This window comes from Billgrantia sp. Q4P2 (assembly GCF_052806135.1).
Window position 1 is genome coordinate 55771 of the sequence record NZ_JBRBAI010000006.1, and the last position, 56738, is coordinate 112508.

Sequence of the window (56738 nt, forward strand, 5' to 3'; positions counted from 1 at the left end):
TCTCGAACTCGGCCACCAGGCCGTCGATCACGTCGGTCAGGGCGCCGCCCACCGCCACCGGGTAGTACATGGTCAGCTCGGTCTGGGCCTGGGCATTCAGCGAGCCGGCGACCAGCAGGCCGGCCATGGCCGTTGCGCCCATTCTGCCGGCCTTTGTGAGTGTGAAGCGTGCGTTCATCGGTTCACTCCTGAAGAGTCGTTCCCTGCATGATGGGACGAGGCCCGGGCCTCGTTGTCTTGCACTGCGGAAGCCGCCGCACCCGGCTGCGGAGAGTGTTGCGGGTGCGGCTCGAAACGATGCCGGCCCGGCGGCGCGGCGAGATCGTGTCCAATGATCGCCAGGCGGCGGCCGTCGTCAGCGGCAAAGAAGTGGACCGCCTCACGCCGCCACTGCAGCCGACAGGCAGCGCCGGCCGTCATCGCCGGCTTGCCTTCGATCCGCGCACGCAGTTGCTGGCTGCCGACCTGCAGCCGCACGATGCTGTCGGCACCCAGGTACTCGGCATCGATCACTTCGGCAGGCACGCCGGGGGCGTCGGCCGGCAGCAAGCGGATATCCTCGGGGCGAACGCCGAGCCAGTGGCCCTTGGCCTCGTGCGCCGCCACGCTGCAGTGCGGCTCGCCTTCGATCACCGCCCCGTCGGCGGCAGCGGCGAGCGGCACCAGGTTCATTGCCGGGCTGCCGATGAAGCTGGCCGCGAAAGCCGTCGCCGGCCGGTCGTAGAGTTCGTCGGGCGAGCCGTCTTGCACGATGCGGCCATCCTGCATCAGGATCACCCGGTCGCCCATGCTCATCGCCTCGACCTGGTCGTGGGTAACGTAGATCACCGTCATGCCGAGGCGCCGCTGCAGCGCCTTGATCTCGCGGCGCATCTCGCCGCGCAGGCGGGCATCGAGGTTGGACAACGGCTCGTCCATCAGGCAGATGGGATGTTCGGAGATGATCGCCCGGGCCAGCGCGACCCGCTGGCGCTGGCCGCCGGAGAGCTGGGCCGGCTTGCGTTCCAGGTAGGCTTCGAGATCGACCAGCCCGGCGACTCGCGCCAGCCGTTCGCGCTGCTCGGCCCTGGGCACCTTGCGGCTGCGCAGGCCGAAGAGGATGTTGTCGGCCACGCTCAGGTGGGGAAACAGCGCGTAGGACTGGAACACCATGCTGATACCGCGATCGCCCGGTGGCAGGTGGGTGACATCGCGCTCACCGATGTGGATGCGCCCTCCACTGGCCTGCTCGAGGCCGGCGATCATGCGCAGCGTGGTCGACTTGCCGCAGCCCGAGGGGCCGAGCAGGATGACGAATTCGCCAGGCGTCACGTCGAAGCCGATGTCGTCGACGGCGGTGGACTCGCCCCAGCGCTTGCTCACGGCCTCGAGCCGGATGCGCTGACGCTCCCTCGAGCCTACCTGTGGGCCGGATAGGTGGCTGTGTGCGCTCTGGGTCTGGTTATGATCCTGATTGTTGTTGTCTGGGTTCATGCTGCGTCCGCGTTGCCCGTGAAGGCGTGGCATGGCTGTCATTGACTCTCCCGAACTCAGCGTAGCCGCAAATTCGACGATGTGTGGCCATCCTGGCGCCTTTCGATGACGGAGCGGTGACGGAATGGCGACCGAACGGTAACAATCGGGCCCTCTACCCGGCGTGCTAGAATTCGTTCTTCACCCTGATCAGGAACCGAGCGCAATGTCCCTTGACGACCTGCACCTCAATCTCCGCAACCTGACGCAGGACGATTACCCGCAGCTCAAGCAGCTGATGGATGCCGTCTACGACGACATCGGCGGCGCCTGGCCGCAGCACACCATCGATCGGCTGATCCAGGAGTTTCCCGACGGCCAGATCGCCATCGAGGACGACGAGCGGCTGGTGGGCGTGGCACTGACCGTGCGGGTCGACTACGACGAGTTCTCCAACCCGCACAAGTACGACGACCTGGTGGGCAATCGCGAGATCATCCTCAACGACCCCGAAGGCGACGCCATGTACGGGCTGGATGTGCTGATCCACCCCGACTATCGCGGCTACCGCCTGGGCCGGCGCCTCTACGAAGCGCGCAAGGAGCTGTGTCGCTCGCTCAACCTGCGCGCGATACTCGCCGGCGGGCGCATCCCCAACTATCACGAATACCCGGACCTCAGCCCCACCGAGTACATCGAGCGGGTGGCGCGCAAGGAGATCCACGACCCGATCCTCTCGTTCCAGTTGGCCAACGACTTCCAGGTCAAGCGGCTGCTGCGCAAGTACCTGCCGGAGGACGAGAAGTCACAGGGCTACGCCACCCTGCTGGAGTGGAACAACATTCTCTATGAACCCGCCGAGCGGGTGCTGGAGAACCGCCCCACCCAGGTACGCGTCGGCGCCGTGCAGTGGCAGATGCGCGAATGCGCGTCGGTGGAATCGGTGCTGCAGCAGGTGGAATATTTCGTCGACGCCATCTCCAGCTACCAGAGTGATTTCGCCGTCTTCCCGGAGCTGTTCAACGCGCCGCTGATGGGGCTGCAGGACCGCGCCACCCAGCAGGACCAGATCGCCGCCATCCGCTACCTGGCGGGCTTCACCGAACAGTTCAAGAACGAGCTGTCACGCATGGCGGTGTCCTACAACATCAACATCATCGCTGGTTCGATGATCGAGGAGCGTGAGGACGGCCGGCTCTACAACGTCAGCTACCTGTGTCACCGCGACGGCGACGTGGAGCACCAGTCCAAGCTGCACATCACGCCCCAGGAGCGCCGCGAATGGGTGATCGAGGGCGGCGACGAGCTGCGCGTGTTCGACACCGACGCCGGGCGTGTCGGCATCCTGATCTGCTACGACGTGGAGTTCCCCGAACTCGGCCGGCTGCTGGCCGACCAGGACATGGACATCCTCTTCGTGCCGTTCTGGACCGATACCAAGAACGGCTACCTGCGGGTGCGCCACTGCGCCCAGGCGCGGGCGATCGAGAACGAGTGCTACGTGGTGCTGTGCGGCAGCGTGGGCAACGTGCCGTCGATCCGCAACCTCGACATCCAGTACGCCCAGTCGGCGGTGTTCTCGCCTTCCGACTTCGCCTTCCCCCACGACGCGGTGCTCTCCGAGACCACGCCCAATACCGAGATGGTGATCTTCTCCGACCTCGACCTCACCCGCCTCACCGTGGTGCGCGCCGAAGGCTCGGTGACCAACCTCAAGGACCGGCGCAAGGATCTCTTCGACCTGCGCTGGCGCGACTGGTCGTGGAAGTCCGGTGCCAGGCAGGAAGAGGGCTGAACCATGCTTGGCCGTCTGCGTCGCTGGCGGGCCGAACGCTTCGAGGCCCGCCACCCGTTTCCCCAGGAGGCCTGGGCCGAGGCTCGCTCGCGCCTGCCGCTACTGGCCTTTCTCGGCGATGACGAGGCGGAGCGGCTGGGACGGCGCGCCTGGCGCTTCCTCCACACCAAGCGCATGAGCATGCACCCAGAGCTGGCCCAGAGCACGCCGTTCGACGAGGCCGCGCAACTGGCCCTGGCCGCCCAGGCCTGCCTGCTGACGCTGGGCTGGTCGGACGACGACCACGACGAAGCCTTCTCCGGCTTCCACGAGATCCTGATCCTGCCGGACGCCTTCCACCGCCAGGTCGAGGAGCTGGACGAGTTCGGCGTGATGCACGCCTACGAGGACGAGCGTGCCGGCGAGACCTCGGCCCAGGGACCGGTGGTGGTGGCCTTTCCCGACCTGATGGAGAGCGGTGACTTCAGCGGCTTCAACGTGGTGATCCACGAGCTCGCCCACAAGCTCGACATGGGCAACTCGCTGGACGTCGACGGCTTCCCGCCGCTACCGCGCGACATGGACCCCAAGGAGTGGCACCGCGTGTTCACGGCAGTGTGGGACGACCTGCAGGCGTACCTCGAACGCGGCGAGGAACCGCCCATCGACGACTATGCCGCCACCCACCCCGGCGAGTGCTTCGCGGTGTGCTGCGAATACTTCTTCTCCGCTCCCGACGTGCTCAGCGGCGCCTATCCCGACCTCTACGAGCTACTCACGCACTACTTCCGCCAGGATCCGCTACGACGCCTGCCCGAAGCCGACGCCACCGAAGCCTGAACTCATTTCCCTTCCAGCAGGCTGACCAGTTCCGGCACCGGGCGTTCGGCATGGCCGGCATCGCTGGCTTGCCGATAGAGCGCAAGCACCGCCTCCGCCACGCCATGCTCGGCGGCGAGATCCTCGCTCATGGTGCGGTAGTAGCCGATGTCCTTGAGTGCGTTGGCCACGCTGAAGCGGAAACCCGAGGGATCGCCGGCTTCGATGAAGGGGCGCAGGCGCTCGAGGATCACCCCACCGCCGCCGCCCTTGCCCAGTACGTCGAGGAAAGCAGCATCGTCGATGCCGGCCCGGCGCGAGGCCGCCGCAGCCTCCGCCAGCACCGCGGTGAAACCGAGCGAGACGAAGTTGTGCAACAGCTTCAGCGTATGCCCTGCCCCCACCGGCCCGGCGTGGGCGATGTTCTCGGCAAAGCATTCGAGCAGCGGGCGCACCTCGACGAACAGCGCATCGGGCGCACCGACGATCAGGTTCAGGCGCCCCTCCTCGGCCTCCTTGGGCGTGCGCGTCATGGCCGCGTCGAGGAAACGTCCGCCCGCCGCTTCCACTCGCTCGGCCACCCGCTCGGTGGAGCTCGGCAGCGCCGTGGAACAGTCGATCACCACGGTCCCGGGCGCCAGCCCCTCGAGTACCCCGCCGGGCTCGAACAGCACCGCTTCCACCTGAGGCGAGCCGGTGACGCAGAGGAGCACCACCTCGGCGGCCTCGGCCACCTCGCGTCCACTGCCCTTGGCCACGGCCCCTGCGGCCAGCAGATCCTCCACCGGCTGGTTGCCCGGGTGCTCCAGGAAGCACAGCGTATGGCCGCCGCGCAGGAGGTTGGCGGCAATGCCATGCCCCATCAGGCCAACCCCGACCAGGCCGACCTTGCGTGACTCTTTCATGTCCTTCTCCTTGCTGGCGAATTCTGGCTGGCGAATGAGGGGGTCAGCCGTGCTTGATCGCCACGGTCTTCAAGCGCGTATAGCTGCGCAACCCCTCGAAGCCCTTCTCACGCCCGTGCCCGGAGCGCCCCACGCCGCCGAACGGCAGCTCGATACCGCCCCCCGCGCCGTAGTTGTTGACGAACACCTGGCCGCTGCGGATGCCCTTGGCCAGGCGCAGCTGGCGCCCGCCGTCGCGAGTCCAGATACCGGCGCACAGGCCGAAGTCGGTGGCATTGGCCAGGCGCAGCGCCTCGGTCTCGTCGCGAAACACCTGCACCGCCAGCACCGGGCCGAACAGCTCTTCGCGCAGCACCTCGTGACCGTTGGGAATGTCGGTCAGCAACTGGGGAACCACGAAATGGCCACCCGCCGGGGCGCCTGCTGCCAGTTGGCCCTGCGCCGCCACGCGAACGCCGCTGGCCCGGGCCGACTCCAGTCGTGCCTCGAGCCTGGCCTTCTGGCGGGCGTTGATCAAGGGACCGCAGTCGGCATCCGCCTCGCCGGCGTCGCAGCGCAGCGCCGAGAAACGCTCTGCCAGTTCGCCCAGCACCTGTTCGGCGCAGCCGGCCTCCACCAGCAGGCGACTGCCGGCCGAGCAGGTCTGCCCGGCGTTCTGCACGATACCGCGCACCACGGCTTCGAGTGCGGCCTCGAGATCGGCGTCGGCGAAGACGATCTGCGGCGACTTGCCGCCCAGCTCCAGGGTCACCGGCACGTGATGTACCGCCGCCGCCTGGGCCACGTGGGTGCCGGTCTCCGGCGAGCCGGTGAAGGAGAGATGGTCGATACCGGGATGCGCGGCTAGCGCCGCCCCCGCCTCGCGGCCCAGCCCCGGCACCACGTTGAGCACCCCCGAGGGCAGACCATTTTCCTGGGCCAGTTGGGCCAGGCGCAGCACGCTCAGACAGGCATCCTCCGCGGGCTTGAGCACCACGGTATTGCCGGTGGCGAGGGCAGCTGCCACGCAGCGCCCGAAGATCTGTGCCGGATAGTTCCAGGGAATGATCTGCGCGCAGACGCCGTAAGGCTCGCGCAGGGTCAGCACGGCGAAGCCTTCGTCGAAGGGAATCGTCTCGCCGTGCAGCTTGTCGGCACCGCCGCCGTAGAAGCGGAAATAGCGGGCGCAGGCGGCGATGTCGCCAAGGGCCTGGGTCATTGGCTTGCCGGTGTCGGCGCACTCCAGCGCCGCCAGGTTGTCGCGGTCGGCATCGATGGCATCGGCGAAGGCCATCAGCCACTCGCCGCGGCGCCGGGCCGTCCAGCGCGCCCAGTCGCCCACGCTGCCGGTGAAGGCGCGTCGCGCGGCATCCACCGCCACCATCACTTCCTCGGCCTGACAGCGGGCGATCCGGGCAATGACCTGCCCACTGGACGGTGTCTCGACCTCCAGCAGCGCCTGGGTCGGTACCCACTCGCCGCCGATCAGCGCGTCGCTCGGGGGTGTTACGGGCAGAGCGGTCATGTTTCCTCCTTGTTCATTGTTGTTGTTCCTCGTGTAGGGCTCCTTCTAGTAAACCAGCGATACCAGGCCCAGCGAGATCCACGGCATGTAGGTGATCGCCACCAGGCAGGCCAGCACCACCAGCACGAAACGTGCCAGCCAAGGCAGCATCTGGTCGATGGAGATCCGCGCCACCGCACAGGCGGCGAACAGGTTGACCCCCAGCGGCGGCGTGATCATGCCCAGCGCCAGGTTGACCACCATGATCAGGCCGAAGTGCACCGGGTGGACGCCGAACTGCATGGCGATCGGCGTGAGGATCGGCGCCAGCACCAGGATCGCCGCAGAGGTCTCGATGAACATGCCGACGAGAAGCAGCAGCACGTTGACCGCCAGCAGGAAGGTCATGGGGCTGTCGAACACCTCGGTGACCCAGCCGGCGATGTGGCCCGGCAGGCCAGTGCGGCTGATCAGGAAGCTGAACAGCGAGGCAGCGGCGATGATCAGCATGACCGCTGCCGTGGAGATCACGCTCTGGCGCAGGATCGGCCAGAGGTCGGCGGCCTTCAGCTCGCGGTAGTAGAACCCGCCGACCACCAGGGCGTAGAACACCGCCACCGCCGAGGCCTCGGTGGGTGTGAACACGCCACCGTAGATGCCGCCGATCACCACCACCGGCATCAGCAGCGCCGCCCAGGCCCGCTTGAACGAGATCACGAAGCTGGTGCTGTCCTTGTGATCCTCGAGGCCATAGCCACGCACCTTGCAGAACAGGTAGAGGAACAGGATCAGCGCCGTGCCGATCAACAGCCCCGGCCCCACCCCGGCCAGGAACAGCTGGCCGATGGAGGTATCGGTGCTGACGCCGAACAGGATCAGCGGAATGGAAGGCGGAATCAGCACCCCGAGTTCCGCCGAGGAGGCCTGGATCGAGGCCGCCAGCGGCTTGGGATAGCCATGGCGCACCATGGCCGGGATCAGGATGGCGCCGATGGCAAAGGTCGTGGCCACACTGGAGCCGGACACGGCGGCGAACATCATGCAGGTCAGCACGCAGGTCATCGCCAGCCCGCCCTGCACGCCACCGACGATCGACTTGGCCAGGTCCACCAGGCGCTGGGAGATGCCCCCCGCCGCCATCAGGTTGCCGGCAAGAATGAAGAACGGAATCGCCATCAGCGGGAACTTGTCGATGCCGATGAACATCTGCTGCGGCACCAACAGCAGCGGTAGCCGGGTAAAGAACTCGATGCCGATGATCGAGGCCAGCATGATCGAGACGGCGATCGGCACGCCGAAGGCGAACAGGATGATCAGTGACAGACCGATGGCCAGGTTCATGGACGCGGCCCTCCCTGGTCGGCGTCGCCGGCACTCCCCGGCATCGTCTGCCGCAGGTCGCGCATCTCCACTTCGGGCGAGGCGTCGCCCAGGTCGGGGCCGACCGGCTCGCGTCCGGTGAGTTGCGCCAGGATGCGGGCCAGCACCGCCACCATGGCGAAGCCGGCCCCGATGGGAATGGCCGCATAGGCGTAGGCCATGGAGATGTTCATGCCCGACATGGTCTGGTTGCTGACCCGCAGGGCCATCAGCAGGCCGAAGTGGATCAATACCGCCAGCACCAGCAGGCAGCACAGCACGATCGCAACCTCCAGGACCAGCACCAGGCGCTGCGGCACCGCCTTGTAGATCGCCTCCACGGCCATCATGTAGCCACCACGGAAGGTTGCCGCCGCGGCCATGAACACGCACCAGATCATTGCCGTGCGAGCGGCCACTTCCGACCAGGTGGATGGCGCATTGAAAATGAAACGGGTCAGTACCTGATAGAAGCTGAACGATACCGATATCACCAGCATGACCACGGCGACCACCATGGCCAGGCGCGTCAACTGACGCTCGAAACGAAGAAACAGATCCACCATGAGCGCACGATTCCTCAGGCATGCCCCCGGCATGGCGCCGGGGGCAAGTTGAGCGAAGAGAGTCGAGTTCCTGCCATCAACAACTGGCGGCCTTCTCCTGCACCCTCTCCAGCATCTCGCTGCCGTACTGGCTGGTGAAGATCTCGTAGGCCGGTTCCACGGCCTGCTGGAAGGGGCTGATGTCAATGTCGGTATTCACCGTCATGCCGTTCTCGCGCAGCAGCGCCACGCCCTCCTCTTCCAACCGCGAGACCTCGCCACGAGTGGCTTCGGCGGAGGCACGCGCAGCTTCGTGGAACCACTCGCGTTCCTCGTCGCTGAGGCCGTCGAGCAGGATCGGCGAACCCAGCACTGCCGCTGGCGAATAGACGTGACCGGTGAGCGAGAGGTGGTCCTGTACCTCCCAGAAGTTGGTGGCAACGATCACCGTGATGGGGTTCTCCTGGCCGTCAACCACCCCTTGCTGCAGCGCCGTGAACAGCTCCGGAAAGGCCATTGGCGTGGGCCGCGCGCCCAGCTGGCGGAACGCCTCCTGATGCACCTCGTTCTCCATGGTACGCACCCGCAGCCCCTCGGCATCGGCGGGGCTGGTCACCTCGCGGCGGCTGTTGGTGAGGTGGCGAAAGCCGTTCTCCGACCAGGCCAGGCCGACCAGGTCGTGCCCGCTCATCTTCTCCAGCAGCTCGTCACCGAGTTCGCTGTCCAGCACGCAGCGCGCCTGGTCGTAGTTCTCGAACAGGAACGGCAGGTCGAGCACATAGGTTTCCGGCACGAAGTTGCCGAGCGGGCCGGTGGAAGTGATGACGATGTCCACGGTGCCGATCTGCAGCCCCTCGATCATTTCCCGCTCGCCGCCCAGCGCCCCGGAGGTGTGCTCGTTGACCACGAAGGCGCCATCGCTGAGCGTTTCCAGCGTCTCCTTGAAGGCCCGGGCGCCCACGGCATAGTGAGAGGTGGAAGAGAGCGTGTGCCCCAGGCTCACCTCCTGGGCGGCCTGCACATTGGCGACCAGTGCGGCGGCGGTAACGCCACCGATGGCGGCGCTGAGAGCACGGCGTACGAACTGAGTTTTCATTGTTGTGTCCTCTTGGTCGTGAAACACCTTCGGTTTGCTAGCGGCAGTTCCTTGGCCGCCCTGTGTGACGCTTCATCGACGGCTTTCCTGGATGAATGCCGCGACGATCTCGCCCAGGTCCCGGTCGCCGGTGAAGCCCAGTTCCCGGGCACGGCGGATATCGAAGCGAGCCGGCCAGCCGGCGACGATCGCCTCGACGGCGGGATCACGCTCGTGACGCACCAGTGCCAGGGCCTCCTCGCCTGCCACCTGGCGCAGGGTCTCCAGCATCTCGGCCACGGTGACGGTGATCCCAGGCAGCATGAAGGCGCGAAACGGGGCCAGCGCCTCGCCTCGCACCTCGGCGCCATGCACCAGCGCCTCGACCACCTTGCCCGGCGACATCACGAACAGGGCCAGCTCGGTGGGAACGGGGCAGACGGCTTCCTCGCCGTTCAACGGTTCACGCAGGAGGCTCGAGGCAAAGCTCGAGGCGGCGGCATTGGGCCGCCCCGGGCGCACGATGATGGTCGGCAGGCGCAGCACGCAGCCATCGACCAGGCCACGCCGGCTGTAGTCGTTGATCAGCAGCTCGCACATGGCCTTCTGGGTGCCGTAGGAATTCTGCGGCTGCAGCGCGGTCATGTCGTCGAGCACCGCGGGCAACTCGCCGCCGTAGGCCGCCACCGAACTGGCCATGACCAGCCGTGTGGCGGCCAGCCCCCGCTCGCGGCAGCCTTCCAGCAGCAGACGCGTGGCGTCGAAGTTGACCTCCATGCCGAGGTCCAGGTCGGCTTCAGCGGCGGAGCTGACCACCGCAGCCAGGTGGTAGATCACCTGGGGGCGCGCATCGAGCACTTCGTCGAGCGCGCCGGGTTCGGCGATATCCAAGGCCAGCCCCTCGACTTCGACTGCATCGCTGGGAGGAACCTCAGGCTCGACCTGATCGACCAGCGTCAGGCGCTGGATGGCCTGGCCCCTGAGTTCGCCGCTCGCCAGCAGGCGGGCGACGAGGCGCTGGCCGAGGAAACCGGCGGCGCCGGTAATGACGATATGCATGGCGTTCTCGTTCCTGTTGTCGTTGTTGGCGGACGATCATCTGGCAGTCATTCGCCTGGCAGTAGGGGCGCCAGCTACGACTCGCTCAGCTCATGAGCCCGTAGCCACGCCCCCAGCCCAGGCCTTCACGAGTGCCCGCCACGGGGCGGTACTCGCAGCCGATCCAGCCCTCGTAGCCAAGCCGCTCGAGCCGCTCGAACAGCGCGGGGTAATGTACCTCGCCGACATCCGGCTCGTGACGCTCCGGCACCCCGGCAATCTGGATGTGAGCAATGGCAGTGAACTGACGCTCCAGGTGACGGATCAGGTCGCCCTCCATGACCTGGCAGTGGTAGATGTCGAACTGCAGCTTGAGGTTGCCGGCCCCAATCTCCTCCAGCACCGCCATGGCCTGACCCTGGCGCGAGAGGAAGAACCCCGGCATGTCGCGAGTATTGATCGGTTCGATCAGCACCTGCCGACCCACCTTGGCCGCCTCGCTGGCGGCAAAGCGCAGGTTGGCCATATAGGTGGCGCGATGTGCCCTCAACGTATCGGCATCGGCACCCACCGGCAGCAGCCCGGCCATGGCATGCACGCGGGGGCAGTCGAGCGCCTCGGCGTAGCGCAGCGCCTCGATCACGCCATCGCGGAACTCGGCCTCGCGCCCGGGCAGGCTGGCCAGGCCCCGCTCCCCCGCTGCCCAGTCACCGGGCGGCAGGTTGAACAGCACCTGCTCGACGCCGGCCTCACGCAGCGCGCTCGCCAGCACTTGGGGATCGTGATCGTAGGGGAACAGGTACTCGACGCCGCGAAAGCCCGCCTCGGCGGCCGCCTGGATGCGGTCGATGAAGTCATGCTCGGTAAACAGCATGGAGAGATTGGCGGCGAGTCGGATCATCGTTCGAGTCTCATGTCGGTTCGCATCGTGTCGTGTCAGTCGCGGGGAAAGCGCGTTTCGAGTTCGGCAACCTGCTCGGGGGTCAGACCACGCGGATTGTGGCCACGCAGCAGCAGGTAGAGCCGCGCCGTCTCCTCGAGCTCCTCGGTAGCGTAGACCGCCGCCTCCAGGTTCCTGCCCGCCACCACCGGACCGTGATTGGCCAGCAGCACGGCACTGTGCTTGCCGGCCAGCCCGCGTACGGCATCCCCCAGCTTGGGGTCGCCCGGCACGTGATAGGGCACCAGGGGCAGGCGTCCTACCCGCATCACATAATAGGCGGTGAGCGGCGGAATGCAGTCGCAGGGGTCGATATCGGGCAGGCACGACACTGCCACCGAGTGGGTCGAGTGTAGATGCACGATGGCGCCGGACAGGGGCCGCTCGGCGTACATTGCCATGTGCAGGAACTGCTCCTTGGTCGGCGCATCGCCGTCGAGCAATCGGCCGTCGCGGTCGAGGCGCGAGATGCGCGCCGGGTCGAGCCGCCCCAGGCAAGCATTGGTCGGCGTCATCAGCCAGCCGCCGTCGTCCAGGCGCACGCTGATGTTGCCGCTTGACCCCATCGTCAAGCCGCGGTCGAACAGCGACTTGCCGAGCGTGGCGATCTGCTCGCGCAGGCGGTTACGGTCGGCCATGCTCATGCTCCACCTCCGCTATCGTCTACGGTCGGCAGGATGTCGAAGGCGCGCAGGAAGAAATCCTCGCCGCCGAAGTTGCCCGACTTCAGCGCCAGCGACAGCGGCGCCTTGCGGCCGGCCAGCGTGGCCTGGGTCCAGGGCACGCCTGGGTCTATCTGCTCGCCGATACGCATGGCCCGCACGCCCAGCGCCGATACCACCGCCCCCGAGCTCTCCCCGCCAGCAACGACCAGCCGCCCCACGCCCTCATCGACCAGGGCGACAGCCAGCCAGCCCAGAGCCTGCTCCACCAGTTCTCCCGCGTGGTCGCGACCGAGCGCTTCCTGAAAACAACGGACGCGCTCGGCGGCGGCCGAGGCATAGATCAACACCGGCTCCCCTACGGCAAGGCGGGCACGGGCAAAGGTCAGTGCTTCTTCCAGATGGTCTTCGCCATCGGCGAGGGCCAGCGGGTCGAGGCGAAAGCCAGGGTGATGCTCGAGAAAGGCACCGACCTGGGCCAGGGTGGCACGCGAGCAGCTCCCCGACAGCACCAGAGCACCGCCTGAGGCCGGCGCCAGAGCCCCCGCCTCGGCTACCTTGGCGAGCCAGCCAAGGCGGCGGTACTGGGCCGGCAACGCCTGGCCCAGCCCGGAGCCGCCAGTTACCAAGGGCAAGTCGGCCACCGCTTCGGCGAGGACATCGAGATCGGCCTCGGTCAAGGTATCGCAGATCACCTGGCGCATGCCCCGAGAGGCCAGCGCATCGAGCCGTGATCGCGCCGCCTGCGCGCCTCGCTGCAGCTCGTGCCAGGCCAGCAGGCCAACCGGGTGCTCGCTCTGCCGCGCCAGCACTCGTACCAGATCGGCATCGCGCATGGGGGTCAGCGGATGGTGCTGCATACCGCTCTCGTTGAGCAGGCGATCACCAACGAACAGATGTCCCTGGTAGACGGTGCGACCATTCACCGGAAACGCCGGCACTATCACCGTAAATTCAGCTTCCAGGCGCTGCAGCAGGGTGTCGCTGACCGGGCCGATATTGCCCTCGGCGGTGGAATCGAAAGTGGAGCAGTATTTGAAGAAAAATTGACGAGCCCCCGCCTCGCGCAACCACTCGAGGGCATGCATGGAATCGCGCACGGCCTCCCCGACCGGACATGAGCGCGACTTCAGCGCGATCACCACCGCGTCGACGGCATCGGAGTCATCAATCACCCCGGCCAAGCCATGCTCGGGCACACCGATCAGCTGCACGCAGCGCATACCGCCGCGTACCAGATTGTTGGCCAGGTCGGTGGCGCCGGTAAAATCGTCGGCAATGGCGCCCAGCACGATCGCCATGTTCACTCGCCTCCGTCGTTGGCGGCCTCGGGCAGGGCGATGCCGGAGAGACGCTGGTAGACCTTGATCACCGCCGCGTCGTCCTCGCGTCCGAAGCCGGCGCCCTTGGCGGCGGTGAACTGCTGCAGGGCGCTGGCGGCAATCGGCGTGGGCATGGCCAGTTCACGCCCGGTCTCGTGCACGAGGTTGAGATCCTTGACGAAGATGTCCACCGCCGAGAGCGGGGTATAGTCGCCATCGAGGATGTGCGGTACGCGATTCTCGAACATCCAGGAGTTGCCGGCGGAGTGAGTGATCACCTCGTAGACGGTACGCGGCTCGAGCCCCATGCGGATGCCCAGCGCCACGGCCTCTGCCGCCGCGGCGATGTGCACCCCAGCCAACAGCTGGTTGACCAGTTTCATGCTCGAGCCGATGCCCGGGGCATCGCCCAGACGATAGACGGTGGCCGCCATGGCATCGAGCACCGGGCCGGCCTTGGCGAAGGCGTCCGCGCTGCCCGAGGCCATCACCGAGAGCTGCCCCGCCCGCGCCTTGGCCGCCCCGCCGCTGATCGGCGCATCGAGCATGGCGATGCCACGTTCGGCCAGGCGCGCCCCAAGCCGCTCGGCCAGGCTCGGCGCCACGGTGGCGCACTGCATCACCAGCCCGCCCGGGGCGAAGGCATCGACGAGGCCATGTTCGCCGAACAGCACCTGCTCGACCTGCACGGCATTGACCACGACCACCAGCGCCACGTCGCACTGCCCGGCCAACTCGGCCGGGGTTTCCACGCAGCGCCCGCCGACGCCTTCGAAGGCACGGCAAGCCGACTCGACCACGTCGCAGCCGATCACCGACAGGCCACGCTCGTGCAGTGCCGTTGCCGTCCCCAGGCCCATCGCCCCCAGGCCGATGACGCCCATTCGCGGTGTAGTCGTGCCGTCGCTCACCTGTCGCCTCCCTGACCTTGCAGCAGGCTGGAGGATGGTTCCAGCGCGTGCATTCTTCGTTAAATTCGCTCGATGATAGCGCTACCATGTTAGCGCTATCATCGTTGTAGATGATTAAATGGCTCCCAGCAAGGAGCCGCCAGGAGGATACGACCAATGTCTAACGGAGCCCAACCGCCGCGCCGACGCCGCGGCTCGGAGCAGCCCACGCTCAAGGAAGTGGCGGAGGTCGCCGGGGTCTCGCCGATCACCGCCTCACGCGCTCTGAACAACCCGGACCAGGTCAACGAGCGGACCCGTGCACGAGTGCTCGAGGCCATGGAGCGACTGGGCTACGTGCCGAACCTGGTGGCGGGCAGCCTGGCTTCCGCACGTTCGCGATTCATTGCCGTCATCGTGCCCTCGCTTGCCAACGCCGTATTCATCGAGGTGATCCAGGGGCTGCAGGAGACCTTCGAGGCCCAGGGCTACCAGATCCTGCTTGGCAACACCGACTACGACATCGAGCGCGAATACCAGCTGGTGCGCACCTTCCTCGGCTGGTCCTGCTCGGCACTGGTGACCGCCGGCCTGCGACATAGCCCGACCTGCCGCACCCTGCTCGGCAACTGGGACAAGCCGATCGTGGAGGTCATGGAACTGGGCGAGGCGTTGGACCTCAACGTCGGCCTGGACCATACCGAAGCCGGCCGCTGCATGGCCCGCCACCTGCTGGAACGGGGCCACCGCCAGGTACTCTTCGTCGGTGCCCGCCTGACCAGCGACTATCGCGCCGACATGCGCTACCAGGGGCACCGCGAGGTTCTGGAACGGGCTGGGCTCGAAGCCCCGCTACTGGAACTGGACCGGCTCGGCAGCCTGGACGCCGGCGCCGCGGGGCTGGATCGGGCGCTTGTCGACCATCCGGCGGTCAGTGCGATTCACTTCGCCAACGACGACCTGGCCACCGGGGCGCTGCTGCACGCACAGCGGCTAGGCCTCAGCGTACCTCACGACGTCGCCATCGCCGGGTTCAACGGCCTGCCCCTCGGGCAGCACGTGACGCCTCGCCTGACCACCATTCGTTCACCGCGCCGGCACATGGGGCAGCTCGCCGCGTCGGAAGTGATCCGGCGGCTCGAAGGCAAGCGCGTGCGGCATCTCCAGCACGATGTCGGCTTCGAGCTGCTGGTCGGCGAGAGTACCTAGCAAACACGAACGTACTTCCCCTCCTCCAAAACCCCGGAGGCAGCGCGAAGTCGCGCCGAAGCGCTGCAGCCGATTTCGAACGCACTGGCCGGCACTACTAGGCCGGCGAGCAGACCTGCTATGTTATGTCAATGAAGGGGTTTCGGACGCTGCGCTGCCCGAGGCCGTGCTGGGCCACTACAGGTAGCTAATGAACATTGCGATCTTCCATCGCCGCGCATGGCTGGCGTTACTCATCGGCGTAGGAGTGGCCGGGAGCCAGGTACGGGGCGACACCTCGACCGACGCGGCTCCTGTCGCCGATGATGGCGTGCAGCGGGTCACTTTGGTGGGCGGTAAGTACTACTTCGAGCCCGAACATATCGTGGTGCGGGCTGGCGTGCCTGTAGAATTGCAGGCGCGCCGACGGCCTGGCCTCACGCCTCACAACCTCGTGATCCGCTCTGTCCCAATGGGGCTCGACATCGAGGCCTCGCTGACGACCGAGCCGACTACGATCCGCTTTACCCCCAGGATACCGGGGCGCGTCGAGTTCTATTGTGATGAGCGCCTGCTGTTTCTTCCCAGTCACCGTGACCGTGGCATGGTCGGTGTACTGGAGGTGGTAGAGTGAACCACACGGTCTTGCCGACTTGGCCATAGCGCGCGACCCTCCTATGCTGAAGCCACGTCCCTGCGCAGGCCTCCCGCATGTCCCGCAAGGTCCTCTTCGTCCTCGCTCTCGTCTTGGCGCTTGCCCTGCTGGGTTTCCTGTGGCATTGGCTGGCCGCACGCGACCTGTTCGATGCCAACACCCTGTTTTCCCTGCTGCAAGGTTCGCTGGCCTGGCGTGACCGGCCCTGGGCCGGTGCGGTGGTGGTCGCGGTCTTCGTGGCCGCCTCGCTGGTGCTTTTCCCGCTGAGTGTGCTGGTGGTGCTGGCGGGCTTGATCTTCGGTCCGGTGTGGGGTTTCGTCTATTCGTTCATCGGTACGCTCGGGGGGGCAATCGCCACCTTCTGGCTGGGGCGCTGGCTGGGACGCGATGCCCTGCTGCGCTACGGCGGCAGGCGGCTGTTGGGCCTTTCACGCTACCTGGCCGGACGCGGCGTGCGCACCATGACCATTCTCAACCTCTTGCCCCTGGCACCGTACACCTTGACCAACCTGCTAGCCGGCGCCTTTCACATCCGTTTCCGCGACTACCTGCTCGGCACCTTGATCGGTGCCACGCCGGGGCTGGCCGGTATCATCCTGCTCAGCAGCCAGCTCGGCACGCTGCTGACCGCCGAGGATCGCCAGGAGCTGGCCCTGGCGGGCGGGGGCATCGTCGCGGGCCTGGCCTTGCTGTACGGCCTCAAGCGCTATGCCGACGCCAGACACCGACACCGACACCGACACCGAGGATGAACGCGCCAGCCATCAGGTTGCGTCCACCATGGCCGGTACCCTGTCCGGCATCCGCTCCTCGAGGAACGCCACGAAGGCGCGGATACGCGCCGGCACGTGGCGTCGCTGCTGGTAGACGGCATGGAAGTCAGCGCGCACGCCGCGCCACTCGGGCAGCAGCTCGACCAGCCTGCCGCCCCTCAGGTGCGGGTGAATGTCCCACCAGGAGCGCAGCGCGATACCGTGGCCGTCGAGCGCCAGTTGCACGACCACTTCACCGTCGTTGCTGGCCAGGGGGCCTGAGACCTTCACCGCCTGCTCGACCGTATCGTCGTCACGCCGGCAGAAGCGCCAGACGCCATAGTCACTGTCATTCTCACGCAGAATCAGGCAGGTATGAGCGGCAAGATCGGCCGGCGAGACGAGCGGTGCCATACGCGCCAGGTAATCAGGGGAAGCGCACAGCACTCGTCGATTGGCCAGTATGCGCCGGGCCACCAGGCGCGAATCCGGCGGCTCACCGATGCGAACACCGATGTCGAAGCCCTGCTCGCCCAGGCTGAGGGGATAGTTGGAGAGTTCCAGCACCCCCTCGAGGCCGGGGTGCCGGGCGCAGAATGCCGACAGCAACGGTGCCACGTGGCGCCGGCCGAAGCCGAAGGTGGCGTTGACCCGCAGCGGCCCCGACAGTGCCGCCTGTTGCTCGCCCAACGCCTCTTCCAGCTCGGCCAGTTCCTCGAGGATGGCCGCCCCCCGTTCCAGGTAGCGCTCGCCTTCCGCCGTCAGCGAGAGGCGCCGGGTGGTGCGGCTGGCCAATTCCACCCCCAGGCGTGCCTCGAGCTGCTTGAGCCGCTTGCTCACCGCCGACAGCGACAGGCCCAGCTCGCGTGCCGTGGCCGTCAGGCTGCCCGCCTGGGCCAACTGCTGGAAGAAGGCGAGATCGTCGAGCTGGGCCAAGGCACTCTCCACTTGAATTCAATAATGCCTTTCCATTCAACCTGATTATTCTTGCAAAGCCAAGGGCTAGACTGCGAGCAGGTAAAACCGGGAGGAGGCAAGATGTTCGAAGGGTTTCGTACATTCGACATCGCCCATAGCGATATCCAGATCCATGGCCGTATCGGCGGTTCGGGGCCACCCCTACTGCTGTTGCATGGCCATCCCCAAAGCCACGTGATCTGGCACCGCCTGGCCGAGCCGCTGTCACGTCGCTTCACCGTGGTAGCTACCGACCTGCGCGGCTACGGCGACTCATCGAAGCCGGCCGGCGAGCCGGATCACGCCAACTACAGCAAGCGCACCATGGCCAATGACCAGATCGCGGTGATGCGCGAGCTGGGCTTCGAGCGCTTCTTCCTCTGCGGTCACGATCGCGGCGGGCGGGTCGCCCACCGCCTGGTCATGGACCACCCCCAGGCGGTGGAGAAGCTGATGCTGCTCGACATCGCCCCGACGCTTGCCATGTACGAACAGACCGACCGCACCTTCGCCACCGCCTATTTTCATTGGTTCTTCCTGATCCAGCCGGCGCCGCTGCCGGAAACCCTGATCGAGGCCTCCCCTGCAGACTACATCACCCGCACCATGGGTGGTCGGCATGCCAGCCTCTCCGCCTTCGACCCGGCAGCCATCGCCGAGTACCAGCGCTGCCTGGCGCAGCCCGGCGCTGCCCATGCCCTGTGCGAGGATTACCGCGCCTCGAACACCATCGACCTGGAGCACGACCGCGCCGACCGCGAGGCGGGCCGACGCATAGCCTGCCCCGTCAGCGTGCTGTGGGGCCAGCACGGCATCATCGAGCGCTGCTTCGACCCGCTGGAGGAGTGGCGTGCCGTGGCCGAACGGGTCGAGGGCGAAGCCCTGCCCTGCGGCCACTACATCCCCGAGGAAGCGCCAGAAGCACTGCTTTCGCGTATCGCCCAGTTCATGACCACCACCTGAGGATTCCACCATGACCCATCGCATTGCCGTGATTCCCGGCGACGGCATCGGCAACGAAGTGATGCCGGAAGGCCTGCGCGTCCTCGAAGCCGCCGCCAAGCGCTTCGATATCGACCTTTCCTTCGAGCACTTCGACTTCGCCTGCTGCGACTACTACGCCAAGCACGGCAAGATGATGCCCGACGACTGGTTCGAGCAGCTCAAGGACTTCGACGCCATCTTCTACGGCGCCGTGGGCTGGCCCGATACGGTGCCGGACCATATCTCGCTGTGGGGCTCGCTGCTGCAGTTCCGTCGCCAGTTCGACCAGTACATCAACCTGCGCCCGTGCAAGCTGCTGCCTGGGATCAAGAGCCCACTGGCCGGCCGCAAGCCCGGCGACATCGACTTCTACGTGGTGCGCGAGAACACCGAAGGCGAGTACTCCAGCGTCGGCGGCAAGATGTTCGAGGGCACCGAGCGGGAGGTGGTGATCCAGGAGACGGTGATGACTCGCCACGGCACCGACCGGGTGCTCAAGTTCGCCTTCGAGCTGGCCCAGAGCAGGCCGCGGAAGAAGCTCACCTCGGCCACCAAGTCCAACGGCATCGCCATCACCATGCCGTGGTGGGACGAGCGGGTCGTGGCCATGTCGGGCCACTATCCCGAGGTCAGCGTCGACAAGTTCCACATCGACATCCTCACCGCCAACTTCGTCATGCACCCCGACTGGTTCGACGTGGTGGTGGCGAGCAATCTGTTCGGCGATATCCTCTCCGACCTGGGCCCGGCCTGTACCGGCACCATCGGCGTGGCTCCCTCGGCCAACATCAACCCGGAGGGCACCTTTCCGAGTCTGTTCGAACCGGTTCACGGCAGCGCCCCGGACATTGCCGGAAAAGGTATCGCCAACCCCATCGGCCAGATCTGGTCCGGCGCCATGATGCTCGAACACCTGGGCCACAAGGAAGCCGCCGATGCCATCGTCACCGCCTTCGAAGCGGTACTGGAGGAAGCCGACCCGGCCGTTCTCACGCCGGATGTCGGCGGCAAGGGAAGCACCGGGACGCTGGGCCAGGCAATAGCACAGCGCCTTGCCTGATCAGGCTCAGGTTCCCCTGCGCCATGTTTTCCATGCGAGCCGGCCACTGGTTCATCCAGGGCCGGCTCGCATGGCTCGCCTTCAATCAGCGTGGCTATGCCGTACAACGGAGAGAGATGAAACAGAAGCTCTCCCAGGTCACTGCCTGATTGGTTTTCGTTACCTCCCGGTAAGTGCCTGCCTGAACGGACGATTTGTCGTCTAGCCTGGTGAGTGCGAGCTCATTAGGGCAAAGCGAAATGGAAAGGAGGTACGGCATGAAAAGGACAGCAATCGCCATCGCAGTAGGTGCCCTGAGCACGGGACTGACCCACGGCATCCTTGCCCAGGAAGAAGATGCACAGCTGCGCGAGCAGCAGCAGCTGACCGAAGAGGACGAGCAGATCAACGGCGAAGGTCAGGCCGAGGTTCGTATCGAGGAAGAGCCGGCTGACGTGAACGTCGAGCAGGAACCGCCCGACGTGACCGTCGAGCAGCAGCCGCCGGAAGTCACTATCGAGCAGCAGGACCCTAACGTCGATGTGGACCAGGCCGAGCCCGACGTTACCGTCGAGGAGACGGGTGAAGCCGATGTCGAGGTCCAGCCGGCCGATGAAGCCGAGGCAGAGCTGCGCGATCCGGATGAACAGGATCAGCAGGACTCTGATCTAGCTGCACAGGACCAGGCCGCTCAGGATCAGGAAGCCCAAGGCCAGGGCATTCAGGTCAGCGAGCTGGAAAACCGCGATCTCGTCAATCAGGACGGCGAGGAACTCGGCGATATCGACCGCGTGGTGCGCGACACCCAAAGCAACGACACCTATGTGGTCGTAACGGAAGGCGGCTTCCTCGGCTTCGGCGAGGATGAAATGGCCTATCCGGTCGAGAACCTCGAAATTCGCTCCGAAGGCGAGGTGGTCCTGCAATCCCAAAGTGGTGAGCGCTCTACCGAGGATTTCGATCAGGACGACTTCGAGGTGTTGGACGAAGACGAGCAGCTGAATGAGGTTCAGGGTATGAACTGATAGGCCCGTCGCTCATCGGTCCCTCAGGGCCGAGACAAGAGGGTCGAGCCAAGAAGGCGCGGCTTTTTTGCCGCGCCTTCTTCGTGCCAGTCCATGAGAGGCTTCCCCGCCGTTTCCTGCGTCGGTATAGCCGGCGAGCGTCTACAGAATAGAAAGGAACGCGACCAAGGAAAGCGAAGCATTTCGTCTCGCCGATTCGAATTTATCGCTTCCCGCGCTGCCAACTCCCGGCAAGCACCCTCACCTTGCCGGCTGCCAGGTTGTCGCGCAGGTTGCGCCCCATCCGGGAAAATTCGTTGCCGAAGATCAACGCCGGGCCTGGCAATGCCGTTGGGTGCTGAGTCGTCCCGTCGGGTTGGCTCTCGCGCCGGCTGTGCTCCTGCCGCCAGGCCAAGGCCGCGTCGGTAACGTCCTCCATTTCGAGCGGCTCGAAGCCGGCCAGCGCCATGGCGCGCTCGAGCTGCTCACGGCAACGCAGGTGACTGGTAGCCTGGGTACGTGCCCAGGGCACCGGCAGCGCCAGCGGTTCGCGGTTGTCGCCGGCTACCAGCTCGTGCAGCAGCACGCAGCCACCCGGAACCAGCAGGCGCTGCCACTCCGCCAGCACCCGCGGCACATGTGGCATGTTCACCAGTGCATGCTGGCACCACACCACATCGATGCTACCCGCGGACAATGGCACGCCGGCAGCATCGGCGCACAGGAAACGGGTACGCTCGGCCAGGCCGGTGGCCGCGCTCAGCCAGTTCGCCACCTCGACGAAGGCCGAGGTGATATCGACACCGGCCACCTCGCAGCCGTACTCAGCGGCCAACAGCCTGCTGGCACCGCCGGTACCGCAACCGATGTCGAGCACTCGCTCGCCACCGTGGAGTTCGCCCAGTGCCGCCAGGGCGCGGCTGGCGCTGCGCCCGCCGAGGTGCAGCTGGTCGATGCCGGCGACGTCATCCCGGCTCAAGCGCTCCGGGTCACGTCCCGCTGCCAGGAATGCCTCGCGCAAGCGGGCCAGCAGGGTCTGGCCTGCGGTAGCGGCATCGTAATGCTCGTTGAGCTGTCGGCCATGATCGCAGGTATCGTCAGCGTAGGCGGTTGGCATGACAGGCTCCTCGCCATCAGAATAAGAAGCCAGCTTAGCCCTCGCCTGGCCTCGTCCCCATTGGCCAAAGGTCGGCTCACCCAGTTTCAATATCGCACCCGGGCTTTCACCAGCCCGACGCACGATCTTGCGATGACGCCCCGTGCGCAGGATGGTGGCCAAGGTCTCATCATCCTACTCACAACCGACCCGGACATCCCATGCTGTCGGAATGGATCGAACTCAGCCTGGAAGACACCGCGCCCAAGTCACGTAGCGGCAAGCTTCCCGGCGGCACCTATACCCTGCACGCGGCGGGCATCCTCGAGCTGACTCCCTTGGCTTGCGGTGAAGCAGCGCATGCCTGCGTGCTCTCCGTGGGAATTCATGGCAACGAGACCGCCCCCATCGAGCTGCTCGGGGAGTGTCTCGCCCGCCTCGAAGCGGGGCTGCTGACGCTGGGCGCACCGGTGCTGGTCATCCTGGGCAATCTCGAGGCCATCCACCGCGCTGAGCGTTACGTGAACACCAACCTCAACCGCCTGTTCCTCCGTGACCTCGATGAAACCGGCATGGAGCCGGACCGCGCCCGCCTGCTGATGCGAGCCGTGGATGCCTTCTTTGCCCGCCACCCGGAGCGCAAGCGCCTCCACTACGACCTGCACACGGCAATTCGTGAGAGCCGCTTCCCACGCTTCGTGGTCGACCCCTTCGCCGACACGGTTACCCGACCCGAGCAATGGCGCTGGCTGGCCGCCGCAGACATCCAGGCGGTGCTGCATCAGCATCAGCACAGTTGGACCTTTTCCCACTATTCCAAGCACTACCATCAGGCACAGGCGTTCACCCTGGAGCTGGGGCGAGCCCTGCCCTTCGGGCAGAACGATCTTGCTCCGCTGAGGCCCATGGCGCGCCTGTTCGAGGCGCTGATAGAGGGGCGCGAGCCGCCTGGCGATGCTCCTGAACGCATGAGATTCTTCCGTGTGGCCCACGAGCTGATCCGCCATTCCGACGACTTCCGCTTGTGCTTTGCCAACGACACGCCGAACTTCACCGAATTCAAGCCTGGCGCACGGCTCGCCGAGGATGCCGAGGCCGGTCCCTTCGTCGTCGAGGGAGAACCGCTCAGCGTGGTATTCCCCAACGCCGCGGTGGAACTGGGTGCCCGAGCCGCCCTGCTGGCCCGTCCGGCACCGCCGCCCGACTGACCCCAGGGATACCTGCAAGAACCGATCATTCCAGTGCCTTTTCTTACTGCAGAACAATAATCAGGAGCTTTCAATGTCACTCCACCTCCACAATATCGACTATCGTCCCACGGCACGGACCCGCGTTCCTTCTGCCGAAAGCCCTCAGGCCTGTTAGAATCGCCCCTTTTTCGCGCCTGCCCGCTTAACCGGCCGTCGCCCCGGCGACTCATCCCGATCTGGAGCCCGTCCCATGGCCGATACCCCGATGCCACTCGAAGTGCGCAATATCAAGAAGCGCTTCGGCGATACCGAAGTCCTCAAGGGTCTCTCGCTCGAGGCCAGAAAAGGGGACGTCATTACCCTGATCGGAGCCTCCGGCTCCGGCAAGAGCACCTTCCTGCGCTGCATGAACCTGCTGGAACAGCCCGACGAGGGCGACCTGATCGTCCACGGTGAGGAAATCCGCTTCAAGCAGACCAAGCACGGCCGCGAGCCGGCCGACTGGAAGCAGGTGGTGCGCATGCGCGCCAAACTATCGATGGTATTCCAGAGCTTCAACCTGTGGGCTCACATGACCCTGCTCGAGAACATCATCGAGGCACCGGTGCACGTGCTCGGCAAGCCGAAGAAGGAAGCCGTCGAGCATGCCCGCGCGCTGCTCGAGCGGGTGGGCCTGACGGCCCGGGCCGATGCCTACCCGGCGCAGATGTCTGGCGGCCAGCAGCAGCGCGGTGCGATTGCCCGGGCGCTGGCCATGGATCCCGAAGTGATGCTGTTCGACGAACCCACCTCGGCACTCGACCCGGAACTGGTCGGCGACGTGCTCAAGGTCATGCGCGACCTGGCCGACGAGGGGCGCACCATGGTGGTGGTGACCCACGAGATGGGTTTCGCCCGGGATGTCTCCAGCCAGGTGATCTACCTGCACCAGGGGGTCGTCGAAGAGGCCGGCCCACCCCAGGAGGTGCTGGTCAACCCCACCTCGCCGCGGCTCAAGCAGTTCCTGGCGCCGAAGTACTGAGGGAAATCGCATGCTCGACCTACACGGTTATGGCCCACGGCTACTCGAAGGTGCCGGTGTGACCCTTCAGCTTGCCGTGCTGTCATTGATACTCGCCCTGGTACTGGGGCTGCTCACTGCCAGCGCCAAGATGTCGCGCAACTGGCTGCTGCACAAGGTGGCCACGCTCTATACCACGGTCATTCGCGGCGTACCCGACCTGGTGCTGATGCTGCTGCTGTTCTTCGGCGGCCAGATGGCGCTGAACGTGATCACCGACGCCATCTACGACCGCACCGGCCTGGACTGGTACGTCAATCTCAACGCCTTCGCTGCCGGGGCGATCACCATCGGCTTCATCTTCGGCGCCTACATGGGCGAGACCTTCCGCGGCGCTTTCCTGGCCGTGGAGCATGGCCAGATCGAGGCCGGCAAGGCCTACGGCATGAGTCCCTGGCTGGTGTTCCGGCGTATCCGTTTCCCGCAGATGATGCGCCACGCGCTGCCGGGAATCTCCAACAACTGGATGGTCCTGCTCAAGACCACCGCCCTGGTCTCGGTGATCGGGCTCTCCGACATGGTGCGCGTCGCCGCAGAGGCCTCCCGCGCCACCCACGAACCGTTCACCTTCCTGATCCCGGTGGCCGCCGCCTATCTGCTGATCGCCAGCGTGTCGGAGTGGATGTTCGCGCGGCTGCAGAAGCGCTACAACGTCGGCTTCGGAGGGCATTGAGATGATCGATCTTACCTGGCTCAACGAGCTGCTGGCCGACAATCGCATCTTCACCCCCCAGACCCTCGCCTACTACTGGGAAGGGTTGGTCACCACCACCCAACTGGTGTTCCTGTCGCTGGTGATCGGGCTGGTGCTGGCGGTACCGCTGGCCATCGGGCGCAGCTCGGGGCGTCGCTGGATCAGCCTGCCGATCTACGTTTATACCTACGTGTTCCGCGGCACGCCGCTGCTGATCCAGCTCTACATCATCTACTACGGCGTGGTGTTCTTCGACGGTATCCAGCAGACCTTCCTGTGGCCGATCCTGCGCGAGGCCTTCTATCCGGCGCTGATCGCCTTCACCCTCAACACCGCGGCCTATACCACCGAGATCTTCCGCGGCGCCATCAAGGCCACATCGCGAGGCGAGATCGAGGCGGCGCGCGCCTATGGCATGTCGCAGAGCCTGATGATGCGACGCATCATCCTGCCCAGCGCCTTCCGCCGCGCCCTGCCGGCCTACGGCAACGAGGTGATCTTCATGCTGCATGCCAGCGCCATCGCCAGCGTGGTCACGCTGATGGATCTCACCGGGGCGGCACGTTTCGTCTACGCACGCTTCTACGCCCCGTTCGAAGCGTTCCTGTTCGCCGCGGCGATCTACCTTTGCCTGACCTTCGCCATTCTTTATTTCTTCCGCTACCTGGAGAAACGGCTACTGGCACACCTCAAGCCAGAGGGCGGAAATTGAGCAACGTCAAACAGGCGTTGGAAAATCCGTGCCCGGGGGCTTTCGGCCCAGGCGCGGCTGCGCTAAATTCAGGCGCGACGTCACCTAAAAGGTGTACGAATGACTACTACAAAAGGGAAGCGAACGATGAAAAAACTGCTGACAGTCACCCTGCTGGGTGTGGCCATCACTGCCGGTACCGCCCAGGCCCGTGACTACGATCACGTGCGCTTCGGCGTCGACGTACCCTACGAACCGATGGAGTACCGCACCCCCGAAGGCGAGCTGACCGGATTCGACATCGAGCTGGGCAATGCCCTCTGCGAAGAGATCGGCGTTACCTGCGAGTGGATCGAGCAGGAGTGGGACGGCATCATTCCCGGCCTGCTGGCACGCAACTACGACGCCATCATGTCCTCGATGAGCATCAACGACGAGCGCCGCCAGACCCTGCTCTTCTCCGATCCCTACATCACCATCCCCGGCGCCTGGTTCGCCCCCGCTGGCAGCGAGGTCGACGAGATCAATGAAGAGACCCTGACCGGGAAAAGCATTGGCGTGCAGCGTGGTACCACCTTCGACAGCTACGTCACCGACAACTACGGCAGCGTAGCCAACGTCAGCCGCTACTCCACCGCCGACGACATGGTGCTCGACCTGCAGGCCCAGCGCCTGGACCTCGTCTTCCTGGAGTTCATCGTCGGGCAGGCCACGCTGCTCGAGAACGAGGACGGCGAGTATAGGGTCGTGGGCGAGATGGTGACCGAGCCCGAGGAGTATTTCGGTGAAGGTTTCGGCATCGCCTTCCGCCCGCGTGACGAGGCACTGGCCGAGCGCTTCAACGAGGCACTCGCCACCCTCAAGGAAGACGGCACCTACGACGAAATCTACCAGCGCTACTTCGGCGAAGAGTGATGGCACCATCCCTCCCCGGCGCTCGCCGGCGCTCGCCGGGGAGGGATTGCCTTTGCCACCCCCATCCTTACAGCTTCTACGCCTCCCCGCGTGCCAGCGCCTGGACGACACTGCTCGTAACCTTCGCGGCTGATTCTCGCGCCGTCCCTAACCTCTGCGCACAAGAATCCCGCGCCCGGCGAAGAATCGCTCGAAGATCGCAGGCTCGAGGCGGGCGTCCACCTGACTCACTCCGGGTAGTCCGGATGGGTTGTGGAAGCGCAGGCGCCCCCGTTCATCCAGGCCGAAAAGGTAGACCAGATGGCCGCCCCGATGCGGCGGATCCTGATCGGGCGTGCGTATTGTGGGGTGCACCGAGGCGATGACACGGTGCCCCTCAGCCAGCCACTCGACGAGGCGTTCGGCCTCGACGTGCTCCACCACCTCGGCGTCTAGCGCATGGCGCTCCCACAGCAGCTGCACCAGCGGGCGATAGTAGAGTCCCTTGATACCCGCTTCGGTGACCACGTAGCCGCCGACTTCCCGGCTCCTTTCAAGCAGGTCGAACAGGGTGAAACGCTCCCCGGTCCTTTCTTCGAGAAGCATCTTGGCGCAGGCCATGCCGCAGATATGTGAAGACCAGCGTGCGTACGACTCGGCGCTGGCAGCGCCGGATTCGGCCCAGCGCGGGTCGTCGACGGTTGCCATGCGTCCGGAGAGAAAATCGGGAATACGCTCGCTCGAGACCCACTGCGAATAGTAGGCGGGCACGTCCCTGTAAGGCATTGGCTTTCTCATGAATGGTGTCAATGGCTGCCATGCGGCCCCGGTACGTGACTGGGCTCGGCGTTCGTGGCGGGCAGTTCACGCGGCGCCGGCTGGGCCAGCTCCTGGAGGATGCCGCACTGGCTGGAGTCGCTTTCGCCGTTGCAGCGCGAGCGCAGGGTCGCCAGCGCCTGGCGCAGTGCCTGTAGCTGCTCGATGCGTGCCTCGACGTGAGTTAGGTGGTCGTCGATCAGGCCATTGACGGCATTGCATGGCTGGCGCGGGTGGTCATGATAGTCGAGCAGGGTACGAATCTCGCCCAGCGTCATGTCCAGCGTGCGACAGTGGCGGATGAAGCGCAGCCGCTCGGCGTGGGGCTCGGCATAGAGCCGGTAGTTGGCGCTGCTGCGAGCGGGCTCGGGCAAGAGCCCCTCGCGTTCGTAGTAGCGGATGGTTTCCACCGGGCAGCCGGTGCGGGCGGACAGTTCGCCGATCTTCATGAGCACCTCACAAGTCGCTTGACCCTGTAGTGGCTACAGGGTGTTCCATCATGGTAGACCAATGACACGGAGTTCTACCATGGCCGAACGATCCTGCTGCTCCGGCGGCGGCTGCACCGTCGATACCCCGGCCCCGCCGAAGCGGGACGATCCTTCCCCTGACACGCAGTCGCTGCGCCTGCGCATCGAGGCGATGTGTTGCCCTACCGAGGAGGGCCTGTTGCGCCGGGCACTGGCGGACATGCCTGGCATCGAGCGGCTCGACTTCGACCTGATCGGCCGCCGGCTCACCGTGCACCACCGGGATGTCGGCGAGGAGGCCATCCGGCGGCGAATCGCCGCCACCGGCATGACCGCCGAACGCGATGACCCGACCCAGCGCACGGCACCGGCAGCCAGCGACGAGGAGCCCTGGTGGAAGATCGGCGTGGCCGCCACTCTCGCCCTGGCCGCCGAGGCCAGCCACTGGCTGGAGCTGGCCGAGCCCTGGCTTGCCGCCGCGCTGGCGCTGACGGCCATTGCCCTGGTCGGCCTACCGACCTGGAAGAAGGGCTTCATCGCCCTGCGTCATCGCACCCTCAACATCAATGCCTTGATGAGCGTGGCGGTGACCGGCGCTCTGCTGATCGGCCAGTGGGCCGAGGCGGCCATGGTACTGGTGCTGTTCACCCTGGCCGAGCGCATCGAGGCACGCTCGCTGGGCCGGGCGCGCAATGCCATTCGCGAGCTGCTCACGCTGGCACCGGAAAGCGCCAGCGTGCAGCAGCCGGATGGCAGCTTCCGTTCCTTTCCAGCCAGCGACGTTGCCGTGGGTAGCCTGGTTCGGGTGCGCCCCGGAGAACGCCTGGCGCTGGACGGCAGTGTCGCCGAGGGCCACCCGGCGCTGGACGAATCTCCCATCACCGGCGAGAGCCTGCCGGTGGACAAGGCACCGGGCGAGGCCGTGTTCGCCGGGAGCGTCAACCAGGGCAGCGAGTTCCTCTATCGCACCAGTCGTGCGGCGAGCGACACCACCCTGGCCCGCATCATCCATACCGTCGAGCAGGCCCAGGCCAGCCGTGCCCCCACCCAGCGCTTCATCGATCGCTTCGCCACCGTCTACACCCCGGCGGTGTTCGGCATAGCCCTGCTGGTGGCGCTCAGCTGGCCATGGCTGTTCGGTATCGGCTGGCTCGATGGCGTTTACCGCGCGCTGGTACTGCTGGTGATCGCCTGCCCCTGCGCGCTGGTGATCTCCACTCCGGTGACCATCGTCAGCGGCCTGGCCGCCGCCGCACGCTCGGGCATCCTGATCAAGGGTGGCAACGTGCTCGAGCAGGGCCATCGGCTGGTTACGCTGGCCTTCGACAAGACCGGCACCCTGACCCAAGGCCGCCCCTCCCAGCGTGCCTGGCACCCGCTCGACCCGGCGCTGGACGAATCCGCCCAGACCAAGCTGCGCGGCCTGGCGGCGGGGCTCGCCGTTCGCTCCTCGCACCCGGTGTCGGCGGCCCTGGCGCGTGCCGCCGAGGCAGACAGCATCGTTCCGCTGGAAGTGAGCGACGTGCAGGAACTGCCCGGCCGCGGCGTCATCGCCCGGCAGGGCGAGCACAGCGTCTGGCTCGGCAACCGCCGGCTGATGCAACGGTTCGCAACGGTAGACGGCACGCTCGAGGCCCACCTGGCCGAGCACGAGGCCCGCGGCGAGACCCTGGTGATCGTGGGGCAGGAAAGCCAGCCGCTGGCGCTGTTCGCCGTCGGCGACCCGCTGCGCGATGAGAGCCGCGAGGCGGTCGAGGCGCTGCATCGCCTGGGCGTGACCACGCTGATGCTCAGCGGCGACAACCCGGCCAGCGTGGCCGCGATGGCCGCCCAGGCCGGCATCGACGAGGCCCACGGCTCGCTGCTGCCCGAGGACAAGCTGGCGATGATCGAGGCCCGCGCCGCCCGGGGCCCCGTGGGCATGGTGGGCGACGGCATCAACGACGCCCCGGCGCTGGCCCGTGCCGACATCGGCTTCGCCATGGGGGCGCTCGGCAGCGACGCCGCCATCGAGACCGCCGACGTCGCCCTGATGGACGACGACCCGCGCCGGCTTGCCGACTTCCTGCGCCTGTCACGGCGCACGCGCGCGGTGCTGATGCAGAACATCGCCATCGCCCTGGGCCTCAAGGCGGTATTCATGGCGCTGGCCTTCAGCGGTCACGCCACCCTGTGGATGGCGGTGTTCGCCGACATGGGCGCCAGCCTGATCGTGGTAGCCAACGGACTAAGGCTGCTACGGCCGAGCGGCGTCGAGTCCGTTCCTGCCCAGCTATCGGCGGTCAAGAGCGAAGAGCCACGGCACGCTGCATGAAGTTGACGATCCAGCGCGCCATCAGCGCGTCGTCGACCGCGGCGATGAGCGACGTCTCGCCTTGCCGTACGCGCTCGTCGCCGACCAGCTCGCGGCGCAGAGCCATGAGATCGCGCGAGTATGCCTTGGTGAATTCGGGGTGGCCCTGCACGCCGAGGAAGTGCTCGCCGACCTGCATCAGGTAGTGGGGGCAGAAGTCGCTGCCGCCGACGACGACGGCCTCGGGAGGCAGTGCCTCGATCTGGTCCTGGTGGCTGACCAGCAGGTCGAGGCCCGGCTGCCAGGGCTCCATCCACGCCGCCCGGGCCTGGATGCGGTTGAACGACATGCCCACGCCCCACCCTCTTTCGCTCTTGACCACCTCGCCGCCCAGCGCCTTGGCCATCAGCTGATGGCCGAAGCAGATGCCCACCAGCGGCTTGCCGGCCCGCCACAGTTGACGCACGAATTCGCACAGCTCGTCGACCCAGGGCAACCCATCGTTGACGCCGTACTTGGAGCCGGTGGTCATCCAGGCATCGACGGCATCGAGGTCGTCGGGTATCTCGCCATCCAGGCAACGCCAGACCTGGAACTCCAGCGTAGGATCGACCCGCTGGAACAGGGCGGCGAACATTTCCGGATAGTTGCCGTGGGCCTCGCGCAGTTCCGGCGCCACGTCATCGCACTGCAATAGCCCGATGCGCATCGGTGAATCTCCTTTCATTGGACCTTCCCTGGTACTCCAGTCTGCCACCCATGGCATCGCAGGCCACACATCATCACAGTCGGCCTTCCACGGCGGCAACGAAGATACCGCGGTACTCGTTGGCATCGAAGGCGACCGGGTTGGTACCCGACGAGGGATCCGCCACCGCCATGCGCCCGACCTTGTCGGCCTGGCGCGTATCGATGCCCAGCTCGGCCAGGGTATGCGGGATGCCGAGCCGCTCGCGCAGGCCCAGCACCCAGTCGATGACTGCCGTCGTGCCCGGCTGGTCCAGATTGAGATAGCGGCCCAGGCGCACCATGGGCTCGCCGATGGCCCGCTCGTTGGCACGCAGCACGTAGGGCATCAGCACGGCGTTCAAGGTTCCGTGATGAGCGTCGAACAGCGCACCGAGCGGGTGCGCCAGGGCATGCATGGCGCCCAGGCCGCGCTGGAAGGCGGTCGCGCCCATGCTGGATGCCGCCAGCATGTTCATGCGCGCCTCGAGGTCGCTACCGTCGCTATAGGCGCGCTGCAGATAGAGATCGATGCGGCGCATGCCTTCCACGGCGATGCCTTCTGCCATGGGATGGTAGAGCGGCGAGCACCACGCCTCCATGCAGTGCGACAGTGCGTCCATGCCGGTGGCGGCAGTGATTGCCGGCGGCAGCCCCACGGTGAGTTCGGGGTCGAGGATTACCGTAGCCGGCACCATGCCAGGGTGGAAGATGATGCGCTTGACGTGCTCCGCCTCGTCGGTAATCACCGAGGCGCGCCCCACCTCGGAACCGGTGCCAGCGGTGGTCGGCACGGCAACGACGGGAGCGATGGCCTTGGCGTCGGCGTTCTTCCAGTTGTCGCCGATGTCCTCCAGCGACCACAGCGAGAGCCCGTCGCGCTGGTTGGCCATCAGCGCCACCGCCTTGGCGGCGTCGAGCCCGGAGCCGCCACCGAAGGCGATCACGCCATCGTGGCTGCCATTGCGAAAGGCAGCCATGCCGTCGAGCACGTTGCGCCCGGTGGGGTTGCCCTTGACCTGGCTGAACACGGCAATGCGCAGGCCGGCATCCTGGCACGCCTGTACGCACGCCTGCACCATCGGCAGTGCCGCAAGCCCTGGGTCGGTGATCAGCAGCGGCGCGCCCATGCCCAATGCCTTGCACGCCCCGGGCAGGTCGCGAATGCGCCCCGCCCCGGTAAGGATGTTCGAGGGGTAGTTCCAGCCCATGGTGTAGTGGTTCATGTCTTGGCTCATGGCATTCTCCTGGGCCAGCTCAGGCGTGTTTGAGGTGGAACGACTTGGGCCGGGTCAGCGTCTCGTAACCAATGCGCGACAACGAACAGCCGCGCCCCGACTGCTTGACGCCGGTCCAGGCCAGCTCCGGGTCGAGGTAGTCGCAGCGGTTGGTGAACACGGTGCCGGCCTCGAGGCGCCGGGCGATGGCCTCGCCAGTCGCGATGTCGCGGGTGAACACGGCAGCGGTGAGACCGAAGTCGCTGTCGTTCATCAGCCGCACGGCCTCGTCGTCGTCCGCTACCGGCATGATGCCGACCACCGGGCCGAAGCTCTCCTCGGTCATGACCCGCATCGAGTGGTCGACATCGGTCAGCACCTGCGGCGCCAGGTAGGCGCTGCCGGGCCGCGAGAGCGGGTAGTCGCCGGGGTCGATCCACGCCTTGGCGCCGGCGGCCACCGCCTCCTCGACCTGGCCGCGCACGAAGTCCGCCGCCGCGGGGCGCACCAGCGGCCCCAGGGTGGTCGCGGGGTCGGTGGGATTGCCGAGCCTGAGCTGGCGCACCCAGGCCACGGCACGTTCGACGAAGTCGTCGAAGATCGACTCGTGCACGTAGATGCGCTCGATGCCGCAGCAGCTCTGCCCCGAATTGAAGAAGGCGCCGTCCATCACGCCGGGTACCGCCTCGTCGAGGTTCACGTCGGCACGGATGTAGGCCGGGTCCTTGCCGCCGAGTTCCAGCCCGGTGGCGATGAAGCGCCCGGCGGCGTTGCGCTCGACCATCGCCCCGCCCGCCACCGAGCCGGTGAAGGAGACATGAGCGATGCGACCGTCTCCGATGACCGCTTCTGCCGCCTCATGAGAGAGGTGCAGGTGCTGGAACACACCCTCGGGCAGGCCAGCTTCATCGAAGGCCTGCTGGAAGCGTTCGGCGCACAGCGGGGTCTGGGCGGAGTGCTTGAGGATCACCGCGTTGCCGGCCATGATCGCCGGCACCACGGCATTCACCGCGGTCATGAAGGGAAAATTCCACGGCGCGACGATGAACGACACGCCCAGCGGCTCGCGGGTGATGTAGCGGGTGAAGCCCGGCTTCTCGGCCAGGCGGATCGGTGCCAGCGCCTCCTCGGCCATCGCGATCATGGTGCGCGCGCGGTCCTCGAAACCACCAATTTCGCCGCCGGACACGGCGACCGGCCGGCCCATCTGCCAGGTCAGCTCCAGCGCCAGCTCGTCGCGCCGGGCGACGAAGGCATCGACCATCTTCGAGCACAGCTGCGCGCGCTCGGCGAGGCTCGTCTCGCGCCACGCGCGCTGCGCCGCCACCGCTCGTTCCAGCGCCGCCTCGACCCGCGCCGGGTCGGCCAGCTCCCGCTCGACGTAGACCGAACCGTCGACCGGAGAAATCGTCTTCTGTATGGCCATAGTCTCTTGATCCTCTCGTTACCGACGACGAATCGTGTAAAGGCACGAGTCACGAGCCTCGAGCTGCGAACCCCAAAACCGCCCGTAGCCCGTAGCCCGTAGCCCGTAGCCCGTAGCCCGTAGCCCGTAGCCCGTAGCCCGTAGCCCGTAGCCCGTAGCCCGTAGCTCAGATGATCTCGAAATAACGATCCAACTCCCAATCGGTGATATGCCGGCGGAATTGGCGTTCTTCCCATTCACGAGTGGCCGCGAAGTGCTCGACGAAGGCGTCGCCGAACAGGTTGCGTGCCGCTTCGGAGGCCTTCAAGCGCTGGGCGGCCTCCCACAGCGTGCGCGCCAGCGCCTGGTGCTCGGGGTGGGCCAGCTCGTAGGCGTTACCGGTCACCGCCTCGTCCGGCTCGAGCCGCTGCTCGATACCATGGAGGCCCGAGCCGATCGCCGCGGCCAGCGCCAGGTAGGGATTGGCATCGGCGCTGCCCAGACGGTACTCGACCCGCTGCGACTTGGCACTGCCGGGAATCACCCGCAGCGCGGTGGTGCGGTTCTCCACCCCCCAGGTGGCATCGGTGGGTGCCCAGAAGCCGGGGATCAGGCGGGTGTAGCTGTTCACCGTGGGGGCAAACATGGCCAGGAATTCCGGCATCAGCTTTTGCTGGCCGGCGACGAAATGGCGCTGGATATCGCTCATGCCATGGGGCTTGTTGGCGTCGAAGAAAGCTGACTCACCGCTGTCGAGCTGGTTGAGCGAGAGGTGAATATGGCCGCTCTGCCCAGGGTAGTCCGGCGACCACTTGGCCATGAAGGTGGCCATCAGCCCACGGCGTTGCGCCCACACCTTGGTGAAGGTCTTGAACAGCGCACCCTTGTCGCCGGCGGCCAGTGCCTCGTCGACGCGAATCGCCGCTTCCAGGACACCGGGGCCGGTCTCGGTGTGCAGCCCTTCGATGGGGAAGTCCATTGTCTCGGCCATGCCCAGCAGTTCGTGGTAGAGCTCACCGTGCACGGAGCTCCTGAGCATCGAATAGCCCATCATGTCGGGAGTCAGCGGCCTCAGGTTGCGAAAGCCCTTCTCGCGCACCGACTCCGGCGTCTCCTGGAACAGGAAGAATTCGTACTCCAGCGCGCCGCAGGCTTGAAAGCCCATCTCCTCAGCCTTCGCCAACACGCGGCGTAGCAGCCCGCGTGGGCAGATCGTCTCGGCCGGGCCGGTGAACTCGGCCAGGAACAGCAGCATGTCGCCCTCGCAGGGCAGCTCGCGGCAGCTCTCGGGCACCACCCGCAGCGCGGCATCGGGATAGCCGGTATGCCAGCCGGTGTACTTCACGTTGTCGTAGAGCTCGTCCTTGCTGTCCCAGCCCAGCACCACGTCGCAGAAGGCGAAGCCCTCGCTCAAGGCATGGAAGAACTTGTCGCGGCGCATGTACTTGCCGACCATCACGCCGTCGATGTCGAACATGCCTACCTTGACGTGGCTGAGGCCGCGTTGTTCGACGATACGCCGGGCGTCGTCTGCACTCTTCACGTCTCTCGCCTGGAGTCGGCTCATGGTTGCTTCCTCGTCCACCCTTCGTTGTCATTGTTCGTCAAGACAGTTCTTAGAAACCGTTCGATGAAAGCCGACGGGAGCATCGAGCCGGGCCCGGCACTCCCGTCCTTCCCTCAACCGTAGCGGTAGGGAGGCCCTGCCTGTTGCATGGTCTCGCGATAGTCCTTGAGGATCTGCACCACCCGGGCACTGCGTTCGCTCTCTTGGGCGATCTCGTCCCAGAAGGCCAAGGCCTCGTCCTCCAACCGCTGCCACTCCTCCTCAGGGATCGAGGTCAGCTCCAGCTTGCCGCCGGTGGTACGGTAGTGGGCTTCGCCCCACCAGTACCAGTGCTGGCGGTAGTAGTGGGAGCTGTCCATGCACAGCTTGAACAACATCTGCAGGTGCTCGGGCACCTCGTTCCAACGGTCGCTGTTGGCGAAGTACGATCCCGCCCAGGCACCGGAGATGTTGTTGGTCAGGTAGTAGTTGCTGACGTCCGCCCAGCCCACGGTGTAAGCCTCGGTGATGCCGGCCCAGGCGATACCGTCGAGTTCGCGGGTCTGCATGGCGACCTCGATGTCCTCCCACGGCAGGGTCACCGGTACCACGCCGAAGCGGCTGAGGAAGCGCCCCGCGGTGGGGAAGGTAAAGACGCGCTTGCCCTGCAGGTCATCGAGGCTTCTGATCGGGTCGCGGGTGACGAAGTTGCACGGGTCCCAGGCGCCCGAGCCCAGCCAGGTGACGCCGTCGACCTCGCCGTAGGCCTCTTCCCAGATTTCCTTGAGCCCGTAGTGATGGAACAGCGCCGGCACGTCGAGGCTGTAGCGCGAGGCAAACGGGAAGTAGCCGCCGAACACCGAGACGTCGACCGGGGCGTTGATCGAGTCGTCGTCGCTCTGCACGGCGTCGATGGTGCCGCGCTGCATGGCACGGAACAGCTCGCCGGTGGGCACCAGTTGGTCGGCGTAGTAGAGTTCGATCTCCATCTCGCCGTTGGCGGCCTTGTTGAAGGCATCGATGGAGGGCTTGATGACGTGGGCGGCCAGCGCCGGCCCGGCGTAGGTCTGCAGGCGCCAGCGAATCGGGCTGCGCGACTGGGCATGCACGTAGGGCGCCGAGAGGGTCGTGGCCCCCACGGTGGCGGCAGTGGCCAGGCCCGCCTTCTTGAGGAAATCGCGACGATTAGTCATTTCTCTTCTCCTGCTGTTTTGCTTGTTGTGGGAAGAAACGCGGTGCTCTTTCGTCGTGCCGGGTTCACCTCCTGGGGTGTCAGTAGCCGCGATAGAGCTGCGGCAGCCACAGCGCCAGCTGCGGGAAAAGGGTGATCAGCGCCAACCCGATCAGCATGATGCCGACGAAGGGCCAGACGCTGCGGTAGATGTCGCCCAGCGAGATCTCCGGCGGCGCCATGGCGCGCATCAGGAACAGGTTGTAGCCGAACGGTGGGGTCATGTAGGCGATCTGCACGGTAATGGTGTAGAGCACGCCGTACCAGATCGGATCGAAGCCGAGGCTGATCACCAGCGGCACGTAGAGCGGCGCCACGATCACCAGCATGGCGGTATCGTCGAGGAACATGCCGAGCAGGATGTAGGAGAGCTGCATCATTACCAGGATCTGCCACGGGCTCATGCCGATCCGGTCGAGGAACACGTTCTCGATGGCGCGCACCGCACCCAGGCCGTCGAACACCGCACCGAAGCACAGCGCGGCGAGGATGATCCACATGAACATGCAGCTGATGCCGAGCGTCTTGCGTACGGTGCTCTCGATCACCTTCCAGCTCAGGCGCCGCTTGATCAGTGCCGCCAGGGTGGCGGACACCGCCCCCACCGCCGAACTCTCCACCAGGCTGGTCACGCCCATCAGGAACAGCCCGGTCATGAAGAAGAAGATCAGCAGCGGCAGGATGCCGGCACGCAGCAGCTTGAGCTTTTCGCCCAGGCTCATCTGGCGCTCCTCGGCGGGTAGCGCCGGGCCCAGGTGCGGCTGCAGGCGGCAGCGAATGACGATGTAGAGCACGAACAACCCGGCCAGGATCAGCCCGGGAATGGCCCCGGCCAGCCACAGCTGACTCACCGGCTGGCGTGCGATCATGCCGTAGAGCACCAGCACCACGCTGGGCGGCACCAGGATACCCAGGGAGCTTCCGGCCTGGATCACGCCGGTGACCATGATCTTGTCGTAGCCGCGGCGCAGCAGTTCGGGCAAGGCGATGGTGGCACCTATCGCCATGCCGGCCACGCTCAGCCCGTTCATCGCCGAGACCACCACCATCAGGCCGATGGTGCCCACTGCCAGGCCGCCCCTGAGCGAGCCCATCCAGACGTGGAACATCTCGTAGAGCTCGCTGGCGATGCCCGACTCGGAGAGCATGTAGCCCATGTAGATGAACAGCGGCAGGGTCAGCAGCGGATACCAGTTCATCAGCTGGATGGCGGCGCTGAACGGCATCTCTACGCCGCCCTGACCCCACAGCAGCAGCGCCGAAGCGGCACCGACGAAGCCGATCACGCCGAATACCCGCTGCCCGGTGAGCAGCAGCAGCATCATGGTCGAGAACATCGTCAGGGCGATCATCTCGTAGCTCATTCGAGATTCTCCCCTTCCAGCACCACGCCTTCCAGCACCACGCCGCGCGCCCGGGCGATGTCCTTGAACAGGGTCGAGACGCTCTGCAACAGCATCAGCAGGACGCCGAAGGTCATGACGATCTTGATCGGCGCCAGTCGCGGCGCCCAGGAGGTGTAGCTCTTCTCGCCGTAGCGCAGGGCGTACTCGGTGCTGGACATGCCACCGAACAGCAGCGCACCGAGGAAGACGATGAGCAGCACGATGGTCATGGCGTCGACGATCGCCCGCGTGCGGTCGGACCAGCGCGAGTAGAACAGATCCATGCGCACATGTGAGCCCATCTGCATGGCGTAGGCGCCGCCCAGCAGGTAATAGGCGGCCATCATGAACTGCGAGACCTCGATGCTCCAGATCAAGGGGCTATTGAAAGCGGTACGCGCTACCGAGGCGTAGAGCAGCACGCCGATCATGACGAAGATCAGGAACATGACGATGCGTCCCACCACCCGGTTGAACCCATCCACCCAACGCACGTAGAGCGTTATTATTCTTGGCATCTTCCAGCACCGATCGCTTGGGTTTCGCTCCAGTCTTCGCGGGCAATTCGAGATTGCGCAACAAGCATCGATATCGGCGGCGCGTTAAGTATCGATGAAATCGATAGTGCTTCAGGAGGGAACGCCTGCGCTGCCCCGCGCACCCACTCAGTGCACAATTGAGGGCTGTGTCGGAGAGTTCACGTCGGGGTGACAACCTCGGCGGAGAGCCAGGGCAGCGCCCGCTCCAGCTGGGCGCGGAAATGCTGCTCGAGCAGGCGGCGGCTGTCGCGGGCCAACAGGGCGGGCAGCTCGCCCAGCTCGTCGCGCCGGGCCACCAGGGTCAGCTCCCGGGTCAGCGGCGCCAGCGGCAGTGGCGCCACCGTGACCTGCAGGCTGTCGAGGCCGGCCTGATAGAGGCACAGCGGCGTGGTAACGGTCCAGCCCGCACCGGCACTGACCAGGCGCAGCACGGCGAAGGTGTTGTCGAGATGCAGGCGGGCCGGCAGTTCGAGCTGGTTCAGGCGCAGGTGTCGCTCGATCGCCTGGCCGATCAGCGACTGCGGCGTATAGCGCACGAAGTCCAGGTGGCGCGCCAGCCAGCGCAGATTGTCCAGCGGACCGTTCCAGGAGAGCGGCACCACCAGCACGAAGGGCTCGCGCAGCAGGGCGTGACGCTCCAGGCCGTCATAGTTTTCCAGCCGGTCATCGGAAATGATGATGTCCACATGACGTGTCAGCAGGGAGTGGCCGTGCATGTGTGACAGTCCCGTGGTCAGGGTATAGTCGCGGGTATGGCGTCGGATCAGCTCAATCAGCGGCTGTCCCACCGCCGTGGCCAGCGAGTCGACCAGCGCCAGGCGTACCTGATGAAGCTGGCCGAAACCGCCGCTGACCAACTCGCGCCGGGTATTGCGTGCGTCGTCGAGCAGGCGTCGGGCGCGGTCGTAGAAGAAGCGTCCCGCGCTGGTCGGCTCCAACGGCCGGGAGTGACGCTTGAACAGCGTCACGCCCATGCTCTCCTCCAGGTTCGCCAGGCTCTGCGATACCGAGGACTGCTTGAGACCCAGTCGCCTGGCCGCCGCGCTCTGGCTGCCCTGCTCCAGGGTCTCGACGAAGATCTCCATGCTGCGAAGATCGAAACCGAAGCCGCTGCGCATTCGTATATCCTCGCTACACGCCACCCGGGCGCTGGAACTCCCCGCACAGCGCACCGGTCAGAAAGCTGTCATCATCGTGACAGGGAGGTTCCATGACAGTAGAGGCCGTCGCCCGGGCGGTACCCGAGCGCCCCGTTTCCACCTGGACCGGCTGGGGCCAGTGGCTGGCGCTCGCCACCATGACCATCGACCATCTGACCCGCTACGTGCTACCCGCCGGCTGGGAACTCGGCTGGGCGGGATCGTCGCTGGGCCGCATCGCCTTCCCCCTGTTCGCCGCCATGGTCGCCTGGCACGGCCTGTTCAATACGCGCAATCCGCTGCGCTATGCCCGGCGCATCCTGATCATTGGCATTGCCGCACAGCTCCCCTACATGCTGATGCCGCGGGCTTCCGATGCCTTCATTCTCAATGTCTGCTTTACCCTGGCGCTGGGTCTGGCCTGGGGTGCCTGGCTGCGCGAGCTGCTCGCCCGCCATCGCAGCGGCAGCCTGGACAGCGCCTGGCTGGGGGCGGCGCTTGCCGCCACCCTGGCGGTCTGGTACCTGCTCGGCGGTTGGGTCGAGTACGGCCACCGGGGGCTGCTGCTGATCCCGCTGTTCATGCTTGCCATGCACCATCTGCACGATGCCGGAGAGTCGCTAGCCGAGCGCCTCGCTGCCGTCGCCTTGGCCGTGCCGCTGCTGGTCGTGGCGGGGCTGATGAACAGCTCCGACATGGCCAAGTCGTTCACCGTCGCCACCTGCCTCGTGGTGCTGTGGCTGGCCGCCGGCGCCCACCGCCTCACGCCTGTCGTTCCTGCCGCCATGCCCCGCCGGCTGTGGCTGGCGTGGTACCCCGGCCACTTCGCCCTGATCGCCCTGTGGCTGTGGGCCAGCGGTGCGCTCGGCTGACTCAGGTCCGGCCCTGGCCGGCTTCCTCCACTTCCCTGCCGGCCAGTAGCGCTTCGAACGCCTCGCCCGGCATGGGCCGGTAGAAATGATAGCCCTGGAACAGTCGACAGCCGCGCGCCCGCAGGAATTCATGCTGGGCCTCGTTCTCCACCCCTTCCGCTACCACGTCGATGCCGAGATGCTGGGCCATGGCCAGTACCGTCTCGACGATGGCGGCATCGCTGCCGTCGGCATCCAGGTTGCTGACGAAGCTGCGATCGATCTTGAGTTCGTCCAGCGGCAGCGACTTCAGATAGGAGAGCGACGAGAATCCCGTACCGAAATCATCCAGGGCCAGGTGCACCCCCAGCCGTTTGAGCGCCTGCATGCGCTCGACGGCATCTTCCAGCCCGTCGATCATGATGCTTTCGGTCAGCTCCACGACGAGCCGTGCCGGGTCGATGCCATGGGTGCCGGTCACCCAGGTGAGCCCCTCGACGAAACCGGGCTGAGTGAAATGGCGTACACTGATATTGACCGACAGGCGCGGCAGGACCTCGACCGGCAGGCGTGCCAGCATCCCGCAGCAGCGATCCAGCATCCAGGTCTCCAGCTCGACGATCAGGTCGCTTTCCTCGGCGATGGCAATGAACACCTCGGGCGAGACCCAACCATGGCGGGGATGCTGCCAGCGCATCAGCGCCTCCCCACCGATGACACGCTCATGTTCGTCGAGTTGGGGCTGGAAGGCGATACTGAGCTGTTCCTCGGCCAGGGCATGTCGCAGCGCCTGCTCCATCTCCAGGCGCCAGCTCATCTGGGTCTGCATGGAGGGCTCGTAGCCGCAGATCTGCGCCCGTCCCTTCAGCTTGGCCTGGTACATGGCGGTGTCGGCGTGACGCAGCACGTCGCCCACGTCTTCATCGCCCAGGGGAAACAGGGTGTAGCCGATGCTCGGCGTCACGCTGATGCGTTGCCCACCCAGGTCGTAGGCCCTGCGCAGGGTCGAGAGCAGGCGCTCGGCGCGGTGTTCGGCACGCTGGATTTCGGCTTCGCGGTCGGTGCTCAATGCCGGCATCAGCACGACGAACTCATCGCCACTGAGCCGTGCCGCCATGGCGTCCTTGTCGATGCCCAGCAACAACCGCTTGCTGACCTGGCGCAGCAACTCGTCGCCCACCGCATGCCCCAGGGTGTCATTGATGATCTTGAAGCGATCCAGGTCGAGGAACATCACCAGGCCGACGCGCCCGTCGTCGCGGCGGTCGCGGATGGTGGAGGCCAGCGTCTCGATCAGCAGGCGCCGATTGGGCAGCTCGGTAAGCGGATCGTAATAGGCCTGACGGTGGATGGTCTCCTCCGCCAGCTTGCGCTCGGTGAAGTCCTCGATGATCGCCACCCCCCCCACCACCTCGCCGGATTCGTTGCGCAAAGCGCTGTAGAAGGCACGCAGGGGGGTCTGCTTGCCGCTGATCACGGTGCGATAGGTGCCCTCGAAGTAGCCGGTACCGCTCTCCAAGGCGTCGCGTACCGCCCCGGTCACGCGCTCGTCGCTCAATTGCGTCAACAGGTTCATGCCCAGCAGGCGCTGGCGACTGGTGCCGAGAATGTCGAGACACATCTCGTTGCAGTCGACCACCCTCCCCTCGCGGTCGAAGTGCATCACGCCCAGCGGCGTATGGCGAAAGATGGCGCGGTAGCGCGCCTCGCTGACGCGCAGCTGCCGCTCGCGCGAAGAGACGATCAGGCGCAGGGCGATGTTGTCGGAAATGGTGCGATGCAGGCGACGATTGATGATGAGCACCAGCCCCAGGAACAGTACGACCATGGCGGCGAGCAACAAGGAAAGAGAAGTGCCCTGCAGCAACAGCTGGATCAGCAGCGGGAGCATGGTGGGCAGGACGAACAGCGGTGCCATCCATACCACCGAGGAGAGCGTGGTGACCCCGCCGGCGGCAATGCCCGTCAGTACGATCGCCAGCGCCGCCAGCTGGCCATGATGCTCCATGGTGAACATCGACAGACCGGCCAGTCCCCACAAGCCCCCGGCGATGCCGGTGCCCCAGGCAAAGCGGTACAGCCAGCGCCGCTGACGCCGTTGCTTTGCCGGTTGACGCTGGTAGTACCAGGCCAGCCACAGGCGACCGCCCGACACGGCGACCAGCGCACCCAGCCAGCCAAGCAAGTAGCTTTGTGGAATGACCGGCCACATGGCACCCACCAGCAGGCAAGCCGCCAGCACACTGGCCAATACCGGCTGCCACAGCCGCTCGTAGAGCAGGCGCACCTGCTCATGGGCCAGCTGACGACGGCGGGAAATACTCGATGGCGGTGCCGTGTCGTGCTCGCGTTGCTCATCCTGAGGGGGAAAGGACATGCGGGGGTCCGAGTCTGTTATTGTTTCGCAACTCTATCTTTACTCGATACCGCACAGTTTGGCGAGGCAGCCTCTCAACGCAATTCGGCTGCCCTTGATCGTCAACACCACGGCTACGCCTGCATGGCCTATGGCCAAGCGTATACGCCTCGGTTCAAGGCATCGCGAATCGCCGAGATCACCTTGGCTCCGCGCAGGGTGGCTCCGCTGTAGCCATCGACGTCATCGACCATCCGCTCCGGTTCGTAGAGCGCAAAGATCCGTGTGATCGGCTCACCCTCGAGGCGCTCGGCAATCTGGCGGTGCTGCAACATGACCGGATACTGCTCATCGCCCTCCTCGAGGACCAGATAGTCCACGCCCCGATAGGCCAGATGACGATATTCCAGCGAATGTATCCGCCCATCTCGCAGGTCGAAGGTAACGTTGACCTGAATGCTGCCACGATCGGTGAAGACCCCGCGATAATGGCCATCCAGCGGCAAGCCCAGCATGGCACGAGCCAGACGCTCGTCCTCGGCTGGCGAAAGGCTCGCCCGTGCGGCGCCGGTATCGCTGCGGGGATCGGTCGCTGCGGGCGCTGTCGCGCTTGGCTCGACCGGCTCGCCCTCTTCATCGACCAGGCGTCCAATCAGGTAACGCTCCAACCGCTCTTGGGCACGGGGGCTATGGGGCACACCGGGACGCTTGTTGTCCCAGCCTTCGGTGGCTTCCCGGCCGCACCATGCAAGAATGACCTCTGCATCGGTGGGGTGGTCGGGCACATATCCGGTGATGTCGTAGACCCGGCCGTGGATGGCCTTCCAGCAGCTATCGGCATTGTCGTGCTCGGCCAATTGGTCCAGCGTTATCGGATCGAGGTTCTCGTCCCCGGCCGTGTCACGCTCGCTACTCGAGAGTGCGCTTATCGAAACCAGGGTGAAGAGGCTGGCCACGAAAGCAATGAAGGCGGAATAGGCGATCTTGTTCATAGGAAGTCGAAGACCTCGCTGTGGATACGTGAAGCGGGTACCCCTTGCCCGGCCAGCAGCCGCTGCAGATGGGCATTCATTCCCGGCGGGCCGCACAGGTAGATCTCCCGCTCGGCGAAGTCGGGGCAGTGCTCGCGCAGAAAGGCCTCGGTAAGCGGCCCATGGTCACGGTAGTAGTGTGGCGTATAGGCGAACTCCTCGATCCGCTCGGCGATCTTGCAGAAGTCGTCATGGTAGTAGGCGCGATCCGGGCTGTTGGCCAGATAGAACAGATGGACGCGCCCCTCGAAACCAGCCTCGCCGGCAAGACCACGGGCGCCACTCACGAAGGGAGTGATGCCGATGCCGCCGCCCAGCCAGAGCATGTCGCGCTCTGGGAAGCGGCGCCCGAAGAATTCCCCATAGGGCCCTTCGATCAGTACCCGTGTCTCCGGCGTCACCATCTGCAGGGCGTGGCTGGCATCCCCCAAGTCCTTGAGGCCGATACGCAGGCGAGTGTCCGAAGGCGCCGAGGCGATGGTGTAGGGATGCTCCTCGCCACGCCCGGCGGCAAGCCGCTCATCCAGGGGGGTAAGGTAGACGAACTGCCCCACCTCGTGGCGAATGCCATCCCCCTCGGGGCGCAGCACCAGTTCCACCACGCCGCGGGCCAGCGGAACCACTTTCTCGATCCGGTAGGGATGCCGCCGTTGCGGCGCCACTCCCTTGCGCCAGGCGATGGCTCCCAGCCCAGCGATACCGAGCAGCCACCACGGCCAGACCTCCCCGGCCAGCAGCAGTGCGTGCCAAAGCCCAAGCAGCAACGCCGCCGCCGAGACCAGGTGAAGGTGCTTCCAGCGCTGATAATGGGGTTTGCCAAAGAAGCCGAAGGTGGGCGCCAGGAACACGACCAACGCCACCCAGGCCAGCCAGCCGAGCCATATCGCCCCTTGGGTCAGCGGTGGAAACAGGGTGGCCACCGCGGCGACAAGGGATGCCGGCACCGCCGCCAGCCCCAGCGCCAAAACATGGACCATCACCATGATGAAAGCGGTAAAGCCGAGCCAGTGGTGCAGGCGCCATAGCCGTGCCAGCCCGCCGAACGGCCTGTCAAACCCCGGCACACGGCAACTCACCACGCCGGCCAGAAGCATCATGGAAAGCCCCAGGATACCGGTCACCCGGCCGACCCAGGTGAGCCACAGCTCGGGGGGGCCTCCCGGCCCACCCAAACGCGGCAGCGCCACTGCCAGCGGCACCAGCAGAGCCACCACCAAGGCGACATCGCCCGGCTTCGGGTAGCGTCGCATCGCCCCTCCCTCGTCCCCCCACCTTCTGCTCATTGTTGCGGATCGGCCGGCACATTCAACCGATGTGACGGATTGCCGCGTCTCTCTTGATCTGGATCAGCTCGCTCATCATGGCGTGGTCCACACTGACTTCAGATACCGCCTTTTTACGAGATGTTGCAGGAGCGCACATGGCGAGTCATGACAAGGGCAATGCCCCGTGGCTGGTCCTCGGCCTACCGATCGCCCTCGGACTGGCCTGGATCACCCAGGGCTCAGGGGTGGTCGGCAATGACCCCGAACGCAATATCCATATCCCCGATGAACTGACCATGCCATTGCAGGTGCAGGCAGCCTACAACGGCGAGCGGATCTTCTTCCGCTATCGCTGGCCCGCCGAGCGCGCCCATGTCTATCACGACATGCTGCGCTACGAAGGGGGCACCTGGGTGCGACACGGCGCGTCACGTGTCGGGCCGGACCCGGACGGCACCTACGAGGACCGGGTCACCATGCTGGTAGACGATGGTGGCGTACCGGACTTCGGCCGCTACGGTGGCTATATCACCGTCGGCGACCGGATGCGCTTCTTCACCGACTCGGCGAGTCCTGCCGAGGTGGGCGCCCACCCCCATCTCGGCGAGACGCTCGGCCTGACGGAGGTCCAGAAGCATCTTCCGGAGACTCGCCGCGACGCCGCCGACTGGCGCAGCGTGGTGGATGCCGAGACGCTCGCCGCCCAGCGCGAGGCCGGCTACTTCCTCGACCTCTGGCACTGGCGTGCCGGACGCTCCAACCCCATCGGCGCCTCCGACGACCAGTGGATCGGCGAGGACCGGTTCGGAGACGCCGGCCAGGGCCCCTTCACCACCAACTGGGACGGCGCGACCGGCCAGCCGCAGTGGATGTTCGATCCCGAGAGCACCGGCATCCACGCGTTGCGCTGGGAAGACGTCCAGGCCGAGCAGGTCGATTTCGACGGCATCTACTATCTCTCCCGGGCCATGGCGGTCGAGTTCGATCCCGACCACGACTGGCAGGATGGCGATGTCATTCCCCGGCGCCTGCTCGGCGAGGGAGAGGGCTCACGCAGCGATATCAGCGTGCACGGCGATGCCCGCTGGGCCGACGGTCACTGGGACGTGACCCTGGTGCGCGACCTGGACACCCGCAGCCCCCTGGATGACAAGGCGTTCCGCGAGCAGGGCGTCTACGACATCGGCATCGCCGTACACCGCAACGCCACCGGCAGCCGCTGGCACTACGTCTCGCATCCCCATTCGCTGGGTCTCGGCCGCCATGCCGACATCCAGGCCCAACGCATCGACGGCGATTCCCCGGACTGGAGCGACGACTGGTTCGAGATGACCCTGTTCTACCCCGGGCAGGTGGACTGGCCGCTGCTGACCAGCCGCGCTCATGCCGGAGCCCCGGATATCGCCGCCGGCAAGCCGGTCCGGCCCCGCCACAGCGAGAAGCAGCTGGCGCTCTACGGCGTGGAGATGGAGTTCAACGACGCCATCATCGGCCAGTGGCGGCTGACCCTGATCGCCGGCCTGCTCGCCATGCTCGGCGTCACCCTCGCCCTGCTGCCCACCTTCCGCCCGCATCGCCGAGGAGACCGCTCATGACCGGTATGCACCATATGCTCGTTCATTTTCCGGAGGCGTTGTGGGCGCTGGCCACCCTGATGATCCTGATCGGCGCCCTGCTGCCCGGCCGCCTGGCCGAACTCAGCCGCGCCGCCCTGCTGCCGGTACTGGTACTCAGCCTGCTCGGCGCTCTGGCCGCCATTGTCAGCGGCCTGCTGGTCTGGCCGCTGGAGGCCAACCTGGCCAGCCCGATGGTCCGCAACCATATCCTGATGGCGCTGTGGTCGCTGGGTCTCTACACCATGCTCACCGTGCTGGTATGGCGGGCCGGTGCGGCTGCCTTCGAAGGAAGCCGGCGCTGGGTACTGGTGGTCCTGGCACTGATGGGCGGGCTGCTGTTCGCCACCACCGGCACCCTGGGGGGGCATCTGGCCGGCGCGACGACCCGCTTCTCCGAGCTGCTGCGCCTCACCGGCTGGGAGGTCTACACCACCTTCTACAGCCCGCTCTGGGTCATCGCCGTGATGGTGCTCATCGGCCTGGTCTGCGCCGTGCTGGGGTATCGTCACAAGCGGCCGGCCGGAACCGACGACTGAACCAAGCCCACCCCCAAGCGAGCGTGTCGGCACCAGGCAATCGCGGCGTCATGACATCGTCTTCATTCGTTCATGCCGATGCAACATGGCGCTACCAAGATCGGGCTTCGTCGATCTCTTATCCAGCACGAGGCCTTTCATGAACCAGTCGTACAAGCCCGGACACGTCGATCCGATCCTCGCCGCCGGCGACGAACCGGCGAGTAACGCATCGCGCAATGCGTACTTCGGCGACGTCCTCGAGGCGCGCATGAGCCGCCGCACACTGTTGCGTAGCAGCCTGGCAGTGGCGGTAGCGGGCGCCATGGCCACCAGCCTGCCCTTCGGCCGCGCCCTGGCCGCCGGCACCCGCGCCCCGGCTCCGAGCATCGGCTTCGAGGCGATTCCGGTCGGTACCGCCGACAGCGTGGTGGTGCCGGACGGCTACCGGGTGCAGACCTTCATCCCCTGGGGTACGCCGATCAACGGCGACATGCCGGCCTTGTCGCTTCAGGCCAGCGGCGAAGAGCAGGCCCATCAGATCGGCAGCCACCACGACGGCATGCATTTCTTCCCTATTGACGGCAGCTCCCGCGACGGCCTGCTGGTACTCAACCACGAATACGTCGAGCCGCGCTTCATGCACGCCGAGGCCCAGGGGCTGGCGCTCGACTCAGAAGGCTTCCCGCAGCGCGAGGATGGCAGCCGGGATGACGACCAGGTGCGCAAGGAACTCAACGCACACGGTGTGTCGGTGGTGCGGGTGCGCCAGGGCGACGAAGGCCAGTGGCAGGTGGTGGTGGATCGTCTGAATCGCCGTATCACCGGGCTGACGCCGATGCGCCTGGCGGGCCCCGTGGCCGGCACCGAGCACGTGGTGACGAAGTACAGCCCCGACGGCAGCATGACCCGCGGCACCCTGAACAACTGTAGCCACGGCGTCACTCCGTGGAATACCTATCTCGCCGCCGAGGAAAACTGGTCGGGCTACTTCGCCAACGAGGATGCCGAGATCGACCGGCGCCAGGCGCGCTACGGCATCCAGACGCGCAGCGAGGGACGCTACCAGTGGCATCGGGCCGTGGGCGGAGCCGACGAGTACGTACGCTTCGACGCCACCTCCCATGGCGCCTCGCCCCGCGAGGACTACCGCAACGAACCCCACACTTTCGGCTACATGGTGGAGATCGACCCTCATGATCCCGAGAGCACGCCTGTCAAGCGTACCCACCTGGGCCGCTTCGCCCACGAGGGTGTGATCTTCGCACCCGCCGTGGAGGGCCAGCCGGTGGTGTGCTATTCCGGGGACGACGCCCGCTTCGAGTACATCTACAAGTTCGTCTCGGCCCGGCCCTTCCAGGCCGCCAGCGCCGACGGCTCGCTGCTCGACGAAGGCACGCTGTACGCGGCCAGATTCAACGAAGATGGCAGCGGCGAATGGCTGGCGCTGGCGCCGGGCGAGAATGGCCTGACACCGGAGAACGGCTTCGCCGACCTGGCCGACATCCTGGTCAATGCCCGCAGCGCCGCGGATCACGTCGGCGCGACCAAGATGGACCGCCCGGAATGGGGCGCCGTGGACCCGGCTACCGGCCAGGTCTACTTCACCCTGACCAACAATACCCGGCGCAACGAGGAGCAACGCGACGCGGCCAACCCCCGCGCCGAAAATCACTTCGGTCATATCATCCGCTGGCAGGAGGACGGCACCCACGCCGCCGAACGCTTCCACTGGGATATCTTCCTGTTGGCGGGTGATCGCGAGAGTGGCCGCGACCTGGCCGGCGAACCTCTCGACCAGGAATCGATTCTGGCATCGCCCGACGGGCTATGGATCGATCCGGATCGCCGCGTGTGGATCCAGACCGACATCAGCGAGTCGGTGATGAATACCGGCATCCATGAAGTGTTCGGCAACAACCAGATGCTGGTGGCCAACCCGGAAAGCGGCGAGATCCGCCGCTTCCTCACCGGCCCCATCGGCCAGGAGATCACCGGTGTCGTCACTACGCCGGACCAGCGCACCATGTTCGTCAACGTGCAGCACCCCGGCGCCACGACCACGGCCGAGGCGTTCGCCGCGGGCGAGCTGGCCAGCCACTGGCCGGATGGAGGCAACGCCATTCCCCGCTCGGCCACCCTCGTGATCACGAGAGAGGATGGGGGGATCATCGGCGCCTGATCGCCCTCACCGCAAAACGCCGCTGCCCATGTCAGCGGCGTTTTCTCTTTATCACCCTCACCCTCACCCTCACCCTCACCCTCACCCTTTCCAGACCTCGATATTGCCGCCATACCACATGTACTTTCTTGCAAATCGTCAATTAATGAGGCAAACGACGATTTAATTCGCATGACAGTGAATTCTCAAGTTGCGAGAATTCTGAAACCTTACTTCCAAATTATAAATTAATCTCAATTATTCTTTGGCTGCCATTCACTATATACCCATTACTTTTACTTCGAAATGGCTTTCGAGCAGAGTGGATAAGGATCTGTGCTCAGAAGGATTTGTGCACAGACAGTGACCGAGGAATACTTCACATTAGATGTTGAACTTGATTCACTCCCTCTTCGAGGCACTTTCCCCACCTGCCCACTCACCGCCACTGAAGACGCAGGCATCGATATTTCCCAGGGCCACGGCGATCGCTCTCTTCGCAACGCTCTGCCTTCATGCCAGCCCATGGGGCTCGGCATACGCCATCTCAGGCCCCCTGTCCCTCAGCCAGCTGTCACTCGAGGAACTGGCGGAAACCGAAGTGATCAGCGCAACCCATTTCGCGCAGCAGATGGTCGATGCGCCGTCCGCCGTATCGGTCGTCACCGCCGAGGAAATTCGCCGCTTCGGCTACCGCACCATCGCCGAGATACTCGACAGCATGCGCGGTATCCATATTACGCGGGACCGCGACTATAGCTATCTGGGCGGGCGCGGCTATGGCGCGCCGGGTGAGTATGCCGGGCGCATCATGATCCTGATCGATGGCTACTCCGCCGCGGACAACTACTACAATCAGATCTTCATCGCCGAAGACGGCTACCTCGATACCGCGCTGATCGAGCGGGTCGAGTACGCCCCCGGCCCGGGCTCGGCCATCTACGGCAACAACGCCTTTCTCGGCGTCATCAACATCGTCACCCGCAAGGGGCGGGACTTCGAGGGCTTCGATACCGAGCTGACCGTGGGCTCCCATAATGAGCGAGAGGGCCGGGTCACCTGGGGCAACCGATTCGCCAATGGCACGGAGTGGCTGATCTCGGCCTCGCGCATCACCAGCGACGGCGTGCGCCACTATCACGACGGCGAAACCATCGCCAATGCCGACCTGCTAGGCGAGCGACTGTTCCTGAAGGGAAACTACCGGGGCTGGTCGCTGGAAGCCGCTACCGCGGACAAGTGGCGGAATAGCGCCTATCCGGCCTTAGATATAGAATACCGTAGCAGAGATCGTAATCGTTTCGTCAATCTCGGCTACGACGCGGATTTAGGCCTGAACTGGCGCACGGCCACCCGGCTCTACTACGGCGACTTCCTGTTCAACGGGAAAGGGCAAATCCCCTCCCATGACATACTTGAAAACGCTTGGACCAACGGCCGCTGGTATGGCGTCGACAGCAAGCTGATCTATCTCGGGCATGAGGGGCATCAGCTCCTGTTCGGCAGTGAATATCGCGTCGACGACCAGCAGGATTTCCATTCTCGCGCCTATACCGCTTCAAGCGGCGAACTGTGGCATATGAGGGACGCACTCCATAACGGCGATACTTTCAGCCTCTACGGCGAGGACAGAATAGCACTCTCGCCCGCGTTGAGCGCCAGCATCGGCGGACGCTACGACCGTCGCCGCTACCGGTCGTTCGATACCACCTATGATGCCTTCAACCCGCGCCTGGCACTGAACTATTCTCCCTGGCACGACCTGACGTTCAAGCTCTCTCATGGCCAGGCAAGCCGGTTCATCCCAATCCACGAGGTCTGGAACGAGGTCGATCAACCATCCAGGGTGCGCACCACCGAGTTGGTGGCGGAGCACACCACGGACAACCGCCGCCTGCTCGCCTCCCTGTACCGCTACCGCGTCGACCGGCTGCCGGAGAACTTCTTCGGAGTAGAGTCGCAGACCATTCGGGGCGCCGAGCTGGAGTCCGAGTGGCAATGGCCCGGCGCCAGGACGCTGCGGCTCAGCTATGCCTGGCAGCACGCAGAGGACGACCAGGGCTGGGAGATGCCCAACGTGCCCCGCCATATCGGCAAACTCCAGGTGACGACACCGCTGCTGGGCGAGCGGCTTCGGGCCAGCCTGGCGCTGCGCTATATCGGCGAGCGCCAGGATCTGTGGAACGAACCACTCTCCGGTTACACGCTCACCGATCTGACCCTGACCTCCTCGGAGCCGATGCCCGGCATGACCCTCACCCTGGGAGTGAGAAACCTGTTCGACACCCGTTACCGCCATGTCTCATTTTTTGGCGACGAGGACGGCCTGCTGCCCCAGGACGGCCGCACGGTCTGGCTGCGGCTGGGATACCGGTTCCCATGAGGTTCGTCGGCCTGCTTCTGGGACTGCTGCTATGGGCAACCACAGCCTTGGCACAATCGTTGGACGAACGTGCCGTCAAGGCCGCCTATATCTACAACTTCATCCGCTTCACCGAGTGGCCCATCGCGCTGGAGCAGCCCTTCTACCTGTGCATCCTGGGGCGCACTTCGCTGGACAACGCACTGAGCCAGTTGGAGGGTCAGCCGGTACGCCACGGCATCACCGTCGACGTGGTCCACGTCGCCGTTGGCGACGACCTGTCATTCTGCCATTCGCTCTACTTCGACGAGAGCCAGCGCCGCCAGATCGACGTGCTGCTGAGACGCCTGGATTCGGCACCGATCCTGACGATCACCGATGCCCAGGGGCTGGCCGACCTTGGCGCAATGATCGAGATGGGCACGCAGCGCAACCGGGTCGCCTTCGAAGTCAATCTATGGGCCGCCCAACAGGCCGAGATGCACATCAGTGCCCGGCTGCTGAAGCTGGCACGCCATGTCGCCACCCGATGAGGCGAAACACGATGCAGCGACACCGAAGATCGATTCGCAAGCAGCTCATCGCCTACGGTATCACGCTTACCGCTCTGGCCCTGGCCATGCTCATGCTGGGAACACAGGCTTACAATACCTGGGACAAATACCGGGCGCTGAGCGGTGCCATGCATGTCGGTGCCGATGTCATCGGCCGCAACAGTGCCGCCGCCATACTGTTCGGCGATCAGGCGGACGCCACCGAAGTGTTGTCGTCACTGGCCGCCGCACCCGACATCCTGCACGCTGCCATTTTTCTCCCTGACGACACCCGGTTGGCAGACTATCATTCGCCAACCGGCCTCGGCTGTCGCCATGGCATGGCTAGCGAGTCGGTCGTGCCGGAGTCGAGCAGACTGCAGTTCTCCTGGTGTAGCGTGCAGCTACACAAGCCCATCGTTCTGCACGGCCAACGTATCGGCAGCGTCGCCCTCGAGTACAGCCTGGCACCGCTGTTTTCCAGCATCCTTTTCGAGCTGCTGTTCAGCATCTTCGCTATCCTGATGGCCCTTCTGCTGTCGCTGCTGATCTGGCGGCGCTTCGCTACCCGCATCACCTTGCCGCTGTTCCATCTCTCCGACGTGACGCAGCAGGTAAGCCAGCACCGTGATTTCAGCTTACGCGCTGCTGTCACATCGGACGATGAGGTCGGCAGGCTAGCCACCGACTTCAACGGCATGATGGACCAGTTGCAACGGTACGACGTGCGGCTGAAGGAAGAACTCCGCCAACGTCGTGCAGCCGAGGCAAGGCTCCACCAGTTGGCTTATCACGATAACGTCACCGGTCTTCACAACCGTCACTTCTTCAAGGAGCGCCTGGAGGAAGTGATCGACCAGGCTTGTCGGCACGGCCATGGCTGCGCGCTGCTGCTGATCGATCTGGACGGCTTCAAGAAGATCAACGACACCCTGGGCCATGACATGGGCGATGAGCTCCTGCGCCAGGTGGCGGTCAGGCTCAAGAGAGGCATACGCGATACCGATATCGTCTGTCGGTTGGGGGGCGACGAGTTCGCCATCATTGCCGTTGGCGATGCCGCGCGAGCCCAGGTGCAGCAGCTCGCCCAGAGGCTGGTCGAGCTGATGGCACCGGCTTATCGTCTGCGGGACCAACAGGTGTTCGTCACCGGTAGTATCGGCGCCTGCCTCTGCCCCGAACATGCACAGGACAAGGAGCTGCTGATCAAGTACGCCGACATCGCCATGTACCAGGCCAAGGAGCAGGGCAAGAACGGCTATTGCATCTATCAGCCGGGGTCGGCGGCCTACCTCGACAACCTGTTCAGAATAGAGAGCGACCTTCACGAAGCGCTGACGTCGAACCAGTTACATCTGCATTACCAGCCTCGCTTCACCGCTGCCGACCGCAAGCTGGCCGGGTTCGAAACGCTGCTGCGATGGGAACACCCCGAACTGGGCCAGATTGCTCCCACCCAGTTCATCCCCCTCGCGGAGAATACCGAACTCATCGTTCCCATCGGGGAATGGGTACTGGAGCAGGCCATACGGCAACTGGTCGAATGGAAGCGAATCGATCCTGGGCTCAAGATCAGCGTCAACCTCACCGGGCAACAGTTGAGACAGGACGCCGCGGTCGATGGCCTGATCTCGAAGCTGCACGCCTCCACCCTTGGCCCAGGCGATGTCGCCCTGGAGCTGACGGAAAGCGCCCTGGCGGAGTCGACTGAAGTGATCCATGCCCGCATACGGCGCCTACGAGAGGCCGGTTTCCTGCTGGCTCTCGACGATTTCGGCGCAGGCCACTCCTCCCTCTCCTACCTCCACAGCTTTCCCTTCGACCAGATCAAGATCGATCGCACCTTCGTGGAGCGGCTGGGCCCAGAGCGGGACAGCCAGATACTGCTGAAGGCCGTGGTAACCCTCAGCAAAGCACTCAATGCCGAAGTTGCAGCTCAAGGCGTGCAACACGAAGAGCAGGTGGAGATTCTCACCACCCTCGGCTGCGATCATTTGCAGGGCCGGTACCTCGGCGAACCCATGCCGACCGACACCGCCCAAGTCTTGATCGGGCAGGCCCTAGCCTGCCCGATCAGCCCTCGAAGCTGAAGCGCGCCTCCGGCGCCTCGGGCAGCAGCCCGGCGCAGGCGTGCACCTTCTCCAGCAGTGCGCCGTGGCTCGGCGCCAGCAGGTTCACATGAGCCAGCTTGCGCCCCGGCCGCTCGCTCTTGTCGTAGCGGTGCAGGTGGGCATCCGTGATGGCGAGTATCGCCGCCGGGTCACCCTCCTGGCCGATCACGTTGACCATGCAGGTAGGCTGCCGGGCCGAGGTGTCGCCCAGTGGCAAGCCCTGGATGGCACGCAGATGGTTCTCGAACTGGCTGGTCACGGCGCCATCCATGGTCCAGTGCCCCGAGTTGTGCACGCGCGGCGCCATCTCGTTGGCCAGCAGCTTGCCGTCGCGGGTCTGGAACAGCTCGAGAGTCAGCACGCCGACGTAGTCGAGTTCATCGAGCAGCGCACGGATATAACCGTCAGCGGTCTGCTGCACCTGGTCGTCGAGATCCGGCATCGGCGCCAGCGAATAGCGCAGGATGCCATCCACATGCAGGTTCTCGGCCATGGGATAGAAGGCGACTTCGCCCTCGCGGCCACGCACGGCGATGATCGACACCTCGCGCACGAAGTCGACGAAGGCCTCGACGATCAGCCGGGGGTGGTTGATGCTGCGCCAAGCCTCGGTGGCCTCGGCCGGGTCGCGCAGCACGGCCTGCCCCTTGCCGTCGTAGCCCTCGGTAACCGACTTGGCCACGACTGGCGTGCCCAGCTCGCGGGCTGCCGCTTCGAGTTCCTCGGCGCTCTCCACCAGGCGGTAGGCCGGAGTGGGAATGACCAGCCGATCGAACAGTGCCTTCTCCTCGGCGCGATTCTGGCAGATACGAATCGCCTCGCTCGAGGGATAGACCGGTTTGACCTCCTCGATGGCCTGCACCAGCGAGACGGGCAGGTGCTCGAACTCGTAGGTCACCAGATCGACCTTGGCCAGGAAGTCATCGAGGTGATGCTGGTCGGTATAAACCATGACGTCACCGATGCCCGCGCTGGGGTGGCCGGTGGTGTCGAGAAAGGTGAAGCGGTTGGCCAGGGGATAGCCGGCCAGGGCCAACATGCGGCCGAGCTGGCCGGCACCGAGTACGCCGATGTTCATGGTTCGCTCCTTCATTCGCTGTCGGGGCGTGGGTCGGGCCGGGGGTCGGGATTGTCGAGCACCGTCTGGGTCTGCTCGGCACGGAAGGCCTCGACGGCAGCGCGCACCTTGGCGTCCTGCAGGCCGACGATCTGCGCCGCCAGCAGGCCGGCGTTGGTTGCCCCGGCCTTGCCGATGGCAAGCGTCCCCACGGCGATGCCGCCCGGCATCTGCACGATGGAGAGCAGCGAGTCGAGCCCCTTCAACGCCTTGGATTCTACCGGCACACCGAGCACCGGCAGCGCCGTCTGGGATGCCACCATGCCCGGTAGATGGGCGGCTCCGCCGGCACCGGCCACGATCACCTGCAGGCCACGCTCGGCGGCGCCCTTGGCGTAGTCGAACAACAGGTCCGGCGTACGATGGGCCGATACTACGCGGGTCTCGTACGGCACACCCAAGCGTTCCAGCATCGCCACCGCGTGCTCCATGACCGGCCAGTCGGACTTCGACCCCATGATCACGCCTACGCGTGGCTGCTCGTTGGACTGCATGTGCGGCTCCCGGAAATGGCGCTGAGAATTTGAAGGGCAGGTATTCTAACGGCGCCCGCAGGCGCCGTCATCTTGACCAGCTGGGCAGACGACCGCTTCCGCACGAAAGCGGTCGATGCGTTCAGGCCGGGCCGGCACCGGCAACCTTGGCCTCGCGCCGGCTGGCCAACCAGTTGCCGCCGATCGCCAGGATCATCACGACCACGCCGGCCATCTCCAGCATCAGGTTGGGATAGAAGGCCGCGGCGATCGCCGGTAACAGCACCAGGCGCACCGGCCAGGACATCCTGATGAACAGGAACCCCTCCAGGGCCGCGGCGAAAGCTCCCAGGGCCAGGAGCCCGATGAACGCCGTCCACGCCAGGACCGGCAACGGCCCCCCCATGATGATCTCGGGATTGAAGACCATGAAGACCGGGATCAGGTAAAGCCCCTTGGCGAATTTCCACGCCTGCACGCCGGTCGCCATGGGCTTGCTGCCAGCGATGGCCGCCCCGGCGAAGCCGGCCAGGGCTATCGGCGGCGTGACGTTGGAATCCTGGGAATACCAGAACACCACCAGGTGGGCGATCAGCAGCGGAATACCGAACTCGGCGGTCAAGGCCGGCCCCACCAGCACGATCAGCACGATGTAGCTGGCGGTGACGGGCAAGCCCATGCCCAGGATCAGGCTGGCCAGCAGCACCATCACCAGCGCCAGCACGATGTTACCGCCGGAGAAGGCCATCATCATGGCCGAGAACTTGAGCCCCAGGCCGGTCAGGCCGACCACGCCGACGATGATACCCGCCACGGCGCAGGCCATGGAGACCGCCACCGCGTTGCGCGCGCCGAGCTCCAGGCCCTCGACCAGCTTGACGATGCCTGCCCAGACCACCCGACCGGTACTGGCTGCCGTCACCGCCTGGCCCTGGCGCGGCGCCACGAACAGGAACCAGATCGTATAGCGCAGTGCGGCCACGGCCACCATGGTCACCACCGCATAGAAGCCCACCCGCATCGGCGACATGTGCATCGCCAGCAGCCATACCAGGACCGCCAGCGGCAGCAGGAAGTGCCAGCCCTCGCGCATTACGTCGCGCATCTGCGGC

51 protein-coding genes (2 of these 51 only partly in view) are annotated in these 56738 nt (G+C 65.7%); 21 read left to right on the top strand and 30 right to left on the bottom strand.

Features of this window, described 5'->3' with window-relative positions:
* Together ACUY1T_RS12060 and ACUY1T_RS12065 are read right to left on the bottom strand one after the other, a co-directional pair.
* On the bottom strand, positions 1-178 hold the 5' end (the start) of the coding sequence (locus tag ACUY1T_RS12060; protein ID WP_446023091.1) for an ABC transporter substrate-binding protein. It extends 1127 nt beyond the left edge of the window; the window shows 178 of its 1305 coding nt (coding positions 1-178); it begins with the start codon at positions 176-178; its stop codon lies beyond the left edge, outside the window.
* Entirely contained in the window at positions 175-1473 is a 1299-nt protein-coding gene (locus ACUY1T_RS12065; RefSeq protein ID WP_446023093.1) for an ABC transporter ATP-binding protein, read from the bottom strand. Before ACUY1T_RS12065 ends, ACUY1T_RS12060 begins: the two co-directional genes overlap by 4 nt.
* Positions 1474-1678: 205 nt before the next feature.
* On the opposite strand from ACUY1T_RS12065, the gene ACUY1T_RS12070 reads away from it, so the two are divergent.
* Positions 1679-3247 carry a GNAT family N-acetyltransferase gene (locus tag ACUY1T_RS12070; RefSeq protein ID WP_446023095.1) on the top strand — a complete coding sequence of 523 codons (1569 nt, stop codon included), beginning with the start codon at positions 1679-1681 and terminating at the stop codon, positions 3245-3247.
* A gap of 3 nt (positions 3248-3250) precedes the next feature.
* Positions 3251-4066 carry a M90 family metallopeptidase gene (locus ACUY1T_RS12075; RefSeq protein WP_446023096.1) on the top strand — a complete coding sequence of 272 codons (816 nt, stop codon included), beginning with the start codon at positions 3251-3253 and terminating at the stop codon, positions 4064-4066.
* Positions 4067-4068: 2 nt separating this feature from the next.
* On the opposite strand, the gene ACUY1T_RS12080 is transcribed toward ACUY1T_RS12075, so the two are convergent.
* The 10 genes from ACUY1T_RS12080 to ltnD all read right to left on the bottom strand — a co-directional run bounded on the left by ACUY1T_RS12080 (position 4069) and on the right by ltnD (position 14258).
* The gene (locus ACUY1T_RS12080; protein WP_446023098.1) at positions 4069-4950 is read right to left on the bottom strand and encodes an NAD(P)-dependent oxidoreductase; all 882 of its coding nucleotides are present in this window, start codon (positions 4948-4950) and stop codon (positions 4069-4071) included.
* A 43-nt stretch (positions 4951-4993) separates the two neighbouring features.
* Positions 4994-6454, bottom strand: coding sequence for an aldehyde dehydrogenase family protein (locus tag ACUY1T_RS12085; protein WP_446023100.1), 1461 nt, complete (start codon positions 6452-6454; stop codon positions 4994-4996).
* 45 nt (positions 6455-6499) lie between these two features.
* On the bottom strand, positions 6500-7774 hold the full coding sequence (locus tag ACUY1T_RS12090; protein ID WP_446023102.1) for a TRAP transporter large permease: 1275 nt from the start codon (positions 7772-7774) through the stop codon (positions 6500-6502).
* Entirely contained in the window at positions 7771-8358 is a 588-nt protein-coding gene (locus ACUY1T_RS12095) for a TRAP transporter small permease (RefSeq protein ID WP_446023104.1), read from the bottom strand. The genes ACUY1T_RS12090 and ACUY1T_RS12095 overlap by 4 nt, the downstream gene beginning before the upstream one ends.
* Before the next feature lie 76 nt (positions 8359-8434).
* Complete coding sequence (locus tag ACUY1T_RS12100; RefSeq protein WP_446023106.1) at positions 8435-9433, bottom strand: TRAP transporter substrate-binding protein; 999 nt, start codon at positions 9431-9433, stop codon at positions 8435-8437.
* Positions 9434-9505: 72 nt separating this feature from the next.
* Complete coding sequence (denD, locus tag ACUY1T_RS12105; protein ID WP_446023107.1) at positions 9506-10471, bottom strand: D-erythronate dehydrogenase; 966 nt, start codon at positions 10469-10471, stop codon at positions 9506-9508.
* Positions 10472-10556: 85 nt separating this feature from the next.
* Entirely contained in the window at positions 10557-11351 is a 795-nt protein-coding gene (otnI, locus tag ACUY1T_RS12110) for a 2-oxo-tetronate isomerase (protein ID WP_446023109.1), read from the bottom strand.
* 35 nt (positions 11352-11386) lie between these two features.
* Positions 11387-12034, bottom strand: coding sequence for a 3-oxo-tetronate 4-phosphate decarboxylase (otnC, locus tag ACUY1T_RS12115; RefSeq protein WP_446023111.1), 648 nt, complete (start codon positions 12032-12034; stop codon positions 11387-11389).
* Positions 12031-13353: a 3-oxo-tetronate kinase gene (otnK, locus tag ACUY1T_RS12120; protein ID WP_446023113.1), complete on the bottom strand. Its 1323-nt coding sequence runs from the start codon at positions 13351-13353 to the stop codon at positions 12031-12033. The genes otnC and otnK overlap by 4 nt, the downstream gene beginning before the upstream one ends.
* A gap of 2 nt (positions 13354-13355) precedes the next feature.
* A complete protein-coding gene (ltnD, locus tag ACUY1T_RS12125; RefSeq protein WP_446023537.1) occupies positions 13356-14258 on the bottom strand; it encodes an L-threonate dehydrogenase in 903 nt (300 codons plus the stop codon).
* A gap of 183 nt (positions 14259-14441) precedes the next feature.
* Here ltnD and ACUY1T_RS12130 point away from each other — a divergent pair, with 183 nt between their 5' ends.
* From ACUY1T_RS12130 to ACUY1T_RS12140, 3 genes are all read left to right on the top strand, one after another.
* The gene (locus ACUY1T_RS12130) at positions 14442-15473 is read left to right on the top strand and encodes a LacI family DNA-binding transcriptional regulator (RefSeq protein WP_446023115.1); all 1032 of its coding nucleotides are present in this window, start codon (positions 14442-14444) and stop codon (positions 15471-15473) included.
* A gap of 190 nt (positions 15474-15663) precedes the next feature.
* Positions 15664-16086: a hypothetical protein gene (locus ACUY1T_RS12135; protein ID WP_446023117.1), complete on the top strand. Its 423-nt coding sequence runs from the start codon at positions 15664-15666 to the stop codon at positions 16084-16086.
* Between the two features lie 77 nt (positions 16087-16163).
* The gene (locus ACUY1T_RS12140; RefSeq protein ID WP_446023118.1) at positions 16164-16859 is read left to right on the top strand and encodes a TVP38/TMEM64 family protein; all 696 of its coding nucleotides are present in this window, start codon (positions 16164-16166) and stop codon (positions 16857-16859) included.
* Between the two features lie 12 nt (positions 16860-16871).
* Here the strand turns inward: ACUY1T_RS12140 and ACUY1T_RS12145 are convergent, their stop codons facing one another.
* Positions 16872-17795, bottom strand: coding sequence for a LysR family transcriptional regulator (locus ACUY1T_RS12145; protein ID WP_446023120.1), 924 nt, complete (start codon positions 17793-17795; stop codon positions 16872-16874).
* Positions 17796-17897: 102 nt separating this feature from the next.
* Between ACUY1T_RS12145 and ACUY1T_RS12150 the strand changes: the two genes are divergently transcribed.
* The 3 genes from ACUY1T_RS12150 to ACUY1T_RS12160 all read left to right on the top strand — a co-directional run bounded on the left by ACUY1T_RS12150 (position 17898) and on the right by ACUY1T_RS12160 (position 20864).
* A complete protein-coding gene (locus ACUY1T_RS12150; RefSeq protein ID WP_446023122.1) occupies positions 17898-18779 on the top strand; it encodes an alpha/beta fold hydrolase in 882 nt (293 codons plus the stop codon).
* A gap of 10 nt (positions 18780-18789) precedes the next feature.
* On the top strand, positions 18790-19860 hold the full coding sequence (locus ACUY1T_RS12155; RefSeq protein WP_446023123.1) for a tartrate dehydrogenase: 1071 nt from the start codon (positions 18790-18792) through the stop codon (positions 19858-19860).
* A gap of 257 nt (positions 19861-20117) precedes the next feature.
* Positions 20118-20864, top strand: a complete 747-nt coding sequence (locus ACUY1T_RS12160) for a PRC-barrel domain-containing protein (RefSeq protein ID WP_446023124.1) — start codon at positions 20118-20120, stop codon at positions 20862-20864.
* 202 nt (positions 20865-21066) lie between these two features.
* On the opposite strand, the gene ACUY1T_RS12165 is transcribed toward ACUY1T_RS12160, so the two are convergent.
* Positions 21067-21960 (bottom strand): class I SAM-dependent methyltransferase, encoded by an 894-nt coding sequence (locus ACUY1T_RS12165; protein WP_446023125.1) that lies wholly within the window; start codon positions 21958-21960, stop codon positions 21067-21069.
* Positions 21961-22160: 200 nt separating this feature from the next.
* Between ACUY1T_RS12165 and ACUY1T_RS12170 the strand changes: the two genes are divergently transcribed.
* The 5 genes from ACUY1T_RS12170 (at position 22161) to ACUY1T_RS12190 (ending at position 26489) form a co-directional block, all read left to right on the top strand.
* On the top strand, positions 22161-23147 hold the full coding sequence (locus ACUY1T_RS12170) for a succinylglutamate desuccinylase (RefSeq protein WP_446023127.1): 987 nt from the start codon (positions 22161-22163) through the stop codon (positions 23145-23147).
* A gap of 232 nt (positions 23148-23379) precedes the next feature.
* Complete coding sequence (locus ACUY1T_RS12175; RefSeq protein ID WP_446023128.1) at positions 23380-24150, top strand: ABC transporter ATP-binding protein; 771 nt, start codon at positions 23380-23382, stop codon at positions 24148-24150.
* A 10-nt stretch (positions 24151-24160) separates the two neighbouring features.
* Positions 24161-24862 (top strand): ABC transporter permease, encoded by a 702-nt coding sequence (locus tag ACUY1T_RS12180; RefSeq protein WP_446023130.1) that lies wholly within the window; start codon positions 24161-24163, stop codon positions 24860-24862.
* 1 nt (position 24863) lies between these two features.
* Positions 24864-25595 (top strand): ABC transporter permease, encoded by a 732-nt coding sequence (locus ACUY1T_RS12185; protein ID WP_446023132.1) that lies wholly within the window; start codon positions 24864-24866, stop codon positions 25593-25595.
* Positions 25596-25721: 126 nt separating this feature from the next.
* Positions 25722-26489 carry a transporter substrate-binding domain-containing protein gene (locus ACUY1T_RS12190; protein ID WP_446023134.1) on the top strand — a complete coding sequence of 256 codons (768 nt, stop codon included), beginning with the start codon at positions 25722-25724 and terminating at the stop codon, positions 26487-26489.
* A gap of 147 nt (positions 26490-26636) precedes the next feature.
* On the opposite strand, the gene ACUY1T_RS12195 is transcribed toward ACUY1T_RS12190, so the two are convergent.
* Both ACUY1T_RS12195 and cadR read right to left on the bottom strand, forming a co-directional pair.
* Positions 26637-27254: a hypothetical protein gene (locus ACUY1T_RS12195; protein ID WP_446023136.1), complete on the bottom strand. Its 618-nt coding sequence runs from the start codon at positions 27252-27254 to the stop codon at positions 26637-26639.
* A 20-nt stretch (positions 27255-27274) separates the two neighbouring features.
* Positions 27275-27733 (bottom strand): Cd(II)/Pb(II)-responsive transcriptional regulator, encoded by a 459-nt coding sequence (cadR, locus tag ACUY1T_RS12200; RefSeq protein WP_446023137.1) that lies wholly within the window; start codon positions 27731-27733, stop codon positions 27275-27277.
* A gap of 79 nt (positions 27734-27812) precedes the next feature.
* Here cadR and ACUY1T_RS12205 point away from each other — a divergent pair, with 79 nt between their 5' ends.
* Positions 27813-30068 carry a heavy metal translocating P-type ATPase gene (locus ACUY1T_RS12205; protein ID WP_446023139.1) on the top strand — a complete coding sequence of 752 codons (2256 nt, stop codon included), beginning with the start codon at positions 27813-27815 and terminating at the stop codon, positions 30066-30068.
* Here the strand turns inward: ACUY1T_RS12205 and ACUY1T_RS12210 are convergent.
* The 8 genes from ACUY1T_RS12210 to ACUY1T_RS12245 form a co-directional block, all read right to left on the bottom strand.
* Positions 30037-30774, bottom strand: a complete 738-nt coding sequence (locus ACUY1T_RS12210) for a glutamine amidotransferase-related protein (RefSeq protein WP_446023141.1) — start codon at positions 30772-30774, stop codon at positions 30037-30039. The genes ACUY1T_RS12205 and ACUY1T_RS12210 overlap by 32 nt on opposite strands.
* Positions 30775-30829: 55 nt before the next feature.
* Positions 30830-32011, bottom strand: coding sequence for an iron-containing alcohol dehydrogenase (locus tag ACUY1T_RS12215; RefSeq protein ID WP_446023143.1), 1182 nt, complete (start codon positions 32009-32011; stop codon positions 30830-30832).
* 19 nt (positions 32012-32030) lie between these two features.
* Positions 32031-33416 (bottom strand): aldehyde dehydrogenase family protein, encoded by a 1386-nt coding sequence (locus ACUY1T_RS12220; protein WP_446023145.1) that lies wholly within the window; start codon positions 33414-33416, stop codon positions 32031-32033.
* A gap of 166 nt (positions 33417-33582) precedes the next feature.
* Complete coding sequence (locus tag ACUY1T_RS12225; RefSeq protein ID WP_446023147.1) at positions 33583-34962, bottom strand: glutamine synthetase family protein; 1380 nt, start codon at positions 34960-34962, stop codon at positions 33583-33585.
* A 113-nt stretch (positions 34963-35075) separates the two neighbouring features.
* A complete protein-coding gene (locus ACUY1T_RS12230; protein ID WP_446023148.1) occupies positions 35076-36134 on the bottom strand; it encodes a TRAP transporter substrate-binding protein in 1059 nt (352 codons plus the stop codon).
* A gap of 79 nt (positions 36135-36213) precedes the next feature.
* Positions 36214-37536, bottom strand: coding sequence for a TRAP transporter large permease (locus ACUY1T_RS12235; protein ID WP_446023150.1), 1323 nt, complete (start codon positions 37534-37536; stop codon positions 36214-36216).
* Complete coding sequence (locus ACUY1T_RS12240) at positions 37533-38075, bottom strand: TRAP transporter small permease subunit (RefSeq protein WP_446023152.1); 543 nt, start codon at positions 38073-38075, stop codon at positions 37533-37535. Before ACUY1T_RS12240 ends, ACUY1T_RS12235 begins: the two co-directional genes overlap by 4 nt.
* A gap of 179 nt (positions 38076-38254) precedes the next feature.
* Positions 38255-39214, bottom strand: a complete 960-nt coding sequence (locus ACUY1T_RS12245) for a LysR family transcriptional regulator (RefSeq protein WP_446023154.1) — start codon at positions 39212-39214, stop codon at positions 38255-38257.
* A 92-nt stretch (positions 39215-39306) separates the two neighbouring features.
* Here ACUY1T_RS12245 and ACUY1T_RS12250 point away from each other — a divergent pair, with 92 nt between their 5' ends.
* A complete protein-coding gene (locus ACUY1T_RS12250; RefSeq protein ID WP_446023156.1) occupies positions 39307-40107 on the top strand; it encodes a TraX family protein in 801 nt (266 codons plus the stop codon).
* A 1-nt stretch (position 40108) separates the two neighbouring features.
* Here ACUY1T_RS12250 and ACUY1T_RS12255 read toward each other — a convergent pair whose 3' ends face one another.
* The 3 genes from ACUY1T_RS12255 to ACUY1T_RS12265 all read right to left on the bottom strand — a co-directional run bounded on the left by ACUY1T_RS12255 (position 40109) and on the right by ACUY1T_RS12265 (position 44723).
* Positions 40109-42463, bottom strand: coding sequence for an EAL domain-containing protein (locus ACUY1T_RS12255; RefSeq protein ID WP_446023157.1), 2355 nt, complete (start codon positions 42461-42463; stop codon positions 40109-40111).
* 128 nt (positions 42464-42591) lie between these two features.
* Positions 42592-43434 carry a cytochrome b5 domain-containing protein gene (locus ACUY1T_RS12260; protein WP_446023158.1) on the bottom strand — a complete coding sequence of 281 codons (843 nt, stop codon included), beginning with the start codon at positions 43432-43434 and terminating at the stop codon, positions 42592-42594.
* Entirely contained in the window at positions 43431-44723 is a 1293-nt protein-coding gene (locus tag ACUY1T_RS12265; protein WP_446023159.1) for a ferredoxin reductase family protein, read from the bottom strand. Before ACUY1T_RS12265 ends, ACUY1T_RS12260 begins: the two co-directional genes overlap by 4 nt.
* 170 nt (positions 44724-44893) lie before the next feature.
* Between ACUY1T_RS12265 and ACUY1T_RS12270 the strand changes: the two genes are divergently transcribed.
* The 6 genes from ACUY1T_RS12270 to ACUY1T_RS12295 all read left to right on the top strand — a co-directional run bounded on the left by ACUY1T_RS12270 (position 44894) and on the right by ACUY1T_RS12295 (position 54015).
* Entirely contained in the window at positions 44894-46333 is a 1440-nt protein-coding gene (locus ACUY1T_RS12270; RefSeq protein WP_446023161.1) for an ethylbenzene dehydrogenase-related protein, read from the top strand.
* Positions 46330-46890, top strand: a complete 561-nt coding sequence (locus ACUY1T_RS12275; RefSeq protein ID WP_446023163.1) for a hypothetical protein — start codon at positions 46330-46332, stop codon at positions 46888-46890. The genes ACUY1T_RS12270 and ACUY1T_RS12275 overlap by 4 nt, the downstream gene beginning before the upstream one ends.
* A gap of 139 nt (positions 46891-47029) precedes the next feature.
* Positions 47030-49051, top strand: a complete 2022-nt coding sequence (locus ACUY1T_RS12280) for a PhoX family protein (protein ID WP_446023165.1) — start codon at positions 47030-47032, stop codon at positions 49049-49051.
* Between the two features lie 580 nt (positions 49052-49631).
* Positions 49632-51413 carry a TonB-dependent receptor gene (locus ACUY1T_RS12285; RefSeq protein WP_446023167.1) on the top strand — a complete coding sequence of 594 codons (1782 nt, stop codon included), beginning with the start codon at positions 49632-49634 and terminating at the stop codon, positions 51411-51413.
* A complete protein-coding gene (locus tag ACUY1T_RS12290) occupies positions 51410-51925 on the top strand; it encodes a YfiR family protein (protein ID WP_446023169.1) in 516 nt (171 codons plus the stop codon). The genes ACUY1T_RS12285 and ACUY1T_RS12290 overlap by 4 nt, the downstream gene beginning before the upstream one ends.
* A gap of 11 nt (positions 51926-51936) precedes the next feature.
* Positions 51937-54015, top strand: a complete 2079-nt coding sequence (locus ACUY1T_RS12295; protein WP_446023171.1) for a putative bifunctional diguanylate cyclase/phosphodiesterase — start codon at positions 51937-51939, stop codon at positions 54013-54015.
* On the opposite strand, the gene ACUY1T_RS12300 is transcribed toward ACUY1T_RS12295, so the two are convergent.
* From ACUY1T_RS12300 to ACUY1T_RS12310, 3 genes are all read right to left on the bottom strand, one after another.
* On the bottom strand, positions 53999-55114 hold the full coding sequence (locus tag ACUY1T_RS12300) for a 5-(carboxyamino)imidazole ribonucleotide synthase (RefSeq protein ID WP_446023173.1): 1116 nt from the start codon (positions 55112-55114) through the stop codon (positions 53999-54001). The genes ACUY1T_RS12295 and ACUY1T_RS12300 overlap by 17 nt on opposite strands.
* Before the next feature lie 11 nt (positions 55115-55125).
* Positions 55126-55647 carry a 5-(carboxyamino)imidazole ribonucleotide mutase gene (gene purE, locus ACUY1T_RS12305; protein WP_446023175.1) on the bottom strand — a complete coding sequence of 174 codons (522 nt, stop codon included), beginning with the start codon at positions 55645-55647 and terminating at the stop codon, positions 55126-55128.
* 121 nt (positions 55648-55768) lie between these two features.
* A protein-coding gene (locus tag ACUY1T_RS12310; RefSeq protein ID WP_446023177.1) for a TRAP transporter permease crosses the window boundary here: on the bottom strand, positions 55769-56738 show its 3' portion. It continues 1052 nt past the right edge of the window; 970 of the gene's 2022 nt are visible here — the last part of the coding sequence; the start codon falls outside the window, past its right edge; it ends in the stop codon at positions 55769-55771.

Bases quoted from the DNA above. Each gene is read 5' to 3' on its own strand.
- ACUY1T_RS12065 (WP_446023093.1), bottom strand. From the start codon at position 1,473: ATGAACCCAGACAACAACAATCAGGATCATAACCAGACCCAGAGCGCA.
- ACUY1T_RS12070 (WP_446023095.1), top strand. From the start codon at position 1,679: ATGTCCCTTGACGACCTGCACCTCAATCTCCGCAACCTGACGCAGGAC.
- ACUY1T_RS12075 (WP_446023096.1), top strand. From the start codon at position 3,251: ATGCTTGGCCGTCTGCGTCGCTGGCGGGCCGAACGCTTCGAGGCCCGC.
- ACUY1T_RS12080 (WP_446023098.1), bottom strand. From the start codon at position 4,950: ATGAAAGAGTCACGCAAGGTCGGCCTGGTCGGGGTTGGCCTGATGGGG.
- ACUY1T_RS12085 (WP_446023100.1), bottom strand. From the start codon at position 6,454: ATGACCGCTCTGCCCGTAACACCCCCGAGCGACGCGCTGATCGGCGGC.
- ACUY1T_RS12090 (WP_446023102.1), bottom strand. From the start codon at position 7,774: ATGAACCTGGCCATCGGTCTGTCACTGATCATCCTGTTCGCCTTCGGC.
- ACUY1T_RS12095 (WP_446023104.1), bottom strand. From the start codon at position 8,358: ATGGTGGATCTGTTTCTTCGTTTCGAGCGTCAGTTGACGCGCCTGGCC.
- ACUY1T_RS12100 (WP_446023106.1), bottom strand. From the start codon at position 9,433: ATGAAAACTCAGTTCGTACGCCGTGCTCTCAGCGCCGCCATCGGTGGC.
- denD (WP_446023107.1), bottom strand. From the start codon at position 10,471: ATGCATATCGTCATTACCGGCGCCGCCGGTTTCCTCGGCCAGCGCCTC.
- otnI (WP_446023109.1), bottom strand. From the start codon at position 11,351: ATGATCCGACTCGCCGCCAATCTCTCCATGCTGTTTACCGAGCATGAC.
- otnC (WP_446023111.1), bottom strand. From the start codon at position 12,034: ATGAGCATGGCCGACCGTAACCGCCTGCGCGAGCAGATCGCCACGCTC.
- otnK (WP_446023113.1), bottom strand. From the start codon at position 13,353: ATGGCGATCGTGCTGGGCGCCATTGCCGACGATTTTACCGGCGCCACC.
- ltnD (WP_446023537.1), bottom strand. From the start codon at position 14,258: ATGGGCGTCATCGGCCTGGGGGCGATGGGCCTGGGGACGGCAACGGCA.
- ACUY1T_RS12130 (WP_446023115.1), top strand. From the start codon at position 14,442: ATGTCTAACGGAGCCCAACCGCCGCGCCGACGCCGCGGCTCGGAGCAG.
- ACUY1T_RS12135 (WP_446023117.1), top strand. From the start codon at position 15,664: ATGAACATTGCGATCTTCCATCGCCGCGCATGGCTGGCGTTACTCATC.
- ACUY1T_RS12140 (WP_446023118.1), top strand. From the start codon at position 16,164: ATGTCCCGCAAGGTCCTCTTCGTCCTCGCTCTCGTCTTGGCGCTTGCC.
- ACUY1T_RS12150 (WP_446023122.1), top strand. From the start codon at position 17,898: ATGTTCGAAGGGTTTCGTACATTCGACATCGCCCATAGCGATATCCAG.
- ACUY1T_RS12155 (WP_446023123.1), top strand. From the start codon at position 18,790: ATGACCCATCGCATTGCCGTGATTCCCGGCGACGGCATCGGCAACGAA.
- ACUY1T_RS12160 (WP_446023124.1), top strand. From the start codon at position 20,118: ATGAAAAGGACAGCAATCGCCATCGCAGTAGGTGCCCTGAGCACGGGA.
- ACUY1T_RS12165 (WP_446023125.1), bottom strand. From the start codon at position 21,960: ATGCCAACCGCCTACGCTGACGATACCTGCGATCATGGCCGACAGCTC.
- ACUY1T_RS12170 (WP_446023127.1), top strand. From the start codon at position 22,161: ATGCTGTCGGAATGGATCGAACTCAGCCTGGAAGACACCGCGCCCAAG.
- ACUY1T_RS12175 (WP_446023128.1), top strand. From the start codon at position 23,380: ATGGCCGATACCCCGATGCCACTCGAAGTGCGCAATATCAAGAAGCGC.
- ACUY1T_RS12180 (WP_446023130.1), top strand. From the start codon at position 24,161: ATGCTCGACCTACACGGTTATGGCCCACGGCTACTCGAAGGTGCCGGT.
- ACUY1T_RS12185 (WP_446023132.1), top strand. From the start codon at position 24,864: ATGATCGATCTTACCTGGCTCAACGAGCTGCTGGCCGACAATCGCATC.
- ACUY1T_RS12190 (WP_446023134.1), top strand. From the start codon at position 25,722: ATGAAAAAACTGCTGACAGTCACCCTGCTGGGTGTGGCCATCACTGCC.
- ACUY1T_RS12195 (WP_446023136.1), bottom strand. From the start codon at position 27,254: ATGCCTTACAGGGACGTGCCCGCCTACTATTCGCAGTGGGTCTCGAGC.
- cadR (WP_446023137.1), bottom strand. From the start codon at position 27,733: ATGAAGATCGGCGAACTGTCCGCCCGCACCGGCTGCCCGGTGGAAACC.
- ACUY1T_RS12205 (WP_446023139.1), top strand. From the start codon at position 27,813: ATGGCCGAACGATCCTGCTGCTCCGGCGGCGGCTGCACCGTCGATACC.
- ACUY1T_RS12210 (WP_446023141.1), bottom strand. From the start codon at position 30,774: ATGAAAGGAGATTCACCGATGCGCATCGGGCTATTGCAGTGCGATGAC.
- ACUY1T_RS12215 (WP_446023143.1), bottom strand. From the start codon at position 32,011: ATGAGCCAAGACATGAACCACTACACCATGGGCTGGAACTACCCCTCG.
- ACUY1T_RS12220 (WP_446023145.1), bottom strand. From the start codon at position 33,416: ATGGCCATACAGAAGACGATTTCTCCGGTCGACGGTTCGGTCTACGTC.
- ACUY1T_RS12225 (WP_446023147.1), bottom strand. From the start codon at position 34,962: ATGAGCCGACTCCAGGCGAGAGACGTGAAGAGTGCAGACGACGCCCGG.
- ACUY1T_RS12230 (WP_446023148.1), bottom strand. From the start codon at position 36,134: ATGACTAATCGTCGCGATTTCCTCAAGAAGGCGGGCCTGGCCACTGCC.
- ACUY1T_RS12235 (WP_446023150.1), bottom strand. From the start codon at position 37,536: ATGAGCTACGAGATGATCGCCCTGACGATGTTCTCGACCATGATGCTG.
- ACUY1T_RS12240 (WP_446023152.1), bottom strand. From the start codon at position 38,075: ATGCCAAGAATAATAACGCTCTACGTGCGTTGGGTGGATGGGTTCAAC.
- ACUY1T_RS12245 (WP_446023154.1), bottom strand. From the start codon at position 39,214: ATGCGCAGCGGCTTCGGTTTCGATCTTCGCAGCATGGAGATCTTCGTC.
- ACUY1T_RS12250 (WP_446023156.1), top strand. From the start codon at position 39,307: ATGACAGTAGAGGCCGTCGCCCGGGCGGTACCCGAGCGCCCCGTTTCC.
- ACUY1T_RS12255 (WP_446023157.1), bottom strand. From the start codon at position 42,463: ATGTCCTTTCCCCCTCAGGATGAGCAACGCGAGCACGACACGGCACCG.
- ACUY1T_RS12260 (WP_446023158.1), bottom strand. From the start codon at position 43,434: ATGAACAAGATCGCCTATTCCGCCTTCATTGCTTTCGTGGCCAGCCTC.
- ACUY1T_RS12265 (WP_446023159.1), bottom strand. From the start codon at position 44,723: ATGCGACGCTACCCGAAGCCGGGCGATGTCGCCTTGGTGGTGGCTCTG.
- ACUY1T_RS12270 (WP_446023161.1), top strand. From the start codon at position 44,894: ATGGCGAGTCATGACAAGGGCAATGCCCCGTGGCTGGTCCTCGGCCTA.
- ACUY1T_RS12275 (WP_446023163.1), top strand. From the start codon at position 46,330: ATGACCGGTATGCACCATATGCTCGTTCATTTTCCGGAGGCGTTGTGG.
- ACUY1T_RS12280 (WP_446023165.1), top strand. From the start codon at position 47,030: ATGAACCAGTCGTACAAGCCCGGACACGTCGATCCGATCCTCGCCGCC.
- ACUY1T_RS12290 (WP_446023169.1), top strand. From the start codon at position 51,410: ATGAGGTTCGTCGGCCTGCTTCTGGGACTGCTGCTATGGGCAACCACA.
- ACUY1T_RS12295 (WP_446023171.1), top strand. From the start codon at position 51,937: ATGCAGCGACACCGAAGATCGATTCGCAAGCAGCTCATCGCCTACGGT.
- ACUY1T_RS12300 (WP_446023173.1), bottom strand. From the start codon at position 55,114: ATGAACATCGGCGTACTCGGTGCCGGCCAGCTCGGCCGCATGTTGGCC.
- purE (WP_446023175.1), bottom strand. From the start codon at position 55,647: ATGCAGTCCAACGAGCAGCCACGCGTAGGCGTGATCATGGGGTCGAAG.